General features: G+C 71.2%; 68 protein-coding genes (1 of these 68 running past the window's edge). 57 read left to right on the plus strand and 11 right to left on the minus strand.

Translation table 11 applies throughout. The features are described from left to right. Window positions 1-131 precede the first annotated feature (131 nt). Window positions 132-746 (minus strand): phage tail protein, encoded by a 615-nt coding sequence (locus tag ACIQVI_RS14515; RefSeq protein WP_121833727.1) that lies wholly within the window; start codon window positions 744-746, stop codon window positions 132-134. A 149-nt stretch (window positions 747-895) separates the two neighbouring features. Further along, complete coding sequence (locus tag ACIQVI_RS14520; RefSeq protein ID WP_121833726.1) at window positions 896-1306, minus strand: hypothetical protein; 411 nt, start codon at window positions 1304-1306, stop codon at window positions 896-898. Between the two features lie 301 nt (window positions 1307-1607). On the opposite strand from ACIQVI_RS14520, the gene ACIQVI_RS14525 reads away from it, so the two are divergent. Beyond that, entirely contained in the window at window positions 1608-2432 is an 825-nt protein-coding gene (locus ACIQVI_RS14525) for a RimK family alpha-L-glutamate ligase (protein ID WP_403595325.1), read from the plus strand. A gap of 64 nt (window positions 2433-2496) precedes the next feature. On the opposite strand, the gene ACIQVI_RS14530 is transcribed toward ACIQVI_RS14525, so the two are convergent. Genes ACIQVI_RS14530 through ACIQVI_RS14540 form a run of 3 tightly spaced genes read right to left on the minus strand, consistent with a single transcriptional unit; the run spans window position 2497 to window position 3801 of the window. Next, on the minus strand, window positions 2497-2709 hold the full coding sequence (locus ACIQVI_RS14530) for a hypothetical protein (RefSeq protein WP_161374073.1): 213 nt from the start codon (window positions 2707-2709) through the stop codon (window positions 2497-2499). Further along, entirely contained in the window at window positions 2703-3533 is an 831-nt protein-coding gene (locus ACIQVI_RS14535; protein WP_403595327.1) for a hypothetical protein, read from the minus strand. Before ACIQVI_RS14535 ends, ACIQVI_RS14530 begins: the two co-directional genes overlap by 7 nt. Next, window positions 3526-3801, minus strand: a complete 276-nt coding sequence (locus ACIQVI_RS14540; RefSeq protein WP_121833784.1) for a WhiB family transcriptional regulator — start codon at window positions 3799-3801, stop codon at window positions 3526-3528. The genes ACIQVI_RS14535 and ACIQVI_RS14540 overlap by 8 nt, the downstream gene beginning before the upstream one ends. Before the next feature lie 251 nt (window positions 3802-4052). Between ACIQVI_RS14540 and ACIQVI_RS14545 the strand changes: the two genes are divergently transcribed. The 5 genes from ACIQVI_RS14545 to tuf all read left to right on the plus strand — a co-directional run bounded on the left by ACIQVI_RS14545 (window position 4053) and on the right by tuf (window position 9161). Then, entirely contained in the window at window positions 4053-4502 is a 450-nt protein-coding gene (locus tag ACIQVI_RS14545) for a helix-turn-helix transcriptional regulator (protein WP_351973889.1), read from the plus strand. Between the two features lie 302 nt (window positions 4503-4804). Continuing rightward, complete coding sequence (rpsL, locus tag ACIQVI_RS14550; RefSeq protein WP_003948652.1) at window positions 4805-5176, plus strand: 30S ribosomal protein S12; 372 nt, start codon at window positions 4805-4807, stop codon at window positions 5174-5176. A gap of 2 nt (window positions 5177-5178) precedes the next feature. Further along, window positions 5179-5649, plus strand: a complete 471-nt coding sequence (rpsG, locus tag ACIQVI_RS14555) for a 30S ribosomal protein S7 (protein WP_015035567.1) — start codon at window positions 5179-5181, stop codon at window positions 5647-5649. A gap of 39 nt (window positions 5650-5688) precedes the next feature. Next, complete coding sequence (gene fusA / locus ACIQVI_RS14560) at window positions 5689-7815, plus strand: elongation factor G (RefSeq protein WP_053646178.1); 2127 nt, start codon at window positions 5689-5691, stop codon at window positions 7813-7815. A 152-nt stretch (window positions 7816-7967) separates the two neighbouring features. Beyond that, entirely contained in the window at window positions 7968-9161 is a 1194-nt protein-coding gene (gene tuf / locus ACIQVI_RS14565) for an elongation factor Tu (RefSeq protein ID WP_121833786.1), read from the plus strand. Window positions 9162-9249: 88 nt separating this feature from the next. Here the strand turns inward: tuf and ACIQVI_RS14570 are convergent, their stop codons facing one another. Then, the gene (locus tag ACIQVI_RS14570) at window positions 9250-11238 is read right to left on the minus strand and encodes a PIG-L family deacetylase (protein ID WP_403595333.1); all 1989 of its coding nucleotides are present in this window, start codon (window positions 11236-11238) and stop codon (window positions 9250-9252) included. Window positions 11239-11533: 295 nt separating this feature from the next. On the opposite strand from ACIQVI_RS14570, the gene gdhA reads away from it, so the two are divergent. The 33 genes from gdhA to truA all read left to right on the plus strand — a co-directional run bounded on the left by gdhA (window position 11534) and on the right by truA (window position 31553). Continuing rightward, complete coding sequence (gene gdhA, locus ACIQVI_RS14575; protein WP_403595336.1) at window positions 11534-12901, plus strand: NADP-specific glutamate dehydrogenase; 1368 nt, start codon at window positions 11534-11536, stop codon at window positions 12899-12901. Between the two features lie 37 nt (window positions 12902-12938). Beyond that, window positions 12939-13715, plus strand: coding sequence for a sigma factor-like helix-turn-helix DNA-binding protein (locus ACIQVI_RS14580; RefSeq protein WP_403595339.1), 777 nt, complete (start codon window positions 12939-12941; stop codon window positions 13713-13715). A 411-nt stretch (window positions 13716-14126) separates the two neighbouring features. Continuing rightward, window positions 14127-14435 (plus strand): 30S ribosomal protein S10, encoded by a 309-nt coding sequence (rpsJ, locus tag ACIQVI_RS14585; protein ID WP_003948644.1) that lies wholly within the window; start codon window positions 14127-14129, stop codon window positions 14433-14435. A gap of 13 nt (window positions 14436-14448) precedes the next feature. Continuing rightward, entirely contained in the window at window positions 14449-15093 is a 645-nt protein-coding gene (gene rplC, locus ACIQVI_RS14590) for a 50S ribosomal protein L3 (RefSeq protein ID WP_053646256.1), read from the plus strand. A 7-nt stretch (window positions 15094-15100) separates the two neighbouring features. Continuing rightward, window positions 15101-15751, plus strand: a complete 651-nt coding sequence (rplD, locus tag ACIQVI_RS14595) for a 50S ribosomal protein L4 (RefSeq protein WP_062752778.1) — start codon at window positions 15101-15103, stop codon at window positions 15749-15751. Next, window positions 15751-16074 (plus strand): 50S ribosomal protein L23, encoded by a 324-nt coding sequence (gene rplW / locus ACIQVI_RS14600; protein ID WP_030208983.1) that lies wholly within the window; start codon window positions 15751-15753, stop codon window positions 16072-16074. Before rplD ends, rplW begins: the two co-directional genes overlap by 1 nt. 39 nt (window positions 16075-16113) lie before the next feature. Continuing rightward, entirely contained in the window at window positions 16114-16950 is an 837-nt protein-coding gene (gene rplB / locus ACIQVI_RS14605) for a 50S ribosomal protein L2 (protein ID WP_030208986.1), read from the plus strand. Between the two features lie 12 nt (window positions 16951-16962). After that, entirely contained in the window at window positions 16963-17244 is a 282-nt protein-coding gene (rpsS, locus tag ACIQVI_RS14610) for a 30S ribosomal protein S19 (protein WP_015035577.1), read from the plus strand. A gap of 42 nt (window positions 17245-17286) precedes the next feature. Beyond that, a complete protein-coding gene (gene rplV, locus ACIQVI_RS14615; protein WP_004571827.1) occupies window positions 17287-17634 on the plus strand; it encodes a 50S ribosomal protein L22 in 348 nt (115 codons plus the stop codon). Then, window positions 17634-18482 carry a 30S ribosomal protein S3 gene (gene rpsC, locus ACIQVI_RS14620; RefSeq protein WP_017239578.1) on the plus strand — a complete coding sequence of 283 codons (849 nt, stop codon included), beginning with the start codon at window positions 17634-17636 and terminating at the stop codon, window positions 18480-18482. Before rplV ends, rpsC begins: the two co-directional genes overlap by 1 nt. A gap of 5 nt (window positions 18483-18487) precedes the next feature. Beyond that, the gene (gene rplP, locus ACIQVI_RS14625) at window positions 18488-18907 is read left to right on the plus strand and encodes a 50S ribosomal protein L16 (protein ID WP_015035580.1); all 420 of its coding nucleotides are present in this window, start codon (window positions 18488-18490) and stop codon (window positions 18905-18907) included. Beyond that, complete coding sequence (gene rpmC / locus ACIQVI_RS14630; protein WP_017239580.1) at window positions 18907-19131, plus strand: 50S ribosomal protein L29; 225 nt, start codon at window positions 18907-18909, stop codon at window positions 19129-19131. Before rplP ends, rpmC begins: the two co-directional genes overlap by 1 nt. After that, complete coding sequence (gene rpsQ, locus ACIQVI_RS14635; protein ID WP_030208995.1) at window positions 19131-19412, plus strand: 30S ribosomal protein S17; 282 nt, start codon at window positions 19131-19133, stop codon at window positions 19410-19412. The genes rpmC and rpsQ overlap by 1 nt, the downstream gene beginning before the upstream one ends. Window positions 19413-19511: 99 nt before the next feature. Further along, window positions 19512-19880, plus strand: coding sequence for a 50S ribosomal protein L14 (gene rplN, locus ACIQVI_RS14640; RefSeq protein WP_003956455.1), 369 nt, complete (start codon window positions 19512-19514; stop codon window positions 19878-19880). 2 nt (window positions 19881-19882) lie between these two features. Continuing rightward, window positions 19883-20194: a 50S ribosomal protein L24 gene (rplX, locus tag ACIQVI_RS14645; protein WP_030208998.1), complete on the plus strand. Its 312-nt coding sequence runs from the start codon at window positions 19883-19885 to the stop codon at window positions 20192-20194. Further along, the gene (gene rplE, locus ACIQVI_RS14650) at window positions 20191-20748 is read left to right on the plus strand and encodes a 50S ribosomal protein L5 (RefSeq protein ID WP_104860432.1); all 558 of its coding nucleotides are present in this window, start codon (window positions 20191-20193) and stop codon (window positions 20746-20748) included. The genes rplX and rplE overlap by 4 nt, the downstream gene beginning before the upstream one ends. A 5-nt stretch (window positions 20749-20753) precedes the next feature. Then, window positions 20754-20939, plus strand: coding sequence for a type Z 30S ribosomal protein S14 (locus ACIQVI_RS14655; RefSeq protein WP_003948630.1), 186 nt, complete (start codon window positions 20754-20756; stop codon window positions 20937-20939). 220 nt (window positions 20940-21159) lie between these two features. Continuing rightward, window positions 21160-21558, plus strand: a complete 399-nt coding sequence (gene rpsH, locus ACIQVI_RS14660) for a 30S ribosomal protein S8 (RefSeq protein ID WP_030209003.1) — start codon at window positions 21160-21162, stop codon at window positions 21556-21558. A 21-nt stretch (window positions 21559-21579) separates the two neighbouring features. Continuing rightward, a complete protein-coding gene (gene rplF, locus ACIQVI_RS14665; RefSeq protein ID WP_121830637.1) occupies window positions 21580-22119 on the plus strand; it encodes a 50S ribosomal protein L6 in 540 nt (179 codons plus the stop codon). A 4-nt stretch (window positions 22120-22123) separates the two neighbouring features. Continuing rightward, window positions 22124-22507: a 50S ribosomal protein L18 gene (gene rplR / locus ACIQVI_RS14670; RefSeq protein ID WP_030209008.1), complete on the plus strand. Its 384-nt coding sequence runs from the start codon at window positions 22124-22126 to the stop codon at window positions 22505-22507. A 46-nt stretch (window positions 22508-22553) separates the two neighbouring features. Further along, window positions 22554-23156, plus strand: a complete 603-nt coding sequence (rpsE, locus tag ACIQVI_RS14675) for a 30S ribosomal protein S5 (RefSeq protein WP_015035588.1) — start codon at window positions 22554-22556, stop codon at window positions 23154-23156. After that, on the plus strand, window positions 23156-23338 hold the full coding sequence (rpmD, locus tag ACIQVI_RS14680) for a 50S ribosomal protein L30 (protein ID WP_015035589.1): 183 nt from the start codon (window positions 23156-23158) through the stop codon (window positions 23336-23338). The genes rpsE and rpmD overlap by 1 nt, the downstream gene beginning before the upstream one ends. Before the next feature lies 1 nt (window position 23339). Further along, window positions 23340-23795, plus strand: coding sequence for a 50S ribosomal protein L15 (gene rplO / locus ACIQVI_RS14685; protein WP_030209011.1), 456 nt, complete (start codon window positions 23340-23342; stop codon window positions 23793-23795). 224 nt (window positions 23796-24019) lie between these two features. Further along, window positions 24020-25339: a preprotein translocase subunit SecY gene (secY, locus tag ACIQVI_RS14690; RefSeq protein WP_403595350.1), complete on the plus strand. Its 1320-nt coding sequence runs from the start codon at window positions 24020-24022 to the stop codon at window positions 25337-25339. Continuing rightward, the gene (locus ACIQVI_RS14695; protein ID WP_403595353.1) at window positions 25339-25986 is read left to right on the plus strand and encodes an adenylate kinase; all 648 of its coding nucleotides are present in this window, start codon (window positions 25339-25341) and stop codon (window positions 25984-25986) included. Before secY ends, ACIQVI_RS14695 begins: the two co-directional genes overlap by 1 nt. Window positions 25987-26084: 98 nt before the next feature. Continuing rightward, the gene (gene map, locus ACIQVI_RS14700) at window positions 26085-26936 is read left to right on the plus strand and encodes a type I methionyl aminopeptidase (RefSeq protein ID WP_403595355.1); all 852 of its coding nucleotides are present in this window, start codon (window positions 26085-26087) and stop codon (window positions 26934-26936) included. Window positions 26937-27360: 424 nt separating this feature from the next. Continuing rightward, window positions 27361-27582: a translation initiation factor IF-1 gene (infA, locus tag ACIQVI_RS14705; RefSeq protein ID WP_003956442.1), complete on the plus strand. Its 222-nt coding sequence runs from the start codon at window positions 27361-27363 to the stop codon at window positions 27580-27582. A 63-nt stretch (window positions 27583-27645) separates the two neighbouring features. Further along, a complete protein-coding gene (gene rpmJ / locus ACIQVI_RS14710) occupies window positions 27646-27759 on the plus strand; it encodes a 50S ribosomal protein L36 (RefSeq protein ID WP_003956441.1) in 114 nt (37 codons plus the stop codon). A 189-nt stretch (window positions 27760-27948) separates the two neighbouring features. Next, window positions 27949-28329, plus strand: coding sequence for a 30S ribosomal protein S13 (gene rpsM / locus ACIQVI_RS14715; protein WP_030209021.1), 381 nt, complete (start codon window positions 27949-27951; stop codon window positions 28327-28329). 66 nt (window positions 28330-28395) lie between these two features. Further along, complete coding sequence (rpsK, locus tag ACIQVI_RS14720; RefSeq protein ID WP_003956432.1) at window positions 28396-28800, plus strand: 30S ribosomal protein S11; 405 nt, start codon at window positions 28396-28398, stop codon at window positions 28798-28800. 119 nt (window positions 28801-28919) lie between these two features. Further along, on the plus strand, window positions 28920-29942 hold the full coding sequence (locus ACIQVI_RS14725; RefSeq protein ID WP_004946635.1) for a DNA-directed RNA polymerase subunit alpha: 1023 nt from the start codon (window positions 28920-28922) through the stop codon (window positions 29940-29942). Between the two features lie 175 nt (window positions 29943-30117). Beyond that, window positions 30118-30612, plus strand: coding sequence for a 50S ribosomal protein L17 (rplQ, locus tag ACIQVI_RS14730; RefSeq protein WP_351969562.1), 495 nt, complete (start codon window positions 30118-30120; stop codon window positions 30610-30612). Between the two features lie 83 nt (window positions 30613-30695). Further along, the gene (truA, locus tag ACIQVI_RS14735; RefSeq protein ID WP_351969561.1) at window positions 30696-31553 is read left to right on the plus strand and encodes a tRNA pseudouridine(38-40) synthase TruA; all 858 of its coding nucleotides are present in this window, start codon (window positions 30696-30698) and stop codon (window positions 31551-31553) included. Here truA and ACIQVI_RS14740 read toward each other — a convergent pair. Next, the gene (locus ACIQVI_RS14740) at window positions 31524-32561 is read right to left on the minus strand and encodes a hypothetical protein (protein WP_403595361.1); all 1038 of its coding nucleotides are present in this window, start codon (window positions 32559-32561) and stop codon (window positions 31524-31526) included. The genes truA and ACIQVI_RS14740 overlap by 30 nt on opposite strands. A 47-nt stretch (window positions 32562-32608) precedes the next feature. Here ACIQVI_RS14740 and ACIQVI_RS14745 point away from each other — a divergent pair, with 47 nt between their 5' ends. The 4 genes from ACIQVI_RS14745 to glmM all read left to right on the plus strand — a co-directional run bounded on the left by ACIQVI_RS14745 (window position 32609) and on the right by glmM (window position 36957). Continuing rightward, window positions 32609-34240 (plus strand): ABC-F family ATP-binding cassette domain-containing protein, encoded by a 1632-nt coding sequence (locus tag ACIQVI_RS14745; protein WP_403595364.1) that lies wholly within the window; start codon window positions 32609-32611, stop codon window positions 34238-34240. 243 nt (window positions 34241-34483) lie between these two features. Then, window positions 34484-34927, plus strand: a complete 444-nt coding sequence (rplM, locus tag ACIQVI_RS14750) for a 50S ribosomal protein L13 (RefSeq protein ID WP_015035600.1) — start codon at window positions 34484-34486, stop codon at window positions 34925-34927. 44 nt (window positions 34928-34971) lie between these two features. After that, window positions 34972-35484 carry a 30S ribosomal protein S9 gene (rpsI, locus tag ACIQVI_RS14755; RefSeq protein ID WP_015035601.1) on the plus strand — a complete coding sequence of 171 codons (513 nt, stop codon included), beginning with the start codon at window positions 34972-34974 and terminating at the stop codon, window positions 35482-35484. Between the two features lie 114 nt (window positions 35485-35598). Continuing rightward, complete coding sequence (glmM, locus tag ACIQVI_RS14760) at window positions 35599-36957, plus strand: phosphoglucosamine mutase (protein WP_351969558.1); 1359 nt, start codon at window positions 35599-35601, stop codon at window positions 36955-36957. A gap of 70 nt (window positions 36958-37027) precedes the next feature. Here glmM and ACIQVI_RS14765 read toward each other — a convergent pair whose 3' ends face one another. Both ACIQVI_RS14765 and coaA read right to left on the minus strand, forming a co-directional pair. After that, window positions 37028-37993, minus strand: coding sequence for a DUF389 domain-containing protein (locus tag ACIQVI_RS14765; protein WP_403595368.1), 966 nt, complete (start codon window positions 37991-37993; stop codon window positions 37028-37030). A gap of 29 nt (window positions 37994-38022) precedes the next feature. Then, complete coding sequence (gene coaA, locus ACIQVI_RS14770; RefSeq protein WP_351969556.1) at window positions 38023-39054, minus strand: type I pantothenate kinase; 1032 nt, start codon at window positions 39052-39054, stop codon at window positions 38023-38025. Between the two features lie 173 nt (window positions 39055-39227). Between coaA and ACIQVI_RS14775 the strand changes: the two genes are divergently transcribed. The 8 genes from ACIQVI_RS14775 to ACIQVI_RS14810 all read left to right on the plus strand — a co-directional run bounded on the left by ACIQVI_RS14775 (window position 39228) and on the right by ACIQVI_RS14810 (window position 47793). Then, on the plus strand, window positions 39228-39980 hold the full coding sequence (locus ACIQVI_RS14775) for a hypothetical protein (RefSeq protein ID WP_403595372.1): 753 nt from the start codon (window positions 39228-39230) through the stop codon (window positions 39978-39980). Between the two features lie 83 nt (window positions 39981-40063). Further along, the gene (glmS, locus tag ACIQVI_RS14780; RefSeq protein ID WP_403595374.1) at window positions 40064-41911 is read left to right on the plus strand and encodes a glutamine--fructose-6-phosphate transaminase (isomerizing); all 1848 of its coding nucleotides are present in this window, start codon (window positions 40064-40066) and stop codon (window positions 41909-41911) included. Between the two features lie 75 nt (window positions 41912-41986). Continuing rightward, on the plus strand, window positions 41987-42355 hold the full coding sequence (locus ACIQVI_RS14785; RefSeq protein WP_403595377.1) for a holo-ACP synthase: 369 nt from the start codon (window positions 41987-41989) through the stop codon (window positions 42353-42355). Between the two features lie 217 nt (window positions 42356-42572). Beyond that, entirely contained in the window at window positions 42573-44021 is a 1449-nt protein-coding gene (locus ACIQVI_RS14790; protein WP_403595380.1) for an NAD(P)H-hydrate dehydratase, read from the plus strand. 574 nt (window positions 44022-44595) lie between these two features. Then, window positions 44596-45744, plus strand: coding sequence for an alanine racemase (alr, locus tag ACIQVI_RS14795; RefSeq protein ID WP_351969551.1), 1149 nt, complete (start codon window positions 44596-44598; stop codon window positions 45742-45744). 12 nt (window positions 45745-45756) lie between these two features. Continuing rightward, the gene (locus tag ACIQVI_RS14800) at window positions 45757-46953 is read left to right on the plus strand and encodes an alpha/beta fold hydrolase (protein WP_403595383.1); all 1197 of its coding nucleotides are present in this window, start codon (window positions 45757-45759) and stop codon (window positions 46951-46953) included. A gap of 9 nt (window positions 46954-46962) precedes the next feature. Beyond that, window positions 46963-47493: a tRNA (adenosine(37)-N6)-threonylcarbamoyltransferase complex ATPase subunit type 1 TsaE gene (gene tsaE, locus ACIQVI_RS14805; protein ID WP_351969549.1), complete on the plus strand. Its 531-nt coding sequence runs from the start codon at window positions 46963-46965 to the stop codon at window positions 47491-47493. Window positions 47494-47664: 171 nt separating this feature from the next. After that, window positions 47665-47793: a hypothetical protein gene (locus ACIQVI_RS14810; protein ID WP_351969548.1), complete on the plus strand. Its 129-nt coding sequence runs from the start codon at window positions 47665-47667 to the stop codon at window positions 47791-47793. 34 nt (window positions 47794-47827) lie between these two features. On the opposite strand, the gene ACIQVI_RS14815 is transcribed toward ACIQVI_RS14810, so the two are convergent. After that, window positions 47828-48370, minus strand: a complete 543-nt coding sequence (locus ACIQVI_RS14815; RefSeq protein WP_351969569.1) for a L,D-transpeptidase — start codon at window positions 48368-48370, stop codon at window positions 47828-47830. 120 nt (window positions 48371-48490) lie between these two features. Between ACIQVI_RS14815 and tsaB the strand changes: the two genes are divergently transcribed. From tsaB to ACIQVI_RS14840, 5 genes are all read left to right on the plus strand, one after another. Then, complete coding sequence (gene tsaB / locus ACIQVI_RS14820; RefSeq protein WP_351969547.1) at window positions 48491-49150, plus strand: tRNA (adenosine(37)-N6)-threonylcarbamoyltransferase complex dimerization subunit type 1 TsaB; 660 nt, start codon at window positions 48491-48493, stop codon at window positions 49148-49150. A 23-nt stretch (window positions 49151-49173) separates the two neighbouring features. After that, window positions 49174-49635 carry a ribosomal protein S18-alanine N-acetyltransferase gene (rimI, locus tag ACIQVI_RS14825; RefSeq protein WP_351969568.1) on the plus strand — a complete coding sequence of 154 codons (462 nt, stop codon included), beginning with the start codon at window positions 49174-49176 and terminating at the stop codon, window positions 49633-49635. Next, window positions 49635-50750 (plus strand): tRNA (adenosine(37)-N6)-threonylcarbamoyltransferase complex transferase subunit TsaD, encoded by a 1116-nt coding sequence (tsaD, locus tag ACIQVI_RS14830; RefSeq protein ID WP_403595388.1) that lies wholly within the window; start codon window positions 49635-49637, stop codon window positions 50748-50750. The genes rimI and tsaD overlap by 1 nt, the downstream gene beginning before the upstream one ends. Before the next feature lie 11 nt (window positions 50751-50761). Continuing rightward, entirely contained in the window at window positions 50762-51007 is a 246-nt protein-coding gene (locus tag ACIQVI_RS14835; RefSeq protein ID WP_199837074.1) for a hypothetical protein, read from the plus strand. Between the two features lie 78 nt (window positions 51008-51085). After that, window positions 51086-51940 (plus strand): polysaccharide deacetylase family protein, encoded by an 855-nt coding sequence (locus ACIQVI_RS14840; RefSeq protein WP_403595391.1) that lies wholly within the window; start codon window positions 51086-51088, stop codon window positions 51938-51940. Window positions 51941-51953: 13 nt separating this feature from the next. On the opposite strand, the gene ACIQVI_RS14845 is transcribed toward ACIQVI_RS14840, so the two are convergent. Then, the gene (locus tag ACIQVI_RS14845; RefSeq protein WP_403595394.1) at window positions 51954-53150 is read right to left on the minus strand and encodes an SAM-dependent methyltransferase; all 1197 of its coding nucleotides are present in this window, start codon (window positions 53148-53150) and stop codon (window positions 51954-51956) included. A gap of 141 nt (window positions 53151-53291) precedes the next feature. On the opposite strand from ACIQVI_RS14845, the gene ACIQVI_RS14850 reads away from it, so the two are divergent. Beyond that, window positions 53292-53487 carry the beginning of a polysaccharide deacetylase family protein gene (locus ACIQVI_RS14850; protein ID WP_351969543.1) on the plus strand. 734 nt of this gene lie beyond the right edge of the window, so the window shows 196 of its 930 coding nt (coding positions 1-196); its start codon is at window positions 53292-53294; its stop codon lies beyond the right edge, outside the window.

Genomic DNA, 53487 nt, shown 5'->3' on the forward strand with positions numbered 1-53487 from the left:
CCCGGGGGGGGGCGGGGGGGGGGGGCCCGGGGGGGGGGGGGGGGGGGGGGGGGGGGTGGGGGGGGGGGGGGGGGGGGGGGGGGGGGGGGGGGCGGGGGGGGGGGGCCCCCCCCCCCCCCCCCGGAGGGGGATCAGACCGCGTCGGCGCCGTACTGGTTGTCCTTCATGAGGAAGGTCGCCAGCGGCTTGCCGTCACCCTGCGACATGGCCGTGAAGGTCACGCCCAGCTGGGACGCGGCCTTGCGGGCCAGCTTGATGTCGTCGGAGGCGGTGACCTGGCCGCGCGGGATGATGAAGCGGTACGTGACCGCGGTGGTGCCGCCGGCCTTGACGTCGGTGAACTCCAGGCCGAGGGCGCGCACGTCCGCGTACGGACGCTCGGCGATCTCGTACTTGTAGGTGTCCGTGGACGCGGCCGGCTCGGCCTCGACCTTGCCGCCGCCCATGAAGAACGGCAGCGTCAGCTCGTTGAACTGGAGCATGGAGAACTTCAGCGAGAGGTCGCGGCTGGAGTAGATGAAGTGCACCGGGGAGACCGACTGCCAGGCGTCGATCGGCTCCAGCTTGTCCTTCTTGGCGAAGGTCACGCCGTCGCCGGTCGTGAAGCCGAGGTCCTTCCAGCCCGCGCCGGTCCAGTCGGCGGCGGCGTCGGCGCCGAAGGTGGCGGGGGCGCTGGCGCCGGCGGCGGCCACGTAGAGCTTGCCGGTGCCGGCGACGCGGATCTCGGCCGAGTTGTTTCCTGCCATGGTGGATTTCTCCTTGTGAAGGGGGTGGGGCGCCGCCCCGGACATGGGCCCGGGTACGGCAAAGGCCCCGCCGGACGGCGGGGCCTGGTCTGTGGGGCGGGCGGTCCCGGAGGGAGCCGTTGGCGGCTCGGCGGACGCCCGGCGAGCGGCTAGAAGACGCTCAGGGAGAGGCGGATGACGCAGAGGTAGCGGTTGGCGCCCCGGTAGAGGTAGTCGGGCAGCCAGCGCGGCCCGTCCTGCTCCTCGACGTCGTGGACGACGTTGCCGGCGCCGAGCTGCTTGCCGAGGGTGGCGAGCAGGGCGCGGCGGGCCGCGTTGGCGAGGACGTGGGCCGCGTTCTTGGTCGGCCCGTACACCTCGAACTCGATCAGCGGCATGTCGACGTGCAGGTCGCCGATCCAGGCGCCGCCGCGGCGGTTCACCAGGACCGCGCTCTGGGTGCCGTCGAAGCCGGCCGGCGCGTGGACCGCGATGGTCGCGCCGGCCAGGGCGGGATCGGCCTTGAGGACGTCGACGACCAGTTTCTCGACGTCCGGGAAAGCGCTCGGGGGAGTGGTCATGACGGGTTCTCCTCGGGGAGGGGTACGGGACGGGCGCCGTCCGGGGGCTCCCACGGGAGGGGGCGGGCCGCGGAGCCGCACCCGGACGACGAACGGCGAAGCCGCCACCCGTCGTCCGGGCGCAGCTCCGCCGCTGCACCAACTGTGACAGAGAGCGTGCGCGCGCGCAACTAGTTCGCGAGGGTTCCCCCGCAGACCCCCGCACACCCCGCCGATAGGTTGACGCCCACCCGCCCCGGAGCCCCCGGGCCCGGGCCCCGCCCCCCGGCCCCACCCAGCGCCCCGACCCAGGAGCCGTCGCGTGTCCGATCGTTCCCGTCTGCTCTACGTCACCGACCTCGCCTATCCCGCACGCGGCCGGCGGTACGGCGACGAGGACGTCCGTCTCACCGCCCGGCTGCGGGAGGACTTCGACCTGGCGCTCTGCCACCCGCTCGACGCCGCCGCCCTCATGGACGCCTTCGACGCCGTCGTCGTCCGCAACAGCGGCCCGGTGCTCGGCTACCGGAAGGAGTACGAGGCCTTCCGCGAGCGGGCGCGCGCCCTCGGCACCCGCGTCTACAACCCCCTGCACGGCCGCGGCGACATGGCGGGCAAGCGGTACCTGCTCGACCTCACCGCCGCCGGACACCCCGTCATCCCCACCGTCGACCGGCCCGAGGACCTGGACCGCCTGCCCGAAGCCGCGTCGTACGCGGTCAAGCCCAGGACCGGGGCCGACTCCATAGGGCTGCGCTTCCTGCCGTACGAGGAGCTCGCCGGCCTCGCGTACGGCGAGGTCCTCGTCCAGCCGCGCGTCGACTTCCGGTACGAGGTCTCCTTCTACTTCGTCGACGACCTCTTCCAGTACGCCCTGTACGCCCCCGACCCCGAGCGCCGCTGGGTCCTGGAGCCGTACGAGCCGACCGCCGACGACCTCGCCTTCGCGCGCCGCTTCGTCGACTGGAACACCCTCGACCACGGCATCCAGCGCGTCGACGCCTGCCGCGCCACCGACGGCGGGCTGCTCCTCGTCGAGCTGGAGGACCTCAACCCCTACCTCTCCCTCGACCGCGTCCCCGAAGCGGTCCGCGAGCGCTTCGCCGAGGCCCTGGTCCGCTCCCTGCGCGCCTTCCTGGCGGCATGACGAAGCGCCCCGCGTCCGGAGGGGACGCGGGGCGCTTCGTACGTTCGCGGGGGAGGGCGACGGATCAGGCGGTGCGCGGGCGGCGGCGGGCCGCCCGTTCCGCCGCGAAGACGTCCTCCAGGCGGAAGAGCTGGGCCCGGCCCGCCCGCCCGGCGGCCCGCAGGTGACCGAGCTGGACCCACTTGCGGATGGTCGCGGGGGCCACCCCCGCCTCCTCGGCGGCGAGCGCGCCGGGGATCAGGGCGGGCAGCGCGGACAGCGCGGGCGTACTCAGCACGGGTTCTCCTCGGTCGTCCCGGTTCCGTCGGCGGAGGCGGCAGCACCGGCAGCACCGGCCGCGCCGGCCGCCCCGGACCCGTCGTCCATCGCCGCCTCGATCTCCTCCGTACGCGTCCCCGACGCCTCCGTCAGCTCCGGCCACCGCTCCTCCGGCCACAGGTGCCGGTAGGCCGGATCGTCCCGGCAGCCGCACACCGGATCCACGCACACGCAGGCCGGGTTGACGCACAGCACCGCGCGCCGGTCCGGGAACGCCCGCAGCGACACCGAGTCGCACCAGGGGCAGCGGCCCGACACCCGTACGACCGTCTCCGTGTCGCCCAGCGTCCGGGCGCAGCGCCGGGCCATCCGGCGGATCTCGTCCCGGACGTGCCGGGCCAGGTCGGGGTGCGCGGCGATCGGGTCGAGGAGGGCGGCGATCCGCCGGAGCCGTTCGATCACCCCGGCCCGGGGCGGCCGCGCCAGGCCGAGCCGGGCCCGGACCGCCTCCTCCAGCTCCACCACGCCGTCGGTGATGTCCCGGATGGCGTCGGAGACGTGCAGGCGGATCGGGGCGGCGCCGTGGCCGGGCACGGCGAGCCCGTGCCGCTGCTCCAGGAGCAGCGCCTCGCGCCGCTCCTGGCGGACCAGCTCGTCGCGGCCCGGCGGCGGGACGGCGGGCGCGGCGCCGGCGGGGGAGCGGCGGCCGGGCGCGAGCTCCTCGGAGAGCTCCGGGAACTGCCGTACCAGGGAGGCGGTCCAGAGCGCGATGTCCCGCCGCACGGACCCGGCGGCGCGGCCGCCGCCCGCCGCCCCGGCGCCGGACGCGGTGCGGTCAGCCACGGCGGCCACCGCCCGTGCGCGCGACCGCCTTCGCCACGCGCCGCGCGTCCGCCGGGCGCCCGTTGCGCCAGAGGCGGCCCGCGCAGACGCCGTCGAAGTAGCTCTCGGCCGGGGCGACCGCCGCCTCGCACTCGGGGCGCACGGGACAGTCGGCGCAGGCCCGCAGGGCCGGGGCCGCCTCCTGGGCGCGGCGGGCGAAGACGACGGACGGGGAGAGGCCGGCGCACGCGGCGGAGGCCTGCCAGGGGGAGGGTTCGGACTGGAACAAGGGGGTTCTCCACGGTCGGGGGCCGCCGGGGCGCCATGGGACCGGTGGGGCTCATGGGGCTCTGGGGCCGACAGGTGCGGCGGCGAGCCAGAGTGACACGTTGCGTGCGGGCGCGCAACTACGTTCGAACCGCTCCCTGTCGTTCTTCTTCACCGTTCCGACACGATTGCGCACCCGAAACCAGGTAATTCCGTGCGCGCAAGCACGCTAAGGTGTGGGACCCGGAGGGTGGGGAGTGAGGAGTGGTACACATGAGCACCCAAGGGCTCGACGCGTTCGCAGGCTGGGTCGAAGGCCTGATGAGACAGCGCGGTTACGACATCGACAGCCCGCGCGGCGGCGGGAAGTCCCGGATCGCCGACGAGGCGGGCGTGCACCGCGCGGCCGTGACCCGGCTGCTGCAGCGGCAGAGTATGCCGGACCTGGAGACCATGCGGAGGATCGCCCCGCTGCTCGGGGTCTCCGTCCGCGACATGCTGATCCGGTCCGGCCGCGTGACCCCCGAAGAGCTTCCGATGGCGGCGGACCTCCTCCCCGCCGCCGACTGGCAGCCTTCCCTGGAGGACTTCGCCCGCTGGCTCGGGGTGCCCGACGAGCGCATGGGCGTCTTCGTCAAGGTCGTCAACCAGTTCCTGGAGCCGGACGAGGAGGCCCGGGGCACCGGCGGCGCGGCCGAACCGCGCCGCACCGCGCGGGACTGAGCGGCGCCCGCCCGACCGGCCCGCCGGGGGGAGGGCCCGGCCGACTCCGGCCGGGCCCTCCCCGCCTGGCATTTGTTTTGACCGGAGTCCGTGCGATAGGTACGCTCAGACCTTGTGCCTGGGGTGTGCCTGGGCTCGCGTGCGTGTCTTCCACCGCAAGGCGAGTCATATATCGGCCACCGCGATCCGTGCCGTTCCTTCCGCTTCCGGCGGAGGTCCGCGGGATTCGACACACCCGACCGCGTGGGTCGGTGAATGTTCCAGGTTAGTTGTACCGACGGCACACAGAAACCGGAGAAGTAGTGCCTACGATCCAGCAGCTGGTCCGCAAGGGCCGGCAGGACAAGGTCGAGAAGAACAAGACGCCCGCACTCGAGGGTTCCCCTCAGCGTCGCGGCGTCTGCACGCGTGTGTTCACGACCACCCCGAAGAAGCCGAACTCGGCCCTCCGTAAGGTCGCGCGTGTGCGTCTGACCTCCGGCATCGAGGTCACGGCCTACATCCCGGGTGAGGGTCACAACCTGCAGGAGCACTCCATCGTGCTCGTGCGCGGTGGCCGTGTGAAGGACCTGCCGGGTGTTCGCTACAAGATCATCCGCGGTTCCCTCGACACGCAGGGCGTCAAGAACCGTAAGCAGGCTCGCAGCCGCTACGGCGCCAAGAAGGAGAAGTAAGAATGCCTCGTAAGGGCCCCGCCCCGAAGCGCCCGGTCATCATCGACCCGGTCTACAGCTCTCCTCTTGTCACCTCGCTGATCAACAAGATCCTGCTGGACGGCAAGCGTTCCACCGCCGAGCGCATCGTGTACGGCGCCATGGAGGGTCTTCGCGAGAAGACCGGCCAGGACCCGGTCATCACGCTGAAGCGCGCGCTGGAGAACGTCAAGCCGGCCCTCGAGGTCAAGTCCCGCCGTGTCGGTGGCGCCACCTACCAGGTGCCGATCGAGGTCAAGCCGGGCCGCGCGTCCACGCTCGCCCTCCGCTGGCTCGTCGGTTACTCCCGCGCCCGTCGCGAGAAGACCATGACCGAGCGCCTCATGAACGAGCTCCTCGACGCCTCGAACGGCCTCGGTGCTGCCGTCAAGAAGCGTGAGGACACGCACAAGATGGCCGAGTCCAACAAGGCCTTCGCGCACTACCGCTGGTAGTCGCAACCCACATCGAGACCGAGAGAAGACTGAGCCGATATGGCTACCACTTCGCTTGACCTTGCCAAGGTGCGCAACATCGGCATCATGGCGCACATCGACGCGGGCAAGACGACCACCACCGAGCGGATCCTGTTCTACACCGGTGTCTCGTACAAGATCGGTGAAGTCCACGACGGCGCTGCCACGATGGACTGGATGGAGCAGGAGCAGGAGCGCGGCATCACGATCACGTCCGCCGCGACGACCTGCCACTGGCCGCTCGAGAATGTCGATCACACGATCAACATCATCGACACGCCGGGCCACGTCGACTTCACCGTCGAGGTGGAGCGTTCGCTGCGCGTGCTCGACGGTGCTGTCACCGTGTTCGACGGCGTGGCCGGCGTCGAGCCCCAGTCCGAGACCGTCTGGCGCCAGGCGGACCGCTACGGCGTTCCGCGCATCTGCTTCGTCAACAAGCTCGACCGCACCGGTGCCGACTTCCTGCGCTGCGTCGACATGATCGTGGGCCGCCTCGGCGCCACCCCGATCGTCATGCAGCTGCCGATCGGTGCCGAGGCCGACTTCGAGGGCGTCGTCGACCTGGTCCGCATGAAGGCGCTCGTCTGGTCCGCCGAGGCCAGCAAGGGCGAGATGTACGACGTCGTCGACATCCCGGCCAACCTCACCGAGCTCGCCGAGGAGTACCGCGGCAAGCTGGTCGAGACCGTCGCGGAGAACGACGAGGAGCTCATGGAGCTCTTCCTCGAGGGCGTCGAGCCCACCGAGGAGCAGCTGTACGCGGCTGTCCGTCGCATCACCATCGCTTCCGGCAAGGGCGGCGAGACCACGGTCACCCCCGTGTTCTGTGGCACCGCGTTCAAGAACAAGGGCGTCCAGCCCCTGCTCGACGCGGTCGTCCGCTACCTGCCCTCGCCCCTGGACGTCGAGGCCATCGAGGGCCAGGACGTCAAGGACCCCGAGGTCGTCGTCCGGCGCAAGCCGTCCGACGACGAGCCGCTGTCGGCCCTCGCGTTCAAGATCGCGAGCGACCCGCACCTCGGCAAGCTCACCTTCGTCCGGATCTACTCCGGTCGCCTGGAGGCCGGCACCGCGGTGCTGAACTCCGTCAAGGGCAAGAAGGAGCGCATCGGCAAGATCTACCGTATGCACGCGAACAAGCGTGAGGAGATCGACTCGGTGGGCGCCGGCGACATCGTCGCCGTCATGGGCCTCAAGCAGACCACCACCGGTGAGACGCTGTGCGACGACAAGAACCCGGTCATCCTGGAGTCCATGGACTTCCCGGCGCCGGTCATCCAGGTCGCCATCGAGCCCAAGTCCAAGGGTGACCAGGAGAAGCTGGGTGTCGCCATCCAGCGTCTCGCGGAGGAGGACCCCTCCTTCCAGGTCCACTCGGACGAGGAGACCGGCCAGACCATCATCGGTGGCATGGGCGAGCTCCACCTCGACATCCTCGTCGACCGTATGCGTCGCGAGTTCAAGGTCGAGGCGAACGTCGGCAAGCCGCAGGTCGCGTACCGCGAGACGATCCGCAAGACCGTCGAGCGCGTGGACTACACCCACAAGAAGCAGACCGGTGGTACCGGTCAGTTCGCCAAGGTGCAGATCGCGATCGAGCCCATCGAGGGCGGCGACGCCTCGTACGAGTTCGTGAACAAGGTCACCGGTGGCCGCATCCCGAAGGAGTACATCCCTTCGGTCGACGCGGGTGCGCAGGAGGCCATGCAGTTCGGCATCCTGGCCGGCTACGAGATGACCGGCGTCCGCGTCATCCTTCTCGACGGTGGCTACCACGAGGTCGACTCCTCCGAGCTCGCGTTCAAGATCGCCGGTTCGCAGGCCTTCAAGGAGGCCGCGCGGAAGGCTTCGCCGGTCATCCTCGAGCCCATGATGTCCGTCGAGGTCACCACGCCCGAGGACTACATGGGCGAGGTCATCGGTGACATCAACTCCCGCCGTGGCCAGATCCAGGCCATGGAGGAGCGCAGCGGCGCTCGCGTCGTGAAGGGCCTCGTGCCCCTTTCGGAGATGTTCGGCTACGTCGGAGACCTCCGCAGCAAGACCTCGGGTCGCGCAAGCTACTCGATGCAGTTCGACTCCTACGCCGAGGTTCCGCGGAACGTCGCCGAGGAGATCATCGCGAAGGCCAAGGGCGAGTAACTCTTCCGAGTCCACGCTTTAGGCTTGACACCAGTCACCGGGGCCCGGCCCCCCGCAACCCGAGGAATCGGGCCCCGGTTTACTGGCATCCCAGCAAAGATCACCTGGCGCCGATGAAGCAAGGCGTTCAGAACCACTCCAGGAGGACCCCAGTGGCGAAGGCGAAGTTCGAGCGGACTAAGCCGCACGTCAACATCGGCACCATCGGTCACATCGACCACGGTAAGACGACCCTCACGGCCGCCATTACCAAGGTGCTGCACGACGCGTACCCGGACCTGAACGAGGCCTCGGCCTTCGACCAGATCGACAAGGCTCCCGAGGAGCGCCAGCGCGGTATCACCATCTCGATCGCGCACGTCGAGTACCAGACCGAGTCGCGTCACTACGCCCACGTCGACTGCCCCGGTCACGCGGACTACATCAAGAACATGATCACGGGTGCGGCGCAGATGGACGGCGCCATCCTCGTGGTCGCCGCCACCGACGGCCCGATGCCGCAGACCAAGGAGCACGTGCTCCTGGCCCGCCAGGTCGGCGTTCCGTACATCGTCGTCGCCCTGAACAAGGCCGACATGGTGGACGACGAGGAGATCCTGGAGCTCGTCGAGCTCGAGGTGCGTGAGCTCCTCTCCGAGTACGAGTTCCCGGGCGACGACCTGCCGGTCGTCCGCGTCTCGGCGCTCAAGGCGCTCGAGGGCGACAAGGAGTGGGGCGAGAAGCTCCTCGGCCTCATGCACGCGGTGGACGAGTCCATCCCGCAGCCCGAGCGCGACGTCGACAAGCCGTTCCTGATGCCGATCGAGGACGTCTTCACGATCACCGGTCGTGGCACCGTCGTCACCGGTCGTATCGAGCGCGGCATCCTCAAGGTCAACGAGACCGTCGACATCATCGGCATCAAGACCGAGAAGACCACCACCACGGTCACCGGCATCGAGATGTTCCGCAAGCTGCTCGACGAGGGCCAGGCCGGTGAGAACGTCGGTCTGCTCCTCCGTGGCATCAAGCGCGAGGACGTCGAGCGCGGCCAGGTCATCATCAAGCCGGGTTCGGTCACGCCGCACACCGACTTCGAGGCCCAGGCCTACATCCTGTCGAAGGACGAGGGTGGCCGTCACACCCCGTTCTTCAACAACTACCGCCCGCAGTTCTACTTCCGTACCACGGACGTGACCGGCGTCGTGACCCTCCCCGAGGGCACCGAGATGGTCATGCCGGGCGACAACACCGCCATGACCGTTGAGCTGATCCAGCCCATCGCCATGGAGGAGGGCCTCAAGTTCGCCATCCGTGAGGGTGGCCGGACCGTCGGCGCCGGCCAGGTCACCAAGATCACCAAGTGATCTCGACCTGACCCGGTGGCTCGCAGGAGCCGCTGAGCAGTAGGGGAGGGCCCCGCACCGTACGGTGCGGGGCCCTCTCGCGTTTCCCCTACGGGCGCCAGCTCCAGGGGTGGCCGTCCGCGCCCAGCCCGACCACGGTCGCGCCCCGCGCCCCCAGGTGCAGCGCGGCCGGGGCCGCCGAGCCGCCCTCCGCCGTACGGACCCGGGTCCGGCCCCCGGCCCGCACCACCGTCCGGCCGCGCGGGTCCGTGCCGAGCAGGACCGTGCCGAGCGCCGCCGAGTGCGCGGCGGACACCTCCCCGTACCCGTCGAGACCGGCGTCGCCGGCCGGGCCGAGCAGCCGGGCGTCCGCCGGGGGCCGGTGGAACAGCACACCGTCCGCGCTCGCCAGGGCGGACCCGGAGAGCGGCAGCCGCTCCGCCCGCTCCCGCCCGTCCACCCAGTGCCGTACGGACTCCCGGCCCGCCGCGTACACGTGGACGCGGCCCGCCGCGTCCACCGAGACGGCCGGGCCGTCCTGGACCTCGGCGTCCCCGGGGAGCGTCCGCCAGGGGCCCCAGGAGCCGTCCGCGGCCCGGATCCGGGCCGAGAGGCGCTTGTCCGCGTTCCGTACGAAGAGGTGGACCCGGCCGTCGGGGGCCGCGACCGCCACCGGGGAGCCGATTCGGCGCCCCCGGTCGTCCCCCCGCTCGGGGTTCCCCAGGCCCCGCCAGGCGAGGAACGGGCCGCCGGGGGACCGCTGTTCGAGGAGGGCGACCTCGCGCCGGTTGGCGCCGCCGTGCCCGTCGAGCGCGGCGAACCGCACCCCGAGGAGCAGCACCCGCCCGTCGGGGAGGACCGCCGAGCCGAGCGCGGGGGCGAGCGGGCCGCCGCCGAGGTCCTCCGGCTCGCCCCAGGGGCCGCCGGGCGCCGACTCGCGCCAGCGGACCGCGCGCAGGCCCAGCACCCCGTAGGCGGCGAGCCGGCCGTCCGGCTCCTCGGCGAGGGCCGGGCGGGCGCCGGGCCAGCGGTGGTGGGTGGAGCGGACCCAGCCCTTGCGGTTGGTCAGCGGGCGGTCGCCGCCGACGCCGTAGTCGCCGCAGCCCGAGGGGTTCCCGCACTGCCAGGAGGGGTCGCCGCCGTACGGGACGAGCCGGGCGGCCTTCTCCTTCAGGACCTCCGGCGGGAGGTTCTTGGGCCAGTGCCGGTTGTAGTAGCCGCGGAAGGCCGCCGTGGTGAACGCCGGTATCGGCTCGCCGTCCCGGACCGCGTCCGAGACCCGGCGGCACAGCGCGGCCCAGGTGAAGCAGGCGACCGCCGTGTGGTCCCCGTGGTCCGAGTGGCCGGGCTGCTCGGAGTCCCGCCGCCGGGTGGCCTCGTCGCTGTGCTGGACGTCCGGGTCCGGGTCCAGGGTGTGCACCACCGTGGGCCGGTAGCGGGCGAGCAGCCCGGCGAGGACGCCGACCAGGCCGTCGTAGTCGTAGGTGTCCGCCCGGGTCACGGGGGAGCCGGCCGACAGGTGGGTGCGCAGCTCCAGGGCGCGGTCCTCCCAGAGGGCGGGCAGGGCCGTGTACCGGCGGGGGGTGTGCATCGGCAGATTGAGGAAGACCAGCTCGACCCGGCGCCCCCCGTGCGCCAGCGTGTCGACCTCGGCCCGCCGGCCGCCGGGGAGCGCCAGCGTCCCGCGCTTCCAGGGCGTGAACACCGGCAGGCCGAGCGCCACCGCGTACGACTGGCGCAGGCCCTGGTGGCGGGCGGCGGAGTAGGCCGCCCGGTCCGGGGGCGTCTCGGGCATCCCCGCGATCCGGTTCCGTCCGGTGTGCTCGCCGGCCGTCACGTACACGGAGACGAGCGGGACGCCCGCGTCGAGCAGCCGCTGCGAGTCCGGGTTCATGAAGTACAGGTCGTCGTCCGGGTGCGCGGCGAACTGCATCAGGAGCGCCCGGCGGGCCCGGGCCGACGCGATCGGCTTCCCCGGCGCGGGGTCGGCGGTCGGCGCGCTCCGGCGCGGTTCCGGTACGGAGCACCCGGCGGCGGCCGCGGTGGCGGCGAGGGCGGCGGTGAGCACCGTCCGGCGGCGGGGTCGGGTGTGCGGCACTGCGGGGCCCTTCGCTCGGCGGTCTCCTGGAAGACGAAAATCTGTGCGAAGGGGTTGTGCGCGGACGGGGAGGTCGTGCGGGGGCGGGCGCGGCGGGGCCCGCGGCCGTCTCGGATGGCGGACCCCGGCAGCCGCTTACTGGTGCTTGCATTCACATGGATGTAACAGTGGGCACGGCGGCGGGGACGACGGAGTCCCGGAGCGGCCGTCCATCCCTCCCCGCGCGCGGCAACGGCGCCGAGCGCTCCCACCCGGTTCTCCGCCGGCGTCCAGCCGTGCCAGAAGGGGGTTCCACGTGCCGAACCGACCCGACCCGCAGACCGCCCGCTCCACCCTCGACGCCCTCCGCGCCGAGATCGAGCACCGCAATCCGGCGCAGCCCGAGTTCCACCAGGCCGTCCACGAGGTGCTCGACAGCCTCGCCCCGGTGCTCGCGGCCCGGCCCGAGTTCGCCGAGCCCGGCCTCCTGGAGCGGCTCGTCGAGCCCGAGCGGCAGATCATCTTCCGGGTGCCGTGGCAGGACGACCGGGGCCGGACGCACGTCAACCGGGGCTTCCGCGTCGAGTTCAACAGCGCGCTCGGCCCGTACAAGGGCGGCCTGCGCTTCCACCCCTCCGTCAACCTGGGCATCGTCAAGTTCCTCGGCTTCGAGCAGATCTTCAAGAACGCCCTGACCGGACTCGGCATCGGCGGCGGCAAGGGCGGCAGCGACTTCGACCCGCGCGGCCGCAGCGACGCCGAAGTCATGCGGTTCTGCCAGTCGTTCATGACCGAGCTGTACCGGCACCTCGGCGAGCACACCGACGTGCCGGCCGGTGACATCGGCGTCGGCGGCCGGGAGATCGGCTACCTCTTCGGCCAGTACCGGCGGATCACCAACCGCTGGGAGGCCGGCGTCCTCACCGGCAAGGGCACCGGCTGGGGCGGCTCCGCGATCCGCCCGGAGGCCACCGGCTACGGCAGCGTGCTCTTCGCGGCGGCGATGCTCCGCGAGCGCGGCGAGGACCTGGAGGGCCAGACGGCCGTCGTCTCCGGCTCCGGCAACGTGGCGCTGTATACGATCGAGAAGCTGCTCGCCCTCGGTGCCAACCCGCTCACCTGCTCCGACTCCAGCGGGTACGTGTACGACGACAAGGGCATCGACCTCGACCTGCTGAAGCGGATCAAGGAGGTCGAGCGCGGCCGCGTCGCCGACTACGCCGAGCGCCGGGGCGCCTCCGCGCGCTTCGTGCCCGGCGGCCGGGTCTGGGAGGTCCCCGCCGACGTCGCCCTGCCGTCCGCGACGCAGAACGAACTCGACGAGGACGACGCGGCGACCCTCGTCCGCAACGGCGTCAAGGCCGTCGCCGAGGGCGCCAACATGCCCACCACGGCGGAGGCGGTCCACCTCTTCCAGCGGGCCGGCGTCGCCTTCGGCCCGGGCAAGGCGGCCAACGCGGGCGGCGTCGCCGTCAGCGCCCTGGAGATGGCCCAGAACCACTCCCGCACCTCCTGGAGCGCGCAGAAGGTGGAGGCGGAGCTCGCCGGGATCATGACCTCGATCCACACCGCCTGCCACGAGACGGCCGAGCGGTACGGTGCTCCGGGCGACTACGTCACCGGGGCCAACATCGCGGGCTTCGAGCGGGTCGCCGAGGCGATGCTGGCGCAGGGCGTCATCTGAGCCGTACGCACGCGGACGGGGGACGGGGAGGAGAACCGTGACGATCGGGGCCGGGACGGACGGCGGCGACCGGGCGGGGGAGGACGCCTCCTCCGACCGGCGCCCGGTCGGGCCGGAGGAGGTCGAGGAGCTGTTGTACGCGTACGCGCCGGAGCTGCTCTCCTCGCTCGTGCGGCGGTTCGGCTCCTTCGGCTTCCGCGAGGGCGAGTCGGCCCTCCAGGAGGTCTTCGCGGAGGCCCTCCGGGAGTGGCCGGTGAAGGGCGCCCCCGACTACGAGCCGAGTTGGCTGATCACCGCCGCCATCAACCTGATGCTCGTCCGGGCGCGCGAGGCGGAGGCGCGCGTGCGCGGCGAGGAGGCGGCCCTCGCCGTCCCGAACCGCGACTTCCTGAGGCGCTTCGCCCACGACGCCCCGAAGGGCGCGTGGAAGGGGACGCTCTCGCTCCTCCTGCTCTGCTGCCACCCCGACCTGCCGCGGTCCGCCCGGACCGCGCTCGTCCTGCGCGCCGTCGGCGGTCTCCCCGCCGCGCGGGTCGCCGCCTTCTTCGACCTGCCCGAGGAGACCCTGGAGCGGTACGTGGCCAGGGCCAAGGCGACGATCGTGGAGGGGGGCTGGTCGCGGGCCCTGCCCGAGGGGGAGGAGCGCGCGGCCCGCCTCGCCGAGGTGCGGCACGTGCTCCGCCTCGTCCACGACCGGGGGTACGCGGCCGAGGCGGCCCGGCTCACCCGGCTGCTGGACCGGCTCGCACCGGACGGCGGGACGGCGGAGCGGCCGGCCCCGGCGCCGCGCGAAGGGGAGCGCCCCCGGCGGTGACCCCGGCGCGTGCGCCCGCGCATGGACCTACGTGACGTGGGGTACAGTCTTCGATCCCGATTGGCGGCCGGATGGCCCCGTATGGCAGACTGTCGGGGTTGCTCGGTTGAGTGCCGATGCTGCGCGCCTCCCGTCGGGAGGACCGGAAGCGAGTCCCACAGTACTCGTCGCTCCTCGTCAGGAGCGGACGTACGGGAATCTTCTGGGAAGCGTCAGCGGGGTACCGGCCAGGCACTCGGCGGGTGTTCTGCCCCCGGCTCGCGGTTCTTCGGCGCCGCGCCCCCTTGGTTGGGAAGTCCTCAGGGACTTCTGCGTAGAGGGAGCGCGACACGCCCGACCGCGTGGGTCGGAGGTGGAGTCATGAGAACCCCCGGGTCCAGAGCGTTACGAGACAAAGGACTACTAGTAGCCATGGCGGGACAGAAGATCCGCATCCGGCTCAAGGCCTACGACCACGAGGTCATCGACTCCTCGGCGAAGAAGATCGTCGAGACGGTGACCCGCACTGGTGCGTCGGTCGCGGGCCCGGTGCCGCTGCCCACTGAGAAGAACGTGTACTGCGTCATCAAGTCGCCGCACAAGTACAAGGACTCGCGCGAGCACTTCGAGATGCGCACGCACAAGCGCCTCATCGACATCCTCGACCCCACGCCGAAGACGGTTGACTCGCTCATGCGCCTCGACCTGCCGGCGGGCGTCGACATCGAGATCAAGCTCTGAGGTGACGCGCGAGATGGCTAAGAACATCAAGGGCATCCTGGGCGAGAAGCTCGGCATGACGCAGGTCTGGGACGAGAACAACCGGGTCGTCCCGGTCACCGTCGTCAAGGCCGGTCCGAATGTCGTGACCCAGGTCCGCACGAACGACAACGACGGCTACGAGTCGGTCCAGATCGCCTTCGGCGAGATCGACCCGCGCAAGGTGAACAAGCCCCTCAAGGGTCACTTCGCCAAGGCCGACGTCACCCCGCGCCGCCACCTGGTGGAGCTCCGCACCGCTGACGCCTCCGAGTACACGCTCGGCCAGGAGATCACCGCCGAGGTCTTCGAGGCCGGCGTGAAGGTCGACGTCACCGCGAAGAGCAAGGGCAAGGGCTTCGCCGGTGTCATGAAGCGCCACAACTTCCGTGGTGGCAAGGCTTCGCACGGTGCCCACCGCGTGCACCGCAAGCCCGGTTCCATCGGTGGCTGCGCCACCCCGGGCCGTGTCTTCAAGGGCATGAAGATGGCTGGTCGCATGGGCAACGAGCGTGTGACCACCCAGAACCTGACCGTCCACGCCGTTGACGCCGAGAAGGGTCTGCTGCTCATCAAGGGCGCCGTCCCCGGCCCCAACGGTGGCCTCGTCCTGGTCCGCACCGCGGCCAAGGGGGTTTGAGGAACCGATGAGCACCATTGACATCCTTTCGCCGGCAGGCGACAAGGCCGGGACCGTCGAGCTCCCCGCGGAGATCTTCGGCGCCAAGGTCAGCGTCCCGCTGATCCACCAGGTCGTCGTCGCGCAGCTGGCCGCGGCCCGTCAGGGCACGCACAAGACCAAGACCCGTGGCGAAGTCCGCGGTGGTGGCAAGAAGCCTTACCGCCAGAAGGGCACCGGCCGCGCCCGTCAGGGTTCGACCCGCGCCCCGCAGTTCGCCGGTGGTGGCGTCGTCCACGGCCCGCAGCCGCGTGACTACTCGCAGCGGACCCCGAAGAAGATGAAGGCCGCCGCCCTCCGCGGTGCCCTCTCGGACCGGGCCACGCACTCCCGCATCCACGTCGTCACCGGCGTGGTCGAGGGTGAGGTCTCCACCAAGGCCGCCAAGACGCTGTTCGGCAAGATCTCGGAGCGCAAGAACCTGCTCCTGGTCGCCGAGCGCTCCGACGAGGCCGCGTGGCTGTCCGCTCGTAACCTGCCCCAGGTGCACATCCTGGAGCCGGGCCAGCTCAACACGTACGACGTGATCGTCTCCGACGACGTGGTCTTCACCAAGGCCGCCCTCGAGTCCTTCGTGTCTGGCCCCCAGACCGCTGAGACCGAAGGGAGCGACGCCTGATGAGCGAGGCCGTCGTCACCAGCAAGACCTTCTCGGACCCGCGTGACATCCTCGTCAAGCCGGTCGTCTCGGAGAAGAGCTACGCCCTGCTCGACGAGAACAAGTACACGTTCATCGTCGCGCCCGGCTCCAACAAGACCCAGATCAAGCAGGCCGTCGAGGCGGTCTTCTCGGTCAAGGTCACCGGGGTCAACACGATCAACCGCCAGGGCAAGCGCAAGCGCACCCGCACCGGTTTCGGCAAGCGCGCCAACACCAAGCGCGCCATCGTGACCCTTGCTGAGGGCAACCGAATCGACATCTTCGGCGGCCCGACCGCCTGACGGCGGTCGAGTCGTCCGATATCGGACGAGGACTGAGAAATGGGTATCCGCAAGTACAAGCCGACTACGCCGGGCCGTCGTGGCTCCTCCGTAGCCGACTTCGTCGAGATCACGCGGTCCACGCCGGAGAAGTCGCTGGTCCGCCCCCTGCACAGCAAGGGCGGCCGTAACAACACCGGTCGTGTGACCGTCCGTCACCAGGGCGGTGGCCACAAGCGCGCCTACCGCGTGATCGACTTCCGTCGTCACGACAAGGACGGCGTGCCGGCCAAGGTCGCTCACATCGAGTACGACCCCAACCGCACCGCGCGCATCGCGCTGCTCCACTACGTGGACGGCGAGAAGCGCTACATCATCGCCCCCAAGGGCCTGACGCAGGGCGACCGCGTCGAGAACGGCCCCGGCGCGGACATCAAGCCCGGCAACAACCTGGCGCTCCGCAACATCCCGGTCGGTACCACGATCCACGCGATCGAGCTCCGTCCCGGTGGCGGCGCCAAGTTCGCGCGCTCGGCCGGTGCCTCCGTGCAGCTGCTGGCGAAGGAGGGCACGATGGCCCACCTTCGTATGCCCTCCGGCGAGATCCGTCTGGTCGACGCCCGCTGCCGCGCCACCATCGGCGAGGTCGGCAACGCCGAGCAGTCGAACATCAACTGGGGCAAGGCCGGCCGTAAGCGCTGGCTGGGTGTTCGCCCGACCGTCCGCGGTGTGGCGATGAACCCGGTCGACCACCCGCACGGTGGTGGTGAGGGCAAGACCTCCGGTGGTCGCCACCCGGTCTCCCCGTGGGGTCAGAAGGAGGGTCGTACTCGTTCGCCGAAGAAGGCTTCGAACAAGTACATCGTCCGCCGCCGCAAGACGAACAAGAAGCGCTAGGAGCGGGTTTAGATGCCGCGCAGTCTCAAGAAGGGACCCTTCGTCGACGGCCACCTCGTCAAGAAGGTGGACGCCCAGAACGAAGCCGGTACCAAGAACGTCATCAAGACCTGGTCCCGTCGCTCGATGATCATCCCGGCCATGCTCGGCCACACGATCGCGGTGCACAACGGCAAGACCCACATTCCGGTGTTTGTCACCGAGTCGATGGTCGGCCACAAGCTCGGCGAGTTCTCGCCGACGCGCACCTTCCGGGGTCACGTGAAGGACGACCGGAAGTCGAAGCGCCGCTAGTAGCGGGGTGGAATGACCATGACAGACACTGGAAGGACAACCATGGAAGCCAGGGCCCAGGCGCGGTACATCCGCGTCACGCCCATGAAGGCCCGCCGCGTGGTGGACCTTATCCGTGGCATGGACGCCACGGAGGCTCAGGCGGTCCTGCGTTTCGCCCCGCAGGCCGCGAGCGTGCCGGTTGGCAAGGTGCTGGACAGCGCCATCGCCAACGCCGCGCACAACTACGACCACACTGACGCCTCTTCGCTGGTCATCAGCGAGGCGTACGTGGATGAGGGCCCGACCCTGAAGCGGTTCCGTCCGCGTGCTCAGGGCCGTGCCTACCGGATCCGTAAGCGGACCAGCCACATCACCGTGGTCGTCAGCAGCAAGGAAGGAACCCGGTAATGGGCCAGAAGGTTAACCCGCATGGGTTCCGGCTCGGCATCACCACGGACTTCAAGTCCCGCTGGTACGCCGACAAGCTGTACAAGGACTACGTCAAGGAAGACGTCGCCATCCGCCGGATGATGACGTCCGGCATGGAGCGCGCCGGCATCTCGAAGGTGGAGATCGAGCGCACCCGTGACCGTGTGCGTGTGGACATCCACACCGCGCGTCCCGGCATCGTCATCGGCCGCCGCGGCGCCGAGGCCGACCGCATCCGCGGCGACCTCGAGAAGCTCACGGGCAAGCAGGTCCAGCTGAACATCCTCGAGGTCAAGAACCCCGAGATGGACGCCCAGCTGGTCGCCCAGGCCGTCGCCGAGCAGCTCTCCTCCCGCGTCTCCTTCCGCCGTGCCATGCGCAAGAGCATGCAGGGCACCATGAAGGCCGGCGCCAAGGGCATCAAGATCCAGTGCGGCGGTCGTCTCGGCGGCGCCGAGATGTCCCGCTCGGAGTTCTACCGCGAGGGCCGCGTGCCCCTGCACACGCTCCGCGCGAACGTCGACTACGGCTTCTTCGAGGCCAAGACGACCTTCGGCCGCATCGGCGTGAAGGTCTGGATCTACAAGGGCGACGTCAAGAACATCGCCGAGGTCCGCGCCGAGAACGCCGCGGCGCGTGCGGGCAACCGCCCGGCCCGTGGCGCCGGCGCCGGCGACCGCCCGGCCGGCCGTGGTGGCCGTGGTGGCGAGCGTGGCGGCCGCGGCCGCAAGCCGCAGCAGCAGTCCGCGCCGGCTGCGGAGGCCCCCAAGGCCGACGCTCCCGCCGCCGCTGCCGCTCCGGCTGAGAGCACCGGAACGGAGGCCTGACCGACATGCTGATCCCCCGTAGGGTCAAGCACCGCAAGCAGCACCACCCCAAGCGCTCGGGCATGAGCAAGGGTGGTACGCAGGTCGCGTTCGGCGAGTACGGCATCCAGGCCCTCACGCCGGCGTACGTGACCAACCGCCAGATCGAGGCGGCCCGTATCGCGATGACCCGCCACATCAAGCGTGGCGGCAAGGTCTGGATCAACATCTACCCGGACCGCCCGCTGACGAAGAAGCCCGCCGAGACCCGCATGGGTTCCGGTAAGGGTTCTCCGGAGTGGTGGATCGCGAACGTCAAGCCGGGTCGGGTGATGTTCGAACTGTCCTACCCGAACGAGAAGATCGCGCGCGAGGCCCTGACCCGTGCGGCCCACAAGCTGCCGATGAAGTGCAAGATCGTGAAGCGCGAAGCAGGTGAGCTGTGATGTCGGCCGGTACCAAGGCGTCCGAGCTGCGCGAGCTGGGCAACGAGGAGCTTCTCAACAAGCTCCGCGAGGCCAAGGAAGAGCTGTTCAACCTCCGCTTCCAGGCGGCGACGGGTCAGCTCGAGAACCACGGTCGGCTCAAGTCCGTCCGTAAGGACATCGCCCGGATCTACACCCTGATGCGTGAGCGCGAGCTGGGCATCGAGACGGTGGAGAACGCCTGATGAGCGAGAGCAACGTGACTGAAAAGACCGAGCGCAACGCTCGTAAGGTCCGCGAGGGCCTCGTCGTCAGCGACAAGATGGACAAGACCGTCGTCGTCGCTGTCGAGGACCGCGTCAAGCACGCGCTGTACGGCAAGGTCATCCGCCGTACGAACAAGCTCAAGGCTCACGACGAGCAGAACGCTGCCGGCATCGGCGACCGCGTCCTCCTGATGGAGACCCGGAAGCTGTCCGCCACGAAGCACTGGCGCGTCGTCGAGATCCTCGAGAAGGCCAAGTAATCACCTGAAGGGTTTCCTTCAGGTTCAGTTCCGCCAGGCTCGGCCGGGGCTTCCTCGTGAGGCCCCGGCCGGGAACCGGCAGACAATCAGGAGATAGACGTGATCCAGCAGGAGTCGCGACTGCGTGTCGCCGACAACACTGGTGCCAAGGAGATCCTTTGCATCCGTGTTCTCGGTGGCTCGGGTCGCCGCTACGCGGGCATCGGTGACGTCATCGTCGCCACCGTCAAGGACGCGATCCCCGGTGGCAACGTGAAGAAGGGTGACGTCGTCAAGGCGGTCATCGTTCGCACCGTCAAGGAGCGCCGCCGCCAGGACGGCTCGTACATCCGCTTCGACGAGAACGCCGCCGTCATTCTCAAGAACGACGGCGACCCTCGTGGCACCCGTATCTTCGGCCCGGTCGGCCGTGAGCTGCGCGAGAAGAAGTTCATGAAGATCATCTCGCTCGCGCCGGAGGTGCTGTAAGCATGAAGATCAAGAAGGGCGACCTGGTCCAGGTCATCACCGGTAAGGACAAGGGCAAGCAGGGCAAGGTCGTCACGGCCTTCCCCCGCGAGAACCGCGTCCTCGTCGAGGGTGTCAACCGGGTCAAGAAGCACACCAAGGCCGGTCCCTCGCAGGCCGGCGGCATCGTGACGACCGAGGCCCCGATCCACGTGAGCAACGTTCAGCTCGTCGTGGAGAAGGACGGCAAGAAGGTCGTCACGCGTGTCGGTTACCGCTTCGACGACGAGGGCAACAAGATCCGCGTTGCCAAGCGGACGGGTGAGGACATCTGATGGCTACCACCACTCCGCGTCTCAAGACGAAGTACCGCGAGGAGATCGCGGGCAAGCTGCGTGAGGAGTTCTCCTACGAGAACGTCATGCAGATCCCCGGCCTCGTGAAGATCGTGGTCAACATGGGTGTCGGCGACGCCGCCCGTGACTCGAAGCTGATCGACGGCGCGATCCGCGACCTCACGACGATCACCGGTCAGAAGCCGGCCGTCACGAAGGCCCGCAAGTCCATCGCGCAGTTCAAGCTCCGCGAGGGCCAGCCGATCGGCGCCCACGTCACGCTCCGTGGCGACCGCATGTGGGAGTTCCTGGACCGCACCCTGTCGCTCGCGCTCCCGCGCATCCGCGACTTCCGCGGCCTGTCCCCCAAGCAGTTCGACGGCCGTGGCAACTACACCTTCGGTCTCACGGAGCAGGTCATGTTCCACGAGATCGACCAGGACAAGATCGACCGTGTCCGGGGTATGGACATCACCGTGGTGACCACGGCGACCAACGACGACGAGGGCCGTGCCCTTCTGCGTCACCTCGGCTTCCCGTTCAAGGAGGCGTAAGCGAGATGGCGAAGAAGGCTCTCATCGCGAAGGCTGCCCGCAAGCCCAAGTTCGGCGTGCGCGGCTACACGCGCTGCCAGCGCTGTGGTCGTCCCCACTCCGTGTACCGCAAGTTCGGCCTGTGCCGCGTGTGCCTCCGTGAGATGGCTCACCGTGGCGAGCTGCCGGGCGTGACCAAGAGCTCCTGGTAATCCCCTTCCGTCCCTAGGACGTTGAGGATTCCCGGAGTCTCTCGGTAAGCATTGGGTCGACGGAGGCCCACCCTCACATGCCGTAGGCTGGTGGGGTTGGGCGTCCGTCGCCCGTACGACTTACTACGCCGTAGGTCCCCGCGCCGCACCCGTCCCGCCCCTGTGTGGGGAGAGGGATGGCGCACTGGAAACCCCGGCGAGAGAGGCCGAAGGCCAATTCATGACCATGACTGATCCGATCGCGGACATGCTGACTCGTCTGCGTAACGCGAACTCGGCATACCACGACACCGTGACGATGCCGCACAGCAAGATCAAGTCTCACATCGCGGAAATCCTCCAGCAGGAGGGCTTCATCACGGGCTGGAAGGTCGAGGACGCCGAGGTCGGCAAGAACCTCGTCCTCGAGCTCAAGTTCGGTCCGAACCGTGAGCGCTCCATCGCGGGCATCAAGCGGATCTCGAAGCCCGGCCTCCGGGTTTACGCGAAGTCCACCAACCTGCCGAAGGTCCTCGGCGGCCTGGGCGTGGCGATCATCTCCACGTCCCACGGTCTCCTGACCGGCCAGCAGGCAGGCAAGAAGGGCGTAGGTGGGGAAGTCCTCGCCTACGTCTGGTAGTCGGGAACGGAGGAATAGCTAATGTCGCGTATTGGCAAGCTGCCTATCCAGGTTCCCGCCGGCGTGGACGTCACCATCGAGGGCCGCACGGTCACGGTGAAGGGTTCCAAGGGCACCCTGAGCCACACCGTCGCCGCGCCGATCGAGATCGTTAAGGGCGAGGATGGCGTGCTCAACGTCAACCGTCCGAACGACGAGCGTCAGAACAAGGCCCTCCACGGCCTGTCCCGCACGCTGGTGGCCAACATGATCACCGGTGTGACCCAGGGTTACGTCAAGGCGCTCGAGATCAGCGGTGTCGGTTACCGCGTCGCCGCGAAGGGCTCCAACCTGGAGTTCCAGCTCGGTTACAGCCACCCGATCCTGGTCGAGGCGCCCGAGGGCATCTCGTTCAAGGTCGAGTCGCCGACCAAGTTCTCGGTCGAGGGCATCGACAAGCAGAAGGTCGGCGAGGTCGCCGCCAACATCCGCAAGCTGCGCAAGCCCGACCCGTACAAGGCCAAGGGCGTCAAGTACGCGGGCGAGGTCATCCGCCGCAAGGTCGGAAAGGCTGGTAAGTAAAGCCATGGCATACGGTGTGAAGATCGCCAAGGGCGACGCCTACAAGGGCGCCGCCAAGAAGCGCCGCCACATCCGCATCCGCAAGAACGTGTCGGGTACGGCGGAGCGTCCGCGCCTCGTCGTGACGCGTTCGAACCGCGGCATCACCGCTCAGGTCATCGACGACCTCAAGGGTCACACCCTTGCGTCGGCGTCGACCCTGGACGCGTCGATCCGCGGTGGCGAGGGCGACAAGTCCGCGAAGGCCAAGCAGGTCGGTTCCCTGGTCGCCGAGCGCGCCAAGGCCGCCGGCGTCGAGGCTGTCGTGTTCGACCGTGGTGGCAACAGGTACGCCGGGCGCATTGCCGCTCTGGCTGACGCCGCCCGCGAAGCCGGGCTGAAGTTCTGAGCCCCGGTTCCGGGACCAACGGACGTAACAGAGAGAGGTAATCCAAATGGCTGGACCCCAGCGCCGCGGAAGCGGTGCCGGTGGCGGCGAGCGGCGGGACCGGAAGGGCCGCGACGGTGGCGCTGCCGCCGAGAAGACCGCGTACGTTGAGCGCGTCGTCGCGATCAACCGCGTCGCCAAGGTTGTCAAGGGTGGTCGTCGCTTCAGCTTCACCGCGCTGGTCGTGGTGGGCGACGGTGACGGCACCGTAGGTGTCGGTTACGGCAAGGCCAAGGAAGTTCCCGCGGCCATCGCCAAGGGCGTCGAGGAAGCCAAGAAGAACTTCTTCAAGGTTCCCCGCATCCAGGGCACCATCCCTCACCCGATCCAGGGCGAGAAGGCCGCGGGCGTCGTCCTGCTCAAGCCGGCTTCCCCCGGTACCGGTGTGATCGCCGGTGGCCCGGTGCGCGCCGTCCTCGAGTGCGCCGGCGTTCACGACATCCTGTCGAAGTCGCTCGGCTCCGACAACGCGATCAACATCGTGCACGCGACCGTGGAGGCCCTCAAGGGCCTGCAGCGTCCCGAGGAGATCGCGGCCCGCCGCGGTCTGCCCCTCGAGGACGTCGCTCCCGCGGCTCTGCTCCGTGCGCGTGCCGGGGCGGGTGCGTAATGGCTCGCCTCAAGGTCACGCAGACGAAGTCGTACATCGGCAGCAAGCAGAACCACCGCGACACCCTGCGCTCGCTCGGCCTCAAGAAGGTCAACGACGTGGTTGTCAAGGAGGACCGCCCCGAGTTCCGCGGCATGGTGCACACCGTCCGCCACCTCGTGACGGTCGAGGAGGTTGACTGACATGGCGGAGAACAACCCGCTGAAGGCCCACAACCTCCGTCCCGCCCCCGGCGCCAAGACCGCGAAGACCCGTGTCGGTCGTGGTGAGGCGTCGAAGGGTAAGACGGCCGGTCGTGGTACGAAGGGCACGAAGGCCCGCTACCAGGTTCCGGAGCGCTTCGAGGGCGGGCAGATGCCCCTCCACATGCGCCTCCCGAAGCTGAAGGGCTTCAAGAACCCCTTCCGCACCGAGTACCAGGTCGTGAACCTGGACAAGCTGGCCGCGCTCTACCCGCAGGGTGGCGAGGTCACGGTGGCCGATCTGGTCGCCAAGGGCGCGGTGCGCAAGAACCAGCTCGTCAAGGTCCTGGGCCAGGGCGAGGTCTCCGTGGCGCTGCAGGTGACGGTCGACGCCGTCTCCGGCTCCGCCAAGGAGAAGATCGCCGCCGCCGGCGGCACCGTCACCGAGCTCGTCTGAGACGACCGCTCGATGGCTTGAACATCCGACCGGGGATGCCTCTCAAAAGGGGCATCCCCGGTTGGTCGTTCCTAGGGGGGCATGGTCGCCGGTAAGGTGGCGTGCACTGTCTAGGCTCCGTGCGGTATGCCCGCACGGAATTGATGACCGATACCTATCCAGTGATTCTTCGAATCTCAAGACCGTCACCCTTGACGCATAGCGCGGGGGTCGCAGGAGGCACCGTGCTCACCGCGTTCGCCCGGGCGTTCAAGACGCCCGACCTGCGCAAGAAGCTGCTCTTCACGCTCGGCATCATCGTGCTGTACCGGCTCGGGGCCCACGTCCCGGTCCCCGGTGTCAAGTACGAGGCCGTCCAGCAGTGTGTCAAGCAGGCCAGCGAGGGCAACAACAGCCTGTTCGGCCTGGTCAACATGTTCAGTGGCGGGGCGCTGCTGCAGATCACCATCTTCGCGCTCGGCATCATGCCGTACATCACGGCGAGCATCATCCTGCAGCTGCTGACCGTCGTGATCCCGCGCCTGGAAGCCCTCAAGAAGGAGGGACAGTCCGGTACCGCCAAGATCACGCAGTACACCCGGTACCTGACGATCGCCCTCGCCATCCTCCAGGGCACCGGCCTCGTCGCCACCGCCAAGAGCGGCGCGCTCTTCAGCGGCTGCATCGTCGCCGACCAGGTCGTCCCCGACCAGTCGATCTTCACCATCGCCGTCATGGTCCTCACCATGACCGCCGGTACGGCCCTCGTCATGTGGCTCGGTGAGCTGATCACCGACCGCGGCATCGGCAACGGCATGTCGATCCTGATGTTCATCTCGATCGCCGCCGGCTTCCCGGGTGCCCTGTGGGCCATCAAGGAGAGCGGCAAGCTCGCCCAGGGCTGGATCGAGTTCGGCGTCGTCATCCTGATCGGCTTCGTGATGGTGGCCCTCGTGGTCTTCGTCGAGCAGGCCCAGCGACGCATCCCGGTCCAGTACGCGAAGCGCATGATCGGCCGGCGCTCCTACGGCGGTACGTCCACGTACATCCCGCTGAAGGTGAACCAGGCGGGTGTGATTCCCGTCATCTTCGCGTCGTCGCTGCTCTACATCCCGGCCCTCGTCGCGCAGTTCTCGAGCTCCACCTCCGGCTGGAAGACCTGGATCGAAGCCCACTTCGTCAAGGGTGACCACCCGTACTACATCGCCGCCTACTTCCTCCTGATCGTGTTCTTCGCCTTCTTCTACGTGGCGATCTCGTTCAACCCCGAGGAAGTCGCCGACAACATGAAGAAGTATGGTGGCTTCATCCCGGGTATCCGGGCCGGTCGACCTACTGCCGAGTACCTGAGCTACGTGCTCAACAGGATCACTTGGCCGGGCTCGCTGTACTTGGGTCTGATCGCTCTCGTGCCGACGATGGCGTTGGCAGGCTTCGGTGGCGCCAATGCCAACTTCCCCTTCGGCGGGACGAGCATCCTCATCATCGTGGGTGTGGGGCTGGAGACCGTGAAGCAGATCGAGAGCCAGCTCCAGCAGCGCAATTACGAAGGGTTCCTCCGCTGATGCGAATCGTCCTCGTCGGACCGCCCGGTGCGGGCAAGGGCACGCAGGCCGCGTTCCTTGCCAAGAACCTGGACATCCCGCACATCTCCACGGGTGATCTGTTCCGCGCCAACATCTCTCAGGGCACGGAGCTGGGCCTCAAGGCCAAGGCGTTCATGGACGCCGGCGACCTGGTGCCCGACGAGGTGACCATCGGGATGGCCAAGGACCGCATGGAGCAGCCGGACGCCGCCAACGGCTTCCTGCTCGACGGCTTCCCCCGGAACGTCGCTCAGGCGGAGGCGCTGGACGCCGTCCTGAAGGCGGAGGGCATGGAGCTCGACGCGGTCCTGGACCTGGAGGTCCCCGAGGACGAGGTCGTGAAGCGGATCGCGGGTCGCCGCATCTGCCGCAAGGACAGTGCGCACGTCTTCCACGTGACGTACAACGCGCCGAAGGTCGAGGGCGTCTGCGACGTCTGCGGCGGCGAGCTCTACCAGCGCGACGACGACTCCGAGGAGACGGTCCGCCGTCGCCTGGAGGTCTACCACACGCAGACCGAGCCGATCATCGACTACTACCGGGCGCAGAACCTGGTCGTGACGATCTCGGCGCTCGGCAAGGTGGACGAGGTCACCGCCAAGGCGATGGACGCGCTCAAGAAGTAACCCCGGTTCGTTCGACACGGCCGCGGTGCCCCTCGGGGGCGCCGCGGCCGTATCGTTGTTCCGTCCCCCTTTTACCCAGTGGAAAGGCCCCGGTCACGATGGTGCAGATCAAGACCCCCGAGCAGATCGCGAAGATGCGCGAGGCGGGGCTGGTCGTCGCCGCCATCCACGCGGCGACCCGCGAGGCGGCCGTGCCGGGCGCCACGACCCGGGACCTGGACGAGGTCGCGCGGAAGGTCATCGCCGACCACGGGGCGAAGTCGAACTTCCTGGGGTACGGCGGGTTCCCCGCGACGATCTGCACCTCGGTGAACGAGGTCGTCGTCCACGGCATCCCCGACGACAAGACGGTCCTCAAGGACGGCGACGTCATCTCGATCGACTGCGGCGCGATCGTGGACGGCTGGCACGGCGACGCGGCCTACACGGCCTTCGTGGGCACGGGCCACGCCCCGGAGCTGATCGAGCTCTCCCGGGTGACGGAGGAGTCGATGTGGGCCGGCATCGCGGCCATGAAGACCGGCAACCGCCTGGTCGACGTCTCCCGCGCGATCGAGACCTACATCAAGCGGCAGCCGCGGCCGGCGGTCGGCGACCACAGCCTCGGCCGGTACGGGATCATCGAGGACTACGGCGGCCACGGCATCGGGACCGAGATGCACATGGACCCGCACCTGCTGAACTACGTCTCCCGCAAGCGCGGCAAGGGCCCGAAGCTGGTCCCCGGCTTCTGCCTGGCCATCGAGCCCATGGTCTCCCTCGGCACCCCCCGCACGGAGGTCCTGGCGGACGGCTGGACCGTCATCACCACCGACGGCACCTGGTCCTCCCACTGGGAGCACAGCGTGGCGGTGACGGAGGAGGGCCCCCTGGTCCTGACGGCGGTCGACGGCGGCAAGGCGAAGCTGGCGGAGCTGGGGATCACGGCGGCGCCGGATCCCCTGGCCTGACGGGCGCGGTGCCCCGCGTCCACCGGTCGGAGGCCGGCGCAGCCCCTCGAAGCTTGTGAGGCGCCCCCGGCGCCGAGCCCGCGAGAGGGGCGTCGGGGATGGGTCGGCGGCAAGGCCAAGCCGGCGGAGCTGGGGATCACGGCGGCGCCGGATCCCCTGGCCTGACGGGGGCGGTGCCCCGCGTCGCCGGTCGGAGGTCGGCGGAGCCGGGAATCGCGGTGGCGGCGGATTCGTTGGTCCGGGTCTGGAAGGTACGCATTTTCTACGGCATGGCGGCTTGCGTAAGGATCATTTCGGGTGGGCAGACTTCCCGATTCGTCTTTTCCTGGGGCCTGACGTAGACTGATGCGTCGGCTCTCGTGTATCCGTGTGTCCGCACGCGGCGGCGAAAGTCGATCAAGGTAGCCGATTCGAAAGGCGAAGCGTGGCCAAGAAGCAAGGTGCCATCGAGATCGAGGGCACCGTGATCGAGTCCCTCCCGAACGCCATGTTCAAGGTGGAGCTCCAGAACGGTCACAAGGTCCTCGCGCACATCTCCGGCAAGATGCGGATGCACTACATCCGTATCCTCCCGGACGACCGGGTCGTCGTGGAGCTCTCTCCGTACGACCTGACGCGTGGCCGGATCGTCTACCGCTACAAGTAGATCTTGCCCGCACCCCGCCTCCGCGCGCGGGTGGTGGCACTGACCCGGAGAACCTCACATCCCATGAAGGTCAAGCCGAGCGTCAAGAAGATCTGCGACAAGTGCAAGGTGATCCGCCGTCACGGCCGGGTCATGGTCATCTGCGACAACCTGCGCCACAAGCAGCGCCAGGGCTGACGCACGCCGACCGACCTGCATTTCGCAGTTCTTCGCGCGACGCATAGCAACACGTACATACGCAGAGCCCGTCCGACCGTGTCCCACGGTTGACGGCACCTCCGGCGGGGGCCGGGGACCCGACCTGTACCTCATACGGCAGCCGGGAACGGTTCTGCAGCAGACCCCCGAGAACACAGGAGCCATTGAATGGCACGCGTTTCCGGTGTTGACATCCCGCGCGAAAAGCGTGTGGTGGTCGCACTCACCTACGTCTTCGGCATCGGGCGCACCCGGTCCGAGGAGATTCTCGCCGCGACCGGCGTGAACCCGTCCACCCGTGTCCGCGACCTCGCCGAGGAAGACCTCGTCAAGATCCGCGAGTACGTGGACGCCAACCTCCGTACCGAGGGTGACCTCCGCCGTGAGATCGCCGCCGACATCCGCCGCAAGGTCGAGATCGGCTGCTACCAGGGCCTCCGCCACCGTCGTGGCCTGCCCGTCCGCGGTCAGCGCACCAGCACGAACGCTCGTACCCGCAAGGGCCCGCGTCGCGCCATCGCCGGCAAGAAGAAGCCGGGCAAGAAGTAGTCCTCAGCGGACGCTTGACCAAGCGGTCTTCGCTGTAGGACCGACCACCTCCCGTAGGAGTTATAGATGCCCCCCAAGGGTCGTCAGGGCGCTGCCAAGAAGGTGCGCCGCAAGGAAAAGAAGAACGTCGCTCACGGCCACGCGCACATCAAGAGCACGTTCAACAACACGATCGTCTCGATCACGGACCCCTCGGGCAACGTGATCTCCTGGGCCTCCGCCGGCCACGTCGGCTTCAAGGGCTCGCGCAAGTCCACCCCCTTCGCCGCGCAGATGGCCGCCGAGTCGGCCGCCCGCCGCGCGCAGGAGCACGGGATGCGCAAGGTCGACGTCTTCGTCAAGGGTCCCGGCTCCGGCCGTGAGACCGCGATCCGCTCCCTCCAGGCCACCGGCCTCGAGGTCGGCTCGATCCAGGACGTCACCCCCACGCCGCACAACGGCTGCCGTCCCCCCAAGCGCCGCCGCGTCTGACGCACGGCCTGCTTGATTCAGGACTTCGGGCGGTACGGCTCCTCGGGGCCGTGCCGCCCGTACCCTTGCAGTACAAGTCGGACGTCAAATAGTGGGCGTCCACGACTGAAGGACACAACATGCTTATCGCTCAGCGTCCGTCGCTGACCGAAGAGGTCGTCGACGAGTTCCGCTCCCGGTTCGTGATCGAGCCGCTGGAGCCGGGCTTCGGCTACACCCTCGGCAACTCCCTCCGCCGTACCCTCCTCTCCTCGATCCCGGGTGCCGCCGTCACCAGCATCCGCATCGACGGCGTCCTGCACGAGTTCACCACCGTGCCCGGCGTCAAGGAGGACGTCACCGACCTCATCCTGAACATCAAGCAGCTGGTCGTCTCCTCGGAGCACGACGAGCCGGTCGTGATGTACCTGCGCAAGCAGGGCCCGGGTCTGGTCACCGCCGCCGACATCGCGCCCCCGGCCGGTGTCGAGGTGCACAACCCCGACCTCGTCCTGGCGACCCTGAACGCCAAGGGCAAGCTGGAGATGGAGCTGACCGTCGAGCGCGGTCGCGGCTACGTCTCCGCCGTGCAGAACAAGCAGGTCGGCCAGGAGATCGGCCGCATCCCGGTCGACTCCATCTACTCGCCGGTGCTCAAGGTCACGTACAAGGTCGAGGCGACCCGTGTCGAGCAGCGCACCGACTTCGACAAGCTGATCGTCGACGTCGAGACCAAGCAGGCCATGCGCCCGCGCGACGCCATGGCGTCCGCCGGCAAGACCCTGGTCGAGCTGTTCGGTCTGGCGCGCGAGCTCAACATCGACGCCGAGGGCATCGACATGGGCCCGTCCCCCACGGACGCCGCCCTGGCCGCCGACCTGGCGCTGCCGATCGAGGAGCTGGAGCTCACCGTCCGCTCCTACAACTGCCTCAAGCGCGAGGGCATCCACTCCGTGGGCGAGCTCGTGGCGCGCTCCGAGGCGGACCTGCTCGACATCCGCAACTTCGGTGCGAAGTCGATCGACGAGGTCAAGGCGAAGCTGGCCGGTATGGGCCTGGCGCTGAAGGACTCGCCGCCCGGATTCGACCCGACCGCCGCCGCCGACGCGTTCGGTGCGGACGACGACGCGGATGCCGGTTTCGTCGAGACCGAGCAGTACTGACGGTCGCGATCTTGCTGCGGGCCGGTTCCGGCTGGTCGCGCCCACGCGGCGGTAGCCGCAAGATCGATACCTCCCCGCGCCCCTTTGGGGCGCGGGGTCTCCGACGGGTGACCGCCCGCTCGGACACTGACATCGGTACCTCATACGGCCGGTGCAGATCACAAGGAGAAACACCATGCCGCGTCCCGCGAAGGGTGCCCGCCTCGGCGGTTCCGCCGCGCACGAGAAGCTGCTCCTCGCCAACCTGGCGAAGTCGCTCTTCGAGCACGGCCGCATCACCACGACCGAGGCCAAGGCCCGCCGCCTGCGTCCGGTCGCCGAGCGCCTGATCACCAAGGCGAAGAAGGGCGACATCCACAACCGTCGCCTGGTGCTGCAGACGATCACCGACAAGGGCGTCGTCCACACCCTCTTCACCGAGATCGCCCCGCGTTACACGGAGCGTCCGGGTGGCTACACCCGCATCACCAAGATCGGCAACCGTCGTGGCGACAACGCCCCGATGGCCGTGATCGAGCTGGTCGAGGGCGAGATCGCCAAGAAGGCGACCGTCGCCGAGGCCGAGGCCGCCACCAAGCGCGCCGTCAAGGAGGCCGACGAGGCCCCCAAGGCCGAGGAGACCAAGGACGAGGCCGCCGAGGCCCCGGCCGAGGAGTCGAAGGACGCGTAAGCGTTTTTCCGGCGTTTTCCGTGTGCGGGCCCGTACCCCCTGGGGTGCGGGCCCGTTCCCGTGTGTTTGAGAGGATCTTCCGCGTGAGCGACGACGTGCAGGACGGTTTCGTACGGGTCCGGATGGACCTTTCGTACGACGGCAGGGACTTCTCCGGCTGGGCCAAGCAGGCCCACGGGCAGCGGACCGTCCAGGGGGACATCGAGGACGCCCTGCGGACCGTGACCCGGTCCAGGGAGACGTACGAGCTGACCGTCGCCGGGCGGACCGACGCCGGGGTGCACGCGCGCGGCCAGGTCGCCCACGTGGACCTGCCCCTGGAGCTGTGGGAGGAGCACCGCGACAAGCTGCTGCGGCGGCTCGCGGGCCGCCTCGCGCACGACGTGCGGATCTGGTCCCTGACCGAGGCCCCCGCCGGCTTCAACGCCCGTTTCTCCGCGATCTGGCGCCGCTACGCCTACCGCGTCACCGACAACCCCGGCGGGGTCGACCCGCTGCTGCGCGGGCACGTCCTCTGGCACGACTGGACCCTCGACGCGGACGCCATGAACGAGGCCGCCGCCGCGCTCGTCGGCGAGCACGACTTCGCCGCGTACTGCAAGAGGCGCGAGGGCGCCACCACCATCCGCACCCTCCAGGAGCTGCGCTGGGAGCGGCGGTCCGACGGCGTCCTCGAAGCGACCGTCAAGGCGGACGCCTTCTGCCACAACATGGTCCGCTCGCTCGTCGGCGCGCTGCTCTTCGTCGGCGACGGGCACCGGCCGGTGGACTGGCCGGGCAAGGTGCTCGCGGCCGGGGTCCGGGACTCGGCCGTGCACGTCGTGCGGCCGCACGGCCTCACCCTCGAAGAGGTCGGCTACCCGGCCGACGAGCTGCTCGCCGCCCGGAACCGGGAGGCGCGCAACAAGCGGTCACTGCCCGGGAGCGCCGGCTGCTGCTGAGGCCTGGGACTTGCCGCGGGCGTAGATCTGGTTGAAGGCGAAGGTGCCCAGGTCGTCGCTGTTCTGGAAGACGCCCTTGTCGGCCGTGGTGACCTTCTTGCCGCTGGTGAAGCCGGCCTGGGTGAAGTACGCGTAGCGGCCGATCGCGTTCGACCGGCGCAGGCAGACCGTGGCGCGGCAGAAGTCGCCCACGCCCGCGCCGGCCAGGGGCGCGATGCCGCCGGTGGCCCGGTCCTTCGCCTTGAGGGCGGCGGCCTCGGAGGGGAAGACGGCGACGCCGACGGTGACCGCCACGCCGTCCCGCACGTAGGTGGCGCGGAGGACCTTCTGGCAGCCGTTGTCCTTCAGGACGGCGCCGAGGCCGCCCTGGGTGACGGCCGCGCAGTTCGTCGTGGCGGAGGTCGCGCCCTTCTTGTACGGGCGGCCGCTCATGGTCAGCTTCTTGCCCGGGAAGAGGCCCTCGGCGGTGAGCGGGGCCCTGTCCTTCTTCGGGTCCGAGATGTAGTCCTTCGGGTTCGGCGGGGGCGGCGGCGCCACCGAGGAGAACGTCGGCTCGGGGGTGGGGGCCTCGGTGGGGGAGGCCGTGGCGGTGGGGGTCCCGCCGCCGTTCTTCGCGGTGTCGTCCTTCTTGCCGGTGACCACCACGGCGGTGGCGACGACCGCGCCGACGACCAGGGCGGCCAGGACCCCGCCGCCGACCGTCAGGAGGCGCTTGCGGCGGGCGCGGGAGGCCGAGGCGTCGGCCAGGGCGCTCCAGTCGGGGGTGGGCCCGCCGCCGCCCTGCGGGCCGGGGAAGGGGCCGGGGGCCGGTGCGCCCGGGAAGGGGGCCGGAGCGGGGCCGCCCTGCGGGCCGGGGTATCCGTAGCCGCCCGCCCCCTGCCCGTACCCCTGGTCCCGGTCCTGGCCCTGCTGCCCGTGCGCCCCCCGGTCCTGCTCGCCGTACCCCTGCTGCCCCTGCTGTCCCTGTCGCTGCGGCTCCTGCGGCCACTGCGGTCCCCCAAAGCTCATGCCGCGCATCCTAAACCGGTTGGGCCGGGCCGACGCGGGCGGCGACAATGCACCTCATGGGACACGTCGAGGCCGCACATCTTGAGTACTACCTCCCCGACGGGAGGGTCCTGCTCGGGGACGCCTCCTTCCGGGTGGGGGAGGGGGCCGTCGTCGCCCTCGTCGGGGCCAACGGCGCCGGCAAGACCACGCTCCTCCGGATGATCGCCGGAGAGCTCCAGCCGCACGGCGGCTCCGTCACCGTCAGCGGCGGCCTCGGCGTGATGCCGCAGTTCGTCGGCTCCGTACGGGACGGGTCGACCGTCCGCGACCTGCTCGTCTCGGTCGCCCAGCCCCGCATCAGGGAGGCCGCGAAGGCGGTGGACGAGGCCGAGCACCTGATCATGACGGTCGACGACGAGGCCGCGCAGATGAGGTACGCGCAGGCGCTCTCCGACTGGGCCGAGGTGCAGGGGTACGAGGCGGAGACCCTCTGGGACATCTGCACCACGGCCGCGCTCGGCGTCCCGTACGAGAAGGCGCAGTTCCGGGAGGCCCGGACGCTCTCCGGCGGCGAGCAGAAGCGCCTCGTGCTCGAGGCGCTGCTGCGCGGCCCCGACGAGGTGCTGCTCCTGGACGAGCCCGACAACTACCTCGACGTGCCCGGCAAGCGGTGGCTGGAGGAGCGGCTGCGGGAGACCCGCAAGACCGTGCTCTTCATCTCCCACGACCGGGAGCTGCTCTCCCGGGCCGCGCAGAAGATCGTCGCGGTCGAGCCCGGTCCGGCCGGTTCGGACGTGTGGGTGCACGGCGGCGGCTTCGACACCTTCCACGACGCGCGGCGGGAGCGGTTCGCCCGCTTCGAGGAGCTGAAGCGGCGCTGGGAGGAGAAGCACGCCCAGCTGAGGAAGCTCGTGGTGAACCTGCGGCAGGCGGCCGCGGTCAGCCACGAGATGGCCTCGCGGTACGCGGCGGCGCAGACCCGGCTGCGGAAGTTCGAGGAGGCCGGGCCGCCGCCGGAGCCGCCGCGCGAGCAGGACATCAGGATGCGGCTGCGCGGCGGACGGACCGGGGTGCGGGCCGTGACCGTCGAGAACCTGGAGCTGACCGGGCTGATGAAGCCGTTCTCCCTGGAGGTCTTCTACGGGGAGCGGGTCGCCGTCCTCGGCTCGAACGGCTCCGGCAAGTCGCACTTCCTGCGGCTGCTCGCCGGGGACGAGTCGGTCGCGCACACCGGGACGTGGAAGCTGGGCGCCCGGGTCGTGCCCGGTCACTTCGCGCAGACCCACGCCCATCCGGAGCTGGCCGGGCGTCCGCTGGTCGACATCCTGTGGTCGGAGCACTCCAAGGACCGGGGCGGGGCGATGTCCGTGCTGCGCCGGTACGAGCTGGAGCGCCAGGGCGACCAGCCCTTCGACAAGCTCTCGGGCGGCCAGCAGGCCCGCTTCCAGATCCTGCTGCTCGAACTGGCGGGGACGACGGCGCTGCTCCTCGACGAGCCGACGGACAACCTGGACCTGGAGTCGGCCGAGGCGCTCCAGGACGGTCTGGAGTCGTACGAGGGGACGGTGATGGCCGTCACGCACGACCGCTGGTTCGCGAAGAGCTTCGACCGGTTCCTGGTCTTCGGCTCCGACGGGGTCGTACGGGAGACGAGCGAGCCGGTGTGGGACGAGCGGCGGGTCGAGCGGGCGCGGTAGGGGCGGCGCGGGCCCGTGTGGCGGGCCCGCGCGTTTTGACCCGTCCGGGGTGGCGCGGGTACTGTTGCGGTTTGTTATGCGTGGTGGCTTCGCCGTACTCCGGCGAGAGGCCCTTGCGCAGGTTCCCTGGAGCAGTTACCAGTGGCTCGCATACGGGCGTCGTTCCCGGCAGTGCAGGCCCCAGCTGCATGATCGCTTCAGGTGTGTCTGGACTCCATCCACTGAAGAAGCGAAGGCTACGAAGTGCGTACGTACAGCCCCAAGCCCGGCGATGTCACTCGCCAGTGGCACATCATCGACGCGCAGGACGTTGTCCTGGGCCGTCTCGCGACCACGGCCGCGAACCTCCTCCGAGGCAAGCACAAGCCGGTGTACGCGCCCCACATGGACATGGGCGACTTCGTCATCATCATCAACGCCGACAAGGTCCACCTGTCCGGCAACAAGAAGACCCAGAAGCTGGCGTACCGCCACTCCGGCTTCCCGGGCGGTCTGCGCTCCGTCCGCTACGACGAGCTGCTGGACAAGAACCCCGAGAAGGCCGTCGAGAAGGCCATCAAGGGCATGATCCCCAAGAACACCCTGGGCCGTCAGATGCTCTCGAAGCTGAAGGTCTACGCGGGCGAGAACCACCCGCACGCTGCTCAGCAGCCGGTCCCGTTCGAGATCACCCAGGTCGCGCAGTAGTTCCGGCCACACCCCCTAAGAACGAAAGAAATCTGAGGAGCATCGTGGCCGAGACCACCCCCGAGACCCCCGTCGACGAGTTCGAGGGCGTCGAGGAGTACACCACCGAGACCGAGCTCGTCGAGGGTGAGTACACCTCCGAGTCGCTCGCGTCCCGCTTCGGCGACCCGCAGCCGGCCGCCGGCCTGGGCCGTCGCAAGAACGCCATCGCCCGCGTCCGGATCGTTCCGGGCACCGGCAAGTGGAAGATCAACGGTCGCACCCTTGAGGACTACTTCCCCAACAAGGTGCACCAGCAGGAAGTCAACGAGCCCTTCAAGGTGCTCGAGCTCGACAACCGCTACGACGTCATCGCCCGCATCGCGGGTGGCGGTGTCTCCGGTCAGGCCGGCGCCCTGCGCCTCGGCGTGGCCCGTGCGCTGAACGAGGCGGACGTCGAGAACAACCGCCCGGCGCTGAAGAAGGCCGGCTTCCTCTCCCGCGACGACCGTGCGGTCGAGCGCAAGAAGGCCGGTCTCAAGAAGGCCCGTAAGGCCCCGCAGTACAGCAAGCGTTAATCGCCTGCTCGGTCTGCATTCCGTACGCCCCGGCGGCACTGCCCGTGCCGTCGGGGCGTACGTTTTTTCATACGCTCTTTCATAAGCTTGGGCACGTATTCTCGGAGGACAGCTGTGGGACGACTCTTCGGCACGGACGGCGTACGCGGCGTCGCCAACGCGGATCTGACGGCGGAGCTGGCGCTCGGCCTGTCCGTGGCGGCGGCGCACGTGCTCGCCGAGGCGGGCACCTTCGAGGGGCATCGGCCGACCGCCGTGGTCGGGCGCGACCCGCGCGCGTCCGGAGAGTTCCTGGAGGCGGCCGTCGTGGCCGGCCTCGCCAGCGCCGGCGTCGACGTGCTGCGCGTCGGCGTCCTGCCCACCCCGGCCGTGGCCCACCTCACCGGCGTCCTCGGCGCCGACCTCGGCGTGATGCTCTCCGCGAGCCACAACGCCATGCCCGACAACGGCGTCAAGTTCTTCGCGCGCGGCGGCCACAAGCTGGCCGACGAACTGGAGGACAAGATCGAAGCCGTGTACGAGGAGCACCGCACCGGCGCCCCCTGGGACCGTCCGACCGGTGCCGGCGTCGGCCGCGTCCGCGACTACGACGAGGGCTTCGACACGTACGTCGCCCACCTCATCGCGGTCCTCCCCAACCGGCTCGACGGTCTGAAGGTCGTCCTGGACGAGGCCCACGGCGCCGCCTCCCGCGTCTCGCCCGAGGCCTTCGCCCGGGCCGGCGCCGAGGTGATCACCATCGGCGCGCAGCCGGACGGCCTCAACATCAACGACGGCTGCGGCTCCACCCACCTCGACCTGCTCCGGGCCGCCGTGGTCGAGCACGGCGCCGACCTGGGCGTCGCGCACGACGGCGACGCCGACCGCTGCCTCGCCGTGGACGCGGCGGGCAACGAGGTCGACGGCGACCAGATCCTCGCCGTGCTCGCCCTCGCCATGCGCGAGGCCGGCACCCTGCGCGGCGACACGGTCGTCGCGACCGTCATGTCCAACCTGGGCTTCAAGCTCGCCATGGAGCGCGAGGGCCTGAACCTCGTCCAGACGGCGGTCGGCGACCGTTACGTCCTGGAGTCCATGAAGGAGCACGGCTACGCGCTCGGCGGCGAGCAGTCGGGCCACGTCATCGTGCTCGACCACGCCACCACCGGCGACGGCACCCTCACCGGCCTCATGCTGGCCGCCCGGGTCGCCGCCACCGGCAAGTCCCTCGCGGACCTCGCCGGGGTGATGGAGCGGCTGCCGCAGATCCTGATCAACGTCAAGGACGTCGACAAGTCGCGCGTCACCACCTCCGGCGAGCTGGCCGCCGCCGTCACCGAGGCCGAGCGCGAGCTCGGCTCCACCGGCCGGGTGCTGCTCCGCTCCTCGGGCACCGAGCCGCTGGTCCGCGTCATGGTCGAGGCCGCCGACATCGAGCAGGCCCGGTCGGTCGCGCAGCGCCTCGCGGACGTCGTGAAGTCCGCGCTGGGCTAGCCTTTCTGAGGCACCGTCATGCGATGAGGGCCCCGTCGCGCCGGACTCCGGTGCGGCGGGGCCCTCTCCGTCAGTGGCCCTTGCCCTTGCCCTTGTGCGACGGGCGGCGCCAGCGGCCGCGCTGGGTGTCCCACAGGGCCCGCTGGGCGTACAGCGTCGCCGTCCCGGCGAGGACGATCCCGAAGAGGTTGAGCGCGAGCTGTTCGAGCGAGCCCGCCATCTGGGCCAGGTCGCCGTAGGCGAGCGCCACCGCCGCGTTCGCGCCCGCCGGGACCGTCGTCACCGAGATCGCCACGCCCACCAGGGCCCCCGACTTGGCGGAGGTCAGGGAGAGGGTGCCGGCCGCGCCCGCGAGCAGCGCCACGACGAAGGAGAACGGGTCGGGCTGCCAGACGAAGCGGGTGTTGGGGCGCTCCGCCTCCAGCTGGGCCCGGCTGAACAGGTCCAGCGCGTCCATCGCCAGGCTGAACAGCGTGGTGGCCGCGATCGCCACCGCGAAGCCCACGAACAGCGCGAGCAGCGAGCGCGCGGCCAGCCTCGGGGCGCGCCGCACCGCCGCCGTGCAGACCCCGGCGAGCGGGCCGAACTCCGGGCCGACCGCCATCGCGCCCACGATCAGGATCGCGTTGTCCAGGACGACGCCGCAGGCCGCGAGCATCGTGGCCAGGACCATGAACGCGCAGTACGTGACCGAGAGCGTCGACTCCTCGTGCGTCGCCTCGGTGAGCTCCTCCCAGAGCACCGCGTCGGCGGCCTCGCCGGGCGCCTCCCGCTCGGCCGCGTCGGCCCGCTCGGACAGCGACAGGTCGATGCTCTGGACGGCGATCGAACCGTCCCGGTCGATCCCGAGGCCGCGCAGCTCGCGCAGCAGCTCGTCGCCCGCCTCGCGGGCCACGTCGCACAGCACCACGTCCCCGGCCGGGTCGCGGGCCGCGCCGGGCAGGACCACCAGGTGGGCGGTCCCGACGGTCGACTCGATCAGGTCGGCCGCGGCCCGGGTGCGGTCGGGCGGGACGATCATCCGCAGATGCAGCATGGGCAGAGCCTACGGAGCCGGGCGCGCGGTCAGAGCTTGCGCAGGCTCAGCTTCCGCACCTTGTGGTCGGGGCCCTTGCGGACCACGAGGGTCGCCCGGCCGCGCGTGGGCGCCACGTTCTCCAGCAGGTTCACCTTGTTGACGGTCCGCCACATGGTGCGGGCGTAGTCGAAGGCCTCCTCCTCGGAGACCTGGGTGTAGCGGCGGAAGTACGAGGAGGGGTCCTGGAACGCGGTGTCGCGCAGCTTGCGGAAGCGGTTCAGGTACCAGCGCTCGATGTCCTCCGCGCGGGCGTCCACGTACACCGAGAAGTCGAAGTAGTCGGCGAGGCCGACGCGGGTCCGGCCGTCCTTGCCGGGCAGGGCGGGCTGGAGGACGTTCAGGCCCTCCACGATCAGGACGTCCGGGCGGCGCACGACGAGCCGCTCGCCGGGCACCCGGTCGTAGATCAGGTGCGAGTAGACGGGGGCCGTGACCTCGTCCTTGCCGGCCTTGACGTCCGCGACGAACCGGGTCAGGGCCCGGCGGTCGTACGACTCGGGGAAGCCCTTGCGGGACATCAGGCCGCGCGCCTTCAGCTCCTCCATCGGGTAGAGGAAGGCGTCGGTGGTGACCAGCTCCACGCGCGGGTGCTCCGGCCAGCGGGCGAGGAGGGCCTGGAGGAGCCGGGAGACCGTGGACTTGCCGACGGCGACCGAGCCGGCGACCCCTATGACGAAGGGGGTGCCGCGCTGCTCGGCGCTCTCGCCGAGGAAGGTGTTCAGGGCGCCGCGCAGCCCGCTGGTGGCCTGCACGTACAGGTTGAGCAGCCGGGACAGCGGCAGGTAGACGTCCCGCACCTCGTCGAGGTCGATGACGTCCCCGAGGCCGCGGAGCCGCTCGACCTCCTCGGCGGTGAGGGGCAGCGGCGTCTTGTCGCGCAGGGCGCTCCACTCGGCCCGGGTGAGGTCGACGTACGGGGTCGCCTCGGACGGACGGCGGTGTCCGTTTCCGTGGCGGGGGCCCTGGTGCCCGTCCCCGGGGCCGTCCCCGTGGGCGCTTCGTGGCGGCGAAGTGATCACACGGCCATTGTCGGGGGTCGGGGGCCGCCGTGGGTGGTGGGGTCGGTCACGCGGGGAAAGGGCTGGTCGTGCGCGCGGGCCTGGGCGATCATGTCCCCTGCCGCGTGCAACCCGGTCTCACGCGGGGGGAGCCGCCGTCCGGCGGCACGAAGAGAAGCAGAGAGCCACCACGCATGGGTACGTCCATCCGCACCGTCGCCGTCGCCACGACCGCCGTCTCCCTCGCCCTGCTGGCCACCGCCTGCAGCGGCGGGGAGGGCGGCAAGGACGCGGGCAAGGGGTCCGCCGCGCCGAGCGCCTCCGCCACGAGCGCCGCTCCCGGCGCCGAGGCGCTGTCCGCCGCCGAGCTGGAGAAGCTGATCGTCGAGCAGGCCGACCTGCCCGGCCACCAGGTGCAGAAGGCCAAGGCCGGCGACATGGTGAAGCCGGAGACCGTCGCCACCGACAAGGCGGCCTGCAAGCCGCTCGCCGACGCCATGGCGTTCGTCGCGACCGGCAGCCCGGCGGCGTCCGTGCAGCGCAAGGCCGTCGAGGTGCCCAAGAAGACGGGCTCCCCGGAGGACGCCCTGGGGGCGCTCGCCGCGCCGGTGACGAGCGTGACGCTCGGCTCGTACGAGGGGCAGGGCGCGCAGGAGGCCTTCGCCTCGCTGAAGGCGGCCGGGACCGACTGCGCGGGCGGCTTCGCGATCACCGGCGAGGGCCAGGAGGCGAAGGTCACCAAGGTGGCGCCGGAGGCGCTGTCCGCGGGCGAGGAGGCGCTGGCCTGGACGGTGACGGCGGACGTGGACGGCTCCCCGTTCGTCACCAAGCTGGTCGTCTTCCGCCAGGGCGGCACGCTGGCCTCGTTCTCCTCGTTCAGCCTCGCGGGCGCCGTCAAGGAGCTGCCGAAGGCCGTGGTCGAGGCCCAGGCGAAGAAGCTGGGCTGACGCCGCCGGAACCGGGCCCGTCCCTCCGGGGGAGCCCGTGTCGGCTCCGTCCGGCGGGACCGGTTCCGCCGTAGTCTTCCGACATGTGCGGAATCGTGGGATACGTCGGCGGTCAGTCGGCGCTTGATGTGGTGGTCGCGGGCCTCAAGCGGCTCGAATACCGGGGCTACGACTCGGCCGGTGTCGCGGTGCTCTCCGACGGGGGCCTCGCCGCGGCCAAGCGGGCGGGCAAGCTCGTCAACCTGGAGAAGGAGCTGGCCGAACGGCCGCTGCCCGGCGGCTCCGTGGGGATCGGGCACACCCGCTGGGCCACCCACGGCGGCCCGACCGACGTCAACGCGCACCCGCACCTGGACAACGCCGGGCGGGTCGCCGTCGTCCACAACGGCATCATCGAGAACTTCGCCGCCCTGCGCGGGGAGCTGGCGGAGCGCGGCCACGACCTGGCGTCCGAGACGGACACCGAGGTCGTCGCGCACCTGCTCGCCGAGGAGTTCTCCTCCACCGGGGACCTGGCGGAGTCCATGCGGCTGGTGTGCCGGCGGCTCGACGGGGCGTTCACCCTGGTCGCCGTGCACGCCGACCAGCCGGGCGTGGTGGTCGGCGCCCGCCGCAACTCCCCGCTCGTCGTCGGCGTCGGCGAGGGCGAGAACTTCCTCGCCTCCGACGTCTCCGCCTTCATCGCCCACACCCGCTCCGCGATCGAGCTGGGCCAGGACCAGGTCGTCGAGCTGACCCGGGAGGGCGTCGCCGTCACCGACTTCGACGGGACGCCCGCCGACGTGCGGTCCTACCACGTCGACTGGGACGCCTCCGCCGCCGAGAAGGGAGGCTACGACCACTTCATGCTCAAGGAGATCGCCGAGCAGCCCAAGGCCGTCGCCGACACCCTCCTCGGCCGGATCGACGCCTCCGGGCGGCTCACCCTGGACGAGGTGCGCATCCCCGACACGGTGCTCCGCGAGGCCGACAAGATCGTCGTCGTGGCGTGCGGCACCGCCTTCCACGCCGGGCTCATCGCCAAGTACGCCATCGAGCACTGGACCCGGATCCCCTGCGAGGTCGAGCTCGCCAGCGAGTTCCGCTACCGGGACCCGATCCTGGGCCCGCGCACCCTGGTGATCGCGATCTCCCAGTCCGGCGAGACCATGGACACCCTGATGGCGCTGCGGCACGCGCGCGAGCAGGGCGCGAAGGTCCTCGCCGTCTGCAACACCAACGGCTCCACCATCCCGCGCGAGTCCGACGCGGTGCTCTACACGCACGCCGGGCCCGAGGTCGCCGTCGCCTCCACCAAGGCCTTCCTGACCCAGCTCGTCGCCTGCTACCTGCTCGCGCTCTACCTCGGGCAGGTGCGCGGCACGAAGTGGGGCGACGAGATCCTCGCCGTCGTGCGCGAACTCGCCCGCATCGGCGACGAGGTCGAGCGCGTCCTGGAGACGATGGAGCCGGTGCGGGCCCTGGCCCGCTCCCTCGCCCACAAGGACACCGTCCTCTTCCTCGGCCGGCACGTCGGCCACCCGGTGGCCCTGGAGGGCGCCCTGAAGCTCAAGGAGCTGGCGTACATGCACGCCGAGGGCTTCGCGGCGGGCGAGCTCAAGCACGGGCCGATCGCGCTCATCGAGGAGGACCTGCCGGTCGTGGTCGTGGTGCCCTCGCCCAAGGGCCGGTCCGTCCTCCACGACAAGATCGTCTCCAACATCCAGGAGATCAGGGCGCGCGGCGCCCGTACGATCGTGATCGCGGAGGAGGGCGACGAGACGGTCGTCCCGTACGCCGACCACCTCGTCCGGATCCCCGCCACGCCTACGCTGCTCCAGCCGCTGGTCTCCACGGTGCCGCTCCAGGTCTTCGCCTGCGAGCTCGCCACCGCGCGGGGCAACGAGGTCGACCAGCCGCGCAACCTGGCCAAGTCCGTGACCGTGGAGTGAGCGGGGCGGTGGAGTGAGCGGGCCCGTGGAATGAGCGGGCCCGTGGGATGAGCGGGATCGGGGAGTGAGCGGGAAATGATCATCGGGGTGGGGATCGACGTGGCGGAGATCGACCGGTTCGCCGCGTCGATCGAGCGGACGCCGGGGCTGCTGGACCGGCTCTTCGTCGAGGACGAGCTGCTGCTCCCGAGCGGCGAGCGGCGCGGGATCGCCTCGCTCGCCGTGCGGTTCGCCGCGAAGGAGGCCCTCGCGAAGGCGCTCGGCGCCCCGGCCGGACTGCACTGGACGGACGCCGAGGTGTACGTCGAGGAGAGCGGGCGGCCGCGCCTGCGGGTGCGGGGGACGGTGGAGGCCCGGGCGGTGGAGCTGGGCGTGAGGCACTGGCACGTGTCGCTGAGCCACGACGCGGGGGTGGCGTCGGCGGTGGTGATCGCGGAGGGCTGAGCGGTACGCCCCGGGGCCCGGCCGTTCGGAAACGGCCGGGCCCCGGGACGTGTGGCGCGCGCGGCTGCCAGGGCCGGCGACAGGATGTGTGTACCGCGCGCGTGCGGAGTGGTGTGACGCCATCCGACCTACTTAGGTAAGCCTAAGCTAAGTTGAACGGCGGGCGGTGTCAACCTCCTCCGGGCGGACCCCCGCCGCCTGCGGCAGACTGCTGGCCATGCGTACCGCTTACCGCGTGGAGACCGTCCGGGCCGCCGAGGCCGCCCTCATGGCCCGTCTTCCGGAGGGCGCCCTCATGGGCAGGGCCGCCGCCGGACTCGCCGCCGCCTGCTGCTCGCTGCTCGGGAGGGGACGGGTGTACGGGGCCCGGGTCGTCGTCCTCGCCGGGACCGGCGACAACGGCGGCGACGCGCTGTACGCCGGGGCCCGGCTCGCCCGGCGCGGCGCGGGCGCGACCGCCGTGCTGCTCGGCGCGAAGGCCCACGAGGGCGGGCTCGCGGCGTTCCTGGCGGCGGGCGGGCGGATCGCGGACGACCCCTTCGAACCGCTCGCCGGGGCCGACCTCGTCCTCGACGGGATCACCGGCATCGGCGGGCGCGGGGGGCTGCGGCCCGACGCCGTCCCCGTCGCCCGGGCCGCGCGCGGCTCCGACGCCGTCGTGGTCGCCGTCGACCTGCCCAGCGGCGTCGACGCCGACACCGGGGAGGTCGCCGGAGAGGCGCTGCGGGCCGACGTGACGGTCACCTTCGGGACGTACAAGCCGGGGCTGCTCGTCGACCCGGCGCACGCGTACGCCGGCGCGCTGCGGCTCGTGGAGATCGGGCTCGACGCGACCCTGCCGGGGGTGCCGGACCTCGAAGCGCTCCAGCACGAGGACGTGGCGCGGCTGCTGCCGGTGCCGGGCGCCGAGAGCGACAAGTACCGGCGCGGGGTCGTCGGCGTCGTCGCCGGCTCCGCCCGCTACCCCGGCGCCGCCGTCCTCGCCGTGACCGGGGCGCTGCGGGGCGGGGCGGGGGCCGTGCGGTACGTCGGGGCCGGCGGGGAGGCGGTGCTCGCCGCGCACCCCGAGACCCTGGTGCACACCGGGCCGCCGCGGCAGGCCGGTCGGGTCCAGGCCTGGGTCGTCGGGCCGGGCCTCGGGGAGGAGCCCGGGGCGCGGGAGGCGGTCGCGGACGTCCTCGCCTCGGACGTGCCGGTCCTGGTCGACGCGGACGGGCTGCGGGGGCTCGACCCGGCGGCGGTACGGGGCCGGGGCGCGCCCACCCTGCTCACCCCGCACGCGGGCGAGGCGGCGGCGCTGCTCTCCGCCACGCGGGAGGAGGTCGAGGCGGGGCGGCTCGCGGCGGTCCGCGAACTGGCCGCCCGCTTCGGCGCGACGGTCCTCCTCAAGGGCTCCACGACGCTCGTGCACGACGGCACCGGTCCCGTACGGGTGAACCCGACCGGGACGTCCTGGCTCGCCACCGCCGGGAGCGGCGACGTCCTCTCCGGCCTGGCGGGCTCCCTCCTCGCGGCGGGCCTCCCACCCGTCGACGCGGCCTCCTGCGCCGCCTACCTCCACGGCCTCGCGGCCCGCCGCGCCTCGTCGGGCACGGCCCCGGTGACGGCGACGGAGGTGGCGGGGGCCCTGCGGGGTGCGTGGAGTGACGTGATGGCGCCGTCGTAGGGCCCGGAGCCGGGGCCTTTCCCCCACCCCGCCCCTTCCCGAAACCCTGCCGGGGGCGGGTGGGCGGCGCGGAGGAGTCTTCCCGGGGGCTCCGCCCCCCGGCCCCCGGCCGCGCCCGCTTCGCGGCGCGAGGGCAGAGGGGAGCGCCTTTTCGGGGCCCGGCCCCGGGGCGGCTTCGCGGCGAGAGGTCAGAGAGGGTGCCTTTTCGGGGCCCGGCCCGGGTCGGCTTCGCGGCGCGAGGTCGGAGAGGGCGCCTTCTCGGGGCCCGGCCCCGGGTCGGCTTCGCGGCGTGAGGCGGGGGCCGCGCCCCTCGGCCCCCGGCCTGCGGCGAGTTTCGCGGTGCGCGGTGGGTTCCTCGTCCCGAGGGGCCCGGGACCGGACCGCCCCCGCAACCCACCCCCCCCGACACACCCGCTCCGGCGACTCGCCCGGGTTCATGGCGGAACACCCCCTTTCGTCCACCGTGTTGACGGGCGGGTCGGGCCAGGCCGGGAGCGGAGGTCGCTCATAAGGGTGATCGGGGCTACAGCCCGGGAAAGCGGTGTCGGGGGGCGTACCTGAGAGACTGGGCGCGATGACTGAGACACCGCCGCCCCGCAGAGCCCGCGCCGAGATCGACCTCGGGGCGTTGCGTGCGAACGTCCGCACGCTGCGCGCCCGCGTCGCCCCCCACGTCCGGATCATGGCCGTGGTGAAGGCCGACGCGTACGGACACGGCGCCGTGCGCTGTGCCCGGGCCGCCCTGGAGGCGGGGGCGGACTGGCTCGGGACGGCCACCCCGCACGAGGCGCTCGCGCTGCGGGCCGCCGGGATCACGGACGTTCCCGTCATGTGCTGGCTCTGGACCCCCGGCGACCCCTGGGACCGGGGCATCGAGGCCGGGCTCGACATGTCCGTGAGCGGGATGTGGGCCCTGCGGGAGGTCGTCGCGGCCGCCCGCGCCACCGGGAAGGGCGCCCGCGTGCAGCTCAAGGCCGACACCGGCCTCGGCCGCAACGGCTGCCAGCCCGCCGACTGGCCCGAACTCGTCGGGGAGGCGCTGAAGGCCGAGGCCGAGGGGCTGCTCAAGGTCACCGGCCTCTGGTCGCACTTCGCCTGCGCCGACGAGCCCCACCACCCCTCCATCGCCGCCCAGCTCGACGTCTTCCGCTCGATGCTCGACTACGCCGAGAAGGCCGGCGTCGAGCCCGAGGTCCGGCACATCGCCAACTCGCCGGCCACCCTCACCCTCCCCGAGTCCCACTTCGACCTCGTCCGGCCCGGCATCGCCGTCTACGGCATCTCGCCCAGCCCCGAGCTCGGCACCTCCGCCGAACTCGGCCTGCGGCCCGTCATGTCGCTCAAGGCCGGCGTCGCGCTCGTCAAGCAGGTCCCCGCCGGACACGGCGTCAGCTACGGCCACCACTACGTCACCGACGGCGAGACCACCCTCGGCCTCGTACCGGTCGGATACGCCGACGGCGTCCCCCGGCACGCCTCCGGACGCGGCCCCGTCCTCGTCGGGGACACCGTCCGCACGATCGCCGGCCGCGTCGCCATGGACCAGTTCGTGCTCGACCTCGGCGGGGAGACCCCCGAGCCCGGCACCGAGGCCGTGCTCTTCGGCCCCGGCGACCGGGGCGAACCCACCGCCGAGGACTGGGCGGTGGCCGCCGACACCATCGCGTACGAGATCGTCACCCGGATCGGCGCGCGCGTCCCGCGCGTCTACCTGGGCGAATGAGAAGGAGCGCCCGTGGGGGAGTCCAGTAGCGGCGGCACCTGGCGCCGCGCCGGTTTCGCCGGTGCCGCGATAGGCGTCCTGGCGGCCGGGGCCGCCGCCGGTGTCGCCGTCGAGCGGCTCACGGTGGGCCGTTCCGTACGCCAGAAGGCCCGGCTCGCCCTGGACGCCACCGGCCCCTACGGGGGACTCCGGGGCACCCCCGGCCGCGCCCTCGCCGACGACGGGACCGTGCTCTACTACGAGGTCGACGAGGTCGGTGAGGGCGGCGGAGCCGCTCCCGATCCCTCCGGCGCCCGGCTCCGGCGGCTCTTCGGGCGCCGCCGCCCCGCCCCCGTCACCGTCGTCTTCAGCCACGGCTACTGCCTCAACCAGGACTCCTGGCACTTCCAGCGGGCCGCCCTGCGCGGCCTCGTGCGGACCGTCCACTGGGACCAGCGCAGCCACGGGCGCTCGGGCCGGGGCGTCGCCCAGGCCGGTCCCGACGCCGTCCCCGTCTCCATCGAACAGCTCGGCCGCGACCTCAAGGCCGTCGTCGACGTCGCCGCCCCCGAGGGCCCCCTCGTCCTCGTCGGGCACTCCATGGGCGGCATGACGGTGATGGCGTTCGCCGAGCAGTACCCGGAGCTGGTGCGCGACCGGGTCGTCGGCGTCGCCTTCGTCGGCACCTCCGCCGGAAAGCTGAACGAGGTCACGTACGGCCTCCCCGTCATGGGGGTCAACGCCGTCCGGCGGATCCTGCCGGGCGTCCTGCGGACCCTCGGCGCCCAGGCGGAGCTGGTCGAGCGCGGCCGCCGGGCGACGGCCGACCTCTTCGCCGGGCTCGTCAAGAAGTACTCGTTCGCCTCGAAGGACGTGGACCCGGCGGTCGCCCGCTTCGCCGAGCGGATGATCGAGTCCACCCCCATCGACGTGGTCGCCGCCTTCTACCCGGCCTTCGCGGAGCACGACAAGTCCGCCTCCCTGCCCGCCCTCCGCGACCTGCCGGTGCTCGCGCTCGCCGGGGACCGCGACCTCGTCACCCCCAGCTCCCACACCGAGGCCATCGCCGCCCTCCTCCCCGGGGCCGAGCTGGTCATCGTCCCGGACGGCGGCCACCTGGTGATGCTGGAGCACCCGGAGGCCGTCACCGACCGCCTCGCCGACCTGCTCGTACGGGCCGGGGCCGTGCCGGAGCCGACGGCGGCGAGGACGGACCCCGGCGAAAGCTAGATTGGCGGCATGGAAGCAGCGCACCCCTCCGTACCCCCCGTGCCCGGCGACGCCACGCCCGTCTCCGAGGCCACCCTCTCCGTCGACTCCCCGGAGCGGATGCAGGACCTGGGCCGCAGGCTCGCCGGAGTCCTCCGCCCCGGCGACCTCGTCATGCTCACCGGCGAGCTCGGCGCCGGGAAGACCACGCTCACCCGCGGCCTCGGCGAGGGGCTCGGGGTGCGCGGCGCCGTCACCTCCCCGACCTTCGTCATCGCCCGCGTCCACCCGTCCCTGGTCGGCGGTCCGGCCCTGGTCCACGTCGACGCGTACCGCCTCGGCGGCGGGCTCGACGAGATGGAGGACCTCGACCTGGACGTCTCGCTGCCCGAGTCCGTGGTGGTCGTGGAGTGGGGCGACGGCAAGGTCGAGGAGCTGACCGACGACCGGCTGCACCTGCTGATCCACCGCGTCACCGGCGACACCGACGACGACCGGCGCACGGTCGTGCTGCGCGGCGTCGGGGAGCGCTGGGCGGGGGAGGAGCTGGGCGCGCTCTGATCCCTCCCGCCCCGCCTCCCACGTATGTTCCGACAACGTGTCGGCAAAATGTTGCGTGGGCCGCGCGCGCCGTGGTCCCATGGACGCACGAGCTGGTTAGGTGTACCTAACCTACGGGAGGCAGGCATGGCGACGCCGGAGCGCGCGGAACCCGGTCGGGAGCACGTCACGATGAGCGAACTGCTGGCGTCCTGCGTGGCCGCCCGCACCCTCTCGACCCCGCCGAGACCGCGCCCCGAGGACGACGACGCCGACGCGTACGGCCCCTACGGGCCGGTGGAGGGGGACGAGGCCGCCTAGGGCCCGTCCGGCGGACGACGGCCGGGGTCGCGGCTCAGGCGACGACGACGATCTTCGTGCCGATCACCGCGAACGTCCACAGCGCGTTCCCGTCGGCCCGCTTCATGCGGACGCCGCCGGTCTTCTTCGACGGGTCCGGCTCCGGCACCGAGCCGTCCACCGCCGCGCTGAAGCCGATCGCCACGTCCTGGGTCGTCGCGAACCGCACCACGTGCTCGATCTGCACCCCGTCCGAGCCGCGCACCGAGCCCGACCGCGAGGTCACCGCGTAGGAGCCCGGCGGCGGCGACACCGTGCTCGGCATCACCGTGAACGTACGGGTGACCTTGCCGTTCCCGTTCACCAGCCACACCCGGCGGTCGGTGAGGCCGTACACGACCCGCTCCCCGGTGCCCGAGGCCGCCGGGACGGCGAGGGGGTCGCGGTCGGGCTGCTTGGGGCCGCCGCTCGGGGAGGTCGAGGGGGCCGCCGTGCCCGGGGCCTTCGGCTTGGCCGAGAGGTCCTCGGGGACGTGCGCGGAGGCCTGGTAGGCGAGGAAACAGACCGCGGCGACCGCCGCCGCCGTGAGCCCGGCCACGAATCCCGAGCTGCTCCGTGCCACCGTGCCCACCTCTCGTACGAATGTGTCGAAGGGTGACGGTAGCAGCCGCCGCCCCGGGGGTCGGGGCAGCGTGCCCGGGAGCCGTAGGCTGTTCGCGTGCTGTTGCTCGCCATGGATACCGCCACCCCCGCCGTCACCGTCGCCCTCCACGACGGCGAGGCCGTCGTCGCCTCGTCGAGCCGGGTCGACGCCCGCCGTCACGGGGAGCTGCTGCTGCCCGCCGTCGACCGGGTCCTCCAGGAGGCCGGGCTGACGCTCGACGCGGTCACCGGCCTGGTCGTCGGCGTCGGCCCCGGCCCGTACACCGGCCTGCGCGTCGGCCTCGTCACGGCCGCCGCCTTCTCGTCCGCGCTCGGCGTGCCCGTGCACGGCCTGTGCACCCTCGACGGCCTCGCGTACGCCTCCGGGATCGACGTGCCCTTCGCCGTCGCCACGGACGCGCGCCGCAAGGAGGTCTACTGGGCGCGCTACGACGACTTCCGCACCCGCGCGACCGACGCGGCCGTCGACCGGCCCGCCGACGTCGCGGAGTCCCTCGCCGGGCTCCCGGTCGTCGGCGCGGGCGCCCTCCTCTACCCCGAGGCCTTCCCCGACGCCCGCGACCCCGAGCACCAGTCGGCCGCCGCGCTCGCCGCCCTCGCGGCGGAGAAGCTCGCGGCGGGGGACGCCGAGGGCTTCCTCGACCCGCTGCCGATGTACCTGCGCCGCCCCGACGCCCAGGTGCCGAAGAACTACAAGGTGGTCACGCCCCAGTGACCGGCGGCGTCGAACTGCGCGAGATGCGCTGGTGGGACATCGGACCGGTGCTCACCCTGGAGGACGAGCTGTTCCCCGAGGACGCCTGGTCGGCGGGGATGTTCTGGTCCGAGCTCGCGCACTCCCGGGGGCCGGGCGCCACCCGCCGGTACGTCGTCGCGGAGGACCCCGGCGGCCGGATCGTCGGCTACGCCGGGCTCGCCGCCGCCGGCGGCCTCGGCGACGTGCAGACCATCGCCGTCTCCCGCGACCAGTGGGGCACCGGGCTCGGCGCCCGGCTCCTCACCGACCTGCTCCAGCACGCCACCGCCTTCGAGTGCGACGAGGTCCTCCTCGAAGTGCGCGTGGACAACACCCGGGCCCAGAAGCTCTACGAGCGCTTCGGCTTCGAGCCCATCGGTTTCCGGCGCGGCTACTACCAGCCGGGAAACATCGACGCGCTCGTGATGCGACTGACCGTTCAAGGAACCGGGACCGATATCTGATGGCTGCTGACGAACCCCTCGTACTCGGCATCGAGACCTCCTGCGACGAGACCGGCGTCGGCGTCGTCCACGGGACCACCCTCCTCGCCGACGCCATCGCCTCCAGCGTCGACACCCACGCCCGCTTCGGCGGCGTCGTGCCCGAGATCGCCTCCCGCGCGCACCTGGAGGCGATGGTCCCGACGATCGAGCGCGCCCTGAAGACCGCCGGGATCTCCGCGAAGGACCTCGACGGCATCGCCGTCACCGCCGGGCCCGGACTCGCGGGCGCGCTGCTCGTCGGCGTCTCGGCGGCCAAGGCGTACGCCTACGCCCTCGGCAAGCCGCTCTACGGCGTCAACCACCTGGCCTCGCACATCTGCGTCGACCAGCTGGAGCACGGCAGGCTGCCCGAGCCGACGATGGCCCTGCTCGTCTCCGGCGGGCACTCCTCGCTGCTGCTCTCCACCGACATCACCTCCGACGTGCGCCCGATGGGCGCCACCATCGACGACGCGGCCGGCGAGGCCTTCGACAAGATCGCCCGCGTGCTCGACCTCGGCTTCCCCGGCGGACCGGTCATCGACCGGCTCGCCAGGGAGGGCGACCCGGAGGCGATCCACTTCCCGCGCGGCCTGAGCAGCGCCAAGGACCCGGCGTACGACTTCTCCTTCTCCGGCCTCAAGACGGCCGTGGCCCGCTGGATCGAGGCGAAGAAGGCGGCCGGCGAGGAGGTGCCGGTGCGGGACGTGGCCGCGTCCTTCCAGGAGGCGGTCGTGGACGTGCTCACCCGCAAGGCCGTCCGGGCCTGCAAGGACGAGGGCGTCGACCACCTGATGATCGGCGGCGGCGTGGCCGCGAACTCGCGCCTGCGGGCCCTCGCCCAGGAGCGCTGCGACCGCGCCGGGATCCGGCTGCGGGTGCCCCGGCCGGGCCTGTGCACGGACAACGGCGCGATGGTCGCGGCCCTCGGCTCCGAGATGGTCGCCCGGGGCCGGGCCGCCTCCGACCTGGAGCTGTCGGCGGACTCCTCGCTGCCGGTGACGGACCCGCACGTGCCGGGCGCCCACGCGCACGGCCACTCCCACGACCACGACCACGTGCACGAGGTCAGCAAGGAGAACCTGTACTCGTGAGGCTCACCCTCATGTGGGAGGCGCGGGCCGCGCAGGGACGGGGCCCCGAGCTGCTGGAGTGGGCCCGGGAGCGGTCCCGGGTCCTCGCGTACGAGCCCGTGCGCCGGGAGGTCTTCCGCGCGCCCCAGGACCGGGTCCTCGTCCTCACCTGGTGGGAGGCGGAGGCGTTCGACGCGGAGCTGCCGGAGCTGCCCGAGCCGGACGCGGAGCTGATCACCCGGCCGGTCCACCGCTGGCGGTTCGAGGCGGTCGAGTAGCCGTACGGGCGGATGTCCGATCGGTCACACGTACGACCCTCGGGCAACCTTTCGGGGCGTCCGGGCATCTCCCGGCGCGTGAAGAAGACGATCGTGCTCTGGGCGGCGCTGACCGCCGCGGCCCTGCTGGTGACCGGCTGCACGGCGGAGCGCCCCACCGCCCCCGTGACCACCCCGGCCCCGCCGGCGTCGTCCGCGCCGGCCCCGTCCCGGTCCGCCGCCGAGAGCGGGGCCCCGGGCGCCCCGGCGGCGGCCGCCGCGTACCGGAAGTGGGGTCTGAAGCCCTTCGCGGCGCCGCCCGCGCCGCCCGCGGTGAAGCCGGTGGTCCGCAGGGCCGGGGAGCCGGTGCCGGTGATCAGCGAGATCCCCACCGAGGAGAAGATCGTCTTCGTCACGATCGACGACGGGGCGGAGAAGGACCCCGAGTTCGTCACGATGATGAAGGAACTCAAGGTCCCCTTCACGATGTTCCTGACCGACTCCGCCATCCGCGCCGACTACGCCTACTTCTCCCCGCTGGTCGCCCAGGGCCACGGCGTCGCCAACCACACGCTCACCCACCCCAACCTGCGCACCCTCTCCCCGGACGCCCAGCGCCGCGAGATCTGCGGCCAGCAGGAGAGGCTGAAGGAGCGGTACGGCACGGCCCCGCGCCTCTTCCGCCCGCCGTACGGCAACTGGAACGAGGCCACCCGCGCGGCGGCCGGGAGCTGCGGCGTGGACGCGATCGTGCTGTGGCGCGAGTCCATGCAGATCCAGAACATGCAGTACCAGCGCGGCGACCGGAAGCTCCACCCCGGCGACATCGTCCTGGCCCACTTCCGCGGCCCGTCCGAGCTCAAGGGCCGCACCATGACCGAGATGACGGCCACCATGCTCCGCCGCATCCAGGAGCAGGGCTTCACGGTGGCGCGCCTGGAGGACTACGTCTGAGGCGGGGGCGGGCTCACCGCACCCCGTCCGCCCGGACCGGCCGCCCGATCAGCATCGTCGGGGCGCCCGCGACCCGGGTGAGCAGGACCGTCGCCGCGTTCGGGCCCTTCGGCTTCACCTTGCGGCGGATCTCCTCCGGCTCGACCGCCGAGCCCCGCTTCTTCACGGTCAGGATGCCGACCTCCCGCTCCCGCAGCAGCGCCTTCAACTTCTTGAGGTTGAAGGGGAGTTCGTCGGTGATCTCGTACGCGGCGGCGTACGGGGCGGGGACCAGGACGTCCGAGGTCACGTACGCGATCGTCCCGTCGATCAGGCCGCCGTCCAGCTCCTCGGCCACCTCGGCCACCAGGTGCGCGCGGATCACCGCGCCGTCCGGCTCGTACAGGTAGCGGCCGACCGGCCGGACCGCCGGGTCGGGCAGTCCGCGCCCGGTGACGGTCGTGCCGGAGGGCAGCAGGGTGGCCCGGCGCGCGCCCGGCTCCGTGCCGAACCACAGCACCGCCTCCTTCACGTCCCCGCCGTCCGAGATCCACTCCGCCTCGGCCTCCGCAGGGACGGCCTCGTGCGGGATGCCCGGCGCCACCTTCAGGGCCGCGCGCGGGGCCTTCCGGGCCGCCTCGACCGCCCAGGAGAGGGGCGGGGAGTACGCCTCCGGGTCGAAGATCCTGCCCCGGCCGCCGCGCCGCGCGGGATCCACGAAGACGGCGTCGTACGGGCTCGTGTCGATCTCCGTCACGTCCGCGCAGCGGACCTCGATCAGGCCGGAGAGGCCGAGCGCCTCGGCGTTGGCGCGGACCGCCTCGGCGGTCAGCGGGTCGCGGTCGACGGCGAGGACGGAGATCCCGGCGCGGGCGAGGGCGATCGCGTCGCCGCCGATCCCGGAGCACAGGTCCGCCACGCTCCCCACGCCCAGCGCCTTCATCCGGGCCGCGCGGTACGCGCCCACCGAGGCGCGCGTCGACTGCTCGACGCCGTTCGGCGTGAAGTACATCCGGTACGCGTCCTCCGCGCCGAACTTCGCCACCGCCCGCTGCCGCAGCCGCGCCTGGCCGAGCGCCGCCGTGACCAGCTCGGCGGGATGGTCGCGGCGCAGCCGGGAGGCGACCGCCAGCTCCCGGGCGGGGTCGTAGTCGCGCAGGGCGGCGAGGAGCGCCCGCCCCTCGGGGGCGAGCAGGGCGGCGAAGGAGGCGAGGTCGGTCACCCGTCCCATTCTGGCCCCTGTTCCGGTGCCGGGGAGCTTGTGGGCCGGCCGGGGGACGGTGGGCCGGGTACGGCGGTGTCGCGGCCCGCAGGAGCCGTCGCGCTGACAGGATGCGGCGCCATGCAGCTCGTACGACAAAAGGAACAAAAGATGAGCAAAGGCGTGCACCGCTCCCGTCGGACGCTCGGAGCGGCGCTCGTCGTCGCCGCCCTCGCCTCCGCCGCCACGGCCTGCTCCGGCGCCGGGCCGGACCGCACCGCACCGCCTTCCCCCGCCTCCGGCCAGCAGGCCCCCAAGCAGGGCGCCGCCGCCGCGCCCGAGTCGCAGGCGCAGAAGGCCGAGAAGG

It is taken from the genome of Streptomyces sp. NPDC098101, assembly GCF_044760185.1.
Taxonomy (GTDB): Bacteria; Actinomycetota; Actinomycetes; order Streptomycetales; family Streptomycetaceae; genus Streptomyces.

Bases quoted from the DNA above. Each gene is read 5' to 3' on its own strand.
- ACIQVI_RS14515 (WP_121833727.1), bottom strand. From the start codon at position 746: ATGGCAGGAAACAACTCGGCCGAGATCCGCGTCGCCGGCACCGGCAAG.
- ACIQVI_RS14520 (WP_121833726.1), bottom strand. From the start codon at position 1,306: ATGACCACTCCCCCGAGCGCTTTCCCGGACGTCGAGAAACTGGTCGTC.
- ACIQVI_RS14545 (WP_351973889.1), top strand. From the start codon at position 4,053: ATGAGCACCCAAGGGCTCGACGCGTTCGCAGGCTGGGTCGAAGGCCTG.
- rpsG (WP_015035567.1), top strand. From the start codon at position 5,179: ATGCCTCGTAAGGGCCCCGCCCCGAAGCGCCCGGTCATCATCGACCCG.
- fusA (WP_053646178.1), top strand. From the start codon at position 5,689: ATGGCTACCACTTCGCTTGACCTTGCCAAGGTGCGCAACATCGGCATC.
- rpsJ (WP_003948644.1), top strand. From the start codon at position 14,127: ATGGCGGGACAGAAGATCCGCATCCGGCTCAAGGCCTACGACCACGAG.
- rplC (WP_053646256.1), top strand. From the start codon at position 14,449: ATGGCTAAGAACATCAAGGGCATCCTGGGCGAGAAGCTCGGCATGACG.
- rplD (WP_062752778.1), top strand. From the start codon at position 15,101: ATGAGCACCATTGACATCCTTTCGCCGGCAGGCGACAAGGCCGGGACC.
- rplW (WP_030208983.1), top strand. From the start codon at position 15,751: ATGAGCGAGGCCGTCGTCACCAGCAAGACCTTCTCGGACCCGCGTGAC.
- rplB (WP_030208986.1), top strand. From the start codon at position 16,114: ATGGGTATCCGCAAGTACAAGCCGACTACGCCGGGCCGTCGTGGCTCC.
- rpsS (WP_015035577.1), top strand. From the start codon at position 16,963: ATGCCGCGCAGTCTCAAGAAGGGACCCTTCGTCGACGGCCACCTCGTC.
- rplV (WP_004571827.1), top strand. From the start codon at position 17,287: ATGGAAGCCAGGGCCCAGGCGCGGTACATCCGCGTCACGCCCATGAAG.
- rpsC (WP_017239578.1), top strand. From the start codon at position 17,634: ATGGGCCAGAAGGTTAACCCGCATGGGTTCCGGCTCGGCATCACCACG.
- rplP (WP_015035580.1), top strand. From the start codon at position 18,488: ATGCTGATCCCCCGTAGGGTCAAGCACCGCAAGCAGCACCACCCCAAG.
- rpmC (WP_017239580.1), top strand. From the start codon at position 18,907: ATGTCGGCCGGTACCAAGGCGTCCGAGCTGCGCGAGCTGGGCAACGAG.
- rpsQ (WP_030208995.1), top strand. From the start codon at position 19,131: ATGAGCGAGAGCAACGTGACTGAAAAGACCGAGCGCAACGCTCGTAAG.
- rplX (WP_030208998.1), top strand. From the start codon at position 19,883: ATGAAGATCAAGAAGGGCGACCTGGTCCAGGTCATCACCGGTAAGGAC.
- ACIQVI_RS14655 (WP_003948630.1), top strand. From the start codon at position 20,754: ATGGCGAAGAAGGCTCTCATCGCGAAGGCTGCCCGCAAGCCCAAGTTC.
- rpsH (WP_030209003.1), top strand. From the start codon at position 21,160: ATGACCATGACTGATCCGATCGCGGACATGCTGACTCGTCTGCGTAAC.
- rplF (WP_121830637.1), top strand. From the start codon at position 21,580: ATGTCGCGTATTGGCAAGCTGCCTATCCAGGTTCCCGCCGGCGTGGAC.
- rplR (WP_030209008.1), top strand. From the start codon at position 22,124: ATGGCATACGGTGTGAAGATCGCCAAGGGCGACGCCTACAAGGGCGCC.
- rpsE (WP_015035588.1), top strand. From the start codon at position 22,554: ATGGCTGGACCCCAGCGCCGCGGAAGCGGTGCCGGTGGCGGCGAGCGG.
- rpmD (WP_015035589.1), top strand. From the start codon at position 23,156: ATGGCTCGCCTCAAGGTCACGCAGACGAAGTCGTACATCGGCAGCAAG.
- rplO (WP_030209011.1), top strand. From the start codon at position 23,340: ATGGCGGAGAACAACCCGCTGAAGGCCCACAACCTCCGTCCCGCCCCC.
- ACIQVI_RS14695 (WP_403595353.1), top strand. From the start codon at position 25,339: ATGCGAATCGTCCTCGTCGGACCGCCCGGTGCGGGCAAGGGCACGCAG.
- map (WP_403595355.1), top strand. From the start codon at position 26,085: ATGGTGCAGATCAAGACCCCCGAGCAGATCGCGAAGATGCGCGAGGCG.
- rpmJ (WP_003956441.1), top strand. From the start codon at position 27,646: ATGAAGGTCAAGCCGAGCGTCAAGAAGATCTGCGACAAGTGCAAGGTG.
- rpsM (WP_030209021.1), top strand. From the start codon at position 27,949: ATGGCACGCGTTTCCGGTGTTGACATCCCGCGCGAAAAGCGTGTGGTG.
- rpsK (WP_003956432.1), top strand. From the start codon at position 28,396: ATGCCCCCCAAGGGTCGTCAGGGCGCTGCCAAGAAGGTGCGCCGCAAG.
- ACIQVI_RS14725 (WP_004946635.1), top strand. From the start codon at position 28,920: ATGCTTATCGCTCAGCGTCCGTCGCTGACCGAAGAGGTCGTCGACGAG.
- rplQ (WP_351969562.1), top strand. From the start codon at position 30,118: ATGCCGCGTCCCGCGAAGGGTGCCCGCCTCGGCGGTTCCGCCGCGCAC.
- ACIQVI_RS14740 (WP_403595361.1), bottom strand. From the start codon at position 32,561: ATGAGCTTTGGGGGACCGCAGTGGCCGCAGGAGCCGCAGCGACAGGGA.
- ACIQVI_RS14745 (WP_403595364.1), top strand. From the start codon at position 32,609: ATGCACCTCATGGGACACGTCGAGGCCGCACATCTTGAGTACTACCTC.
- ACIQVI_RS14765 (WP_403595368.1), bottom strand. From the start codon at position 37,993: ATGCTGCATCTGCGGATGATCGTCCCGCCCGACCGCACCCGGGCCGCG.
- ACIQVI_RS14775 (WP_403595372.1), top strand. From the start codon at position 39,228: ATGGGTACGTCCATCCGCACCGTCGCCGTCGCCACGACCGCCGTCTCC.
- glmS (WP_403595374.1), top strand. From the start codon at position 40,064: ATGTGCGGAATCGTGGGATACGTCGGCGGTCAGTCGGCGCTTGATGTG.
- ACIQVI_RS14785 (WP_403595377.1), top strand. From the start codon at position 41,987: ATGATCATCGGGGTGGGGATCGACGTGGCGGAGATCGACCGGTTCGCC.
- ACIQVI_RS14790 (WP_403595380.1), top strand. From the start codon at position 42,573: ATGCGTACCGCTTACCGCGTGGAGACCGTCCGGGCCGCCGAGGCCGCC.
- alr (WP_351969551.1), top strand. From the start codon at position 44,596: ATGACTGAGACACCGCCGCCCCGCAGAGCCCGCGCCGAGATCGACCTC.
- tsaE (WP_351969549.1), top strand. From the start codon at position 46,963: ATGGAAGCAGCGCACCCCTCCGTACCCCCCGTGCCCGGCGACGCCACG.
- ACIQVI_RS14810 (WP_351969548.1), top strand. From the start codon at position 47,665: ATGAGCGAACTGCTGGCGTCCTGCGTGGCCGCCCGCACCCTCTCGACC.
- rimI (WP_351969568.1), top strand. From the start codon at position 49,174: ATGCGCTGGTGGGACATCGGACCGGTGCTCACCCTGGAGGACGAGCTG.
- tsaD (WP_403595388.1), top strand. From the start codon at position 49,635: ATGGCTGCTGACGAACCCCTCGTACTCGGCATCGAGACCTCCTGCGAC.
- ACIQVI_RS14835 (WP_199837074.1), top strand. From the start codon at position 50,762: ATGTGGGAGGCGCGGGCCGCGCAGGGACGGGGCCCCGAGCTGCTGGAG.
- ACIQVI_RS14845 (WP_403595394.1), bottom strand. From the start codon at position 53,150: ATGGGACGGGTGACCGACCTCGCCTCCTTCGCCGCCCTGCTCGCCCCC.